Below are 44,693 nucleotides of genomic sequence, written 5' to 3' on the forward strand. Positions count from 1 at the left end.
TAAGAGACAGCACCCACACATAGAGCAGTAGCGCCCTGTGGCTCCCTCACGCCCCCACCGCCGCCGTCAGGTCGGCGACGATCTCGCTGGCCGCCACCGCGTCCAGCGCGCCGAGCTTCAGCGCCTGGTCGCGGGCGCCGTGGCGGCCGTTGGCGTCGGTGGCGCTGAGCCAGACGTCCGTGATCGTCTGGTCCGGGGTGTCGGCGAGGCGGCCCTCGCGGTAGCCGGGGCTGACGCGCACGATCAGGATCCTGCGATCCGGCAGCCGGCGCCCGGTCGCCACGGTGCGGCCGGCGTCCCACAGCGCGGCCGAGCCCCAGCCGGGGCTGCGGTGCAGTGCCAGCAGGTGGTCGGTCGACAGCTGCACGCCGCAGAAGCGGTCTAGGCGCGTCGCCTCGCGCTCGGTCGGCGTCAGGGCGAGCACCGGGCGGCCGACCTGCGGGAAGGGCTGGATGATCTCGTAGTCGTGGCAGATCTCGGTCCAGCGTGCCAGCTCGGTGCCGAGGTCCACGGGATGCACCAGGCCGATGGTGCGGGCTTCGGCGCAGGCGTCATCCCCGCCACCGACACCGAACACGAACCGCTCGTCCGCGACGTCCGCGAGCGTCCCGTCCTCCGCGATCCGGAACGTCGCCCGCAGCGCCCCCGCTCCGTCGAACTCGCCCCACACCAGCCGCCGCCCGAGCAGCCGCATCAACGGATGCTCGACGAACACGGCCCGGAACTCCGCGTCCGACCAGCGCCGACCGGTCACCATCGCCCGCTCCAGCCGAGCCGCCTGCCGCACCGCGAGCGTCTTCGCGTCCTTCCTCAGCACGCTGAAACGCTGCTGCGCCTCGGCCACGAGCTCGGCGTCGTCCTTCGCGGTCGGCTTCGGCAGCGACGCGCGACGCTTCCCAGCAGCATCGATGACGTACGGCTGAACGAACTCGTCGAACCCGACGGTGAACCGGCGCGCGCCGTAGTCCAGCGTCACCGTGCCCTCCGCCCCGGCGCCGAGGTCCAGCACCAGCTGATCCTCCAGCTGGTCCGCGCTCAGCCCCCGTGCCGCCGCCACCTTCGCGATCCGTTTGGCGGCCTCGGCACGCAGCGCGGCAAAGGATGACCGCTGCGATATGTCGTAGACCTCGCGCAGCCCCTCCTCCCCGCCGACGGCGATCAGCACATCCAGCCCGCCGGCCGCCCGCGCCGACCCGCCCTCGCCGGGCCAGACCCGCACCAGCGGCGCCAGCCGCCGGACGGTCTCCTCGTTCCCGAACCACAGCAGCGTGTCGAACGCCCAGCCCAGCTTCTTGGTCGGATACCCGGCCCCGGCCCAGTTCTCGAACAGCCCCCACGCGAACTCGGCCAGCGAAGCACGATCGCAGATCTCTGCGACGATCTCGATCCCGCCGTAGGGCGCCGCCTCCCGCCGCGAGGAGATGGTCAGCATCTGCACCACCACGCGCACCGCGGACGTCGGCAGCGCCGCCTGCCGGCCGGCCAGCAGGATCCCGGGCAGCGAAGCCGGATCGGCCCACAGCGGCACCGCCGGCATCGACTTCGGGAAGACGTCCAGCCCCCGCCGGTCCAGCACGGCCCGCGTCGCGACCGCCGCCTCCGGACCGGACTCCGCGGCCAGCGCCACGACGTCGGCCAGCCGGTGCCGGGCCACGAACCGCACCGCGGCCTCGGCCGACCTGCGCTCGGGCCCGGCCGCACCGAGCGCGCTGGGCAACAGGTGCCGCACCGCCTGCTCGGGATAGCGCCGGAAGAACATGTCAGCGGCTTCCGAGTACGGCTCGTACTCCGAGTTCAACCAGTCCGCCAAAGTCAGCACGATCGTGCTCTGGTCCTTCGGGTCCGCCGTCGAAGGGTCCGGCTCGGGTATCGAGGTCCGTCCCGCGCTCTGGCGCGAGGGCCAGCAGAAGTACGGGGCCGGAACCGGCAGGCCCTTGAGCGCGACCGGCTTGCTCGTCTCGCGATCCGTCCACGGAGGGACGACCAGAACCCGGGGGAGTTCGGCCTCCGTAGCGGCCCCGGAACCACCGCCTGCCCCAGCTATGCCGAGCAAAGCCTCCACTCGCTGCCGCGCAACATCCGAAAGCCCTCCCAGCTCCGAACGCGCACGCTCAGGATCAGCCGCGACATGTAACCGCAGCACGTAATCCACCTGCGTCGCCGGCTCCGCCTCAGCCAACCGCCGCAACACCCGGCGCGGAAACCGCTTCGCCGCCTCCAGCAAAGCGGCCTGCGCATCCTTCGGCCCCAGCTCCCCGATCAGGGTATTGACGGCCAGCTCGCTCGGCAGCTTCGGCAGCAGGTTGAGCGCATGCCACCGACTCTTCTCCAGACACCCGATCAAGAACTCGTCTGCCCCAGCGTCGATCGTGGCGAGGAAAGTCCCCTCCGCGCGCCGGTCGTCGTTGACCCACACCCAGTCCTGGATCCGCCGGCCCAACTCCCGCGCCTGCTCCCGCGAAGTCGTCGCGAGCATCAGGAGCCTGGCTGTGTAGTTGTCGTGGTCGTCGTCGGCCGAGTAGTCCGCGATGTCCGCCGAGCACCACTCCGGCCGGTCGAGCGCCAGCACCGCCATCGCAGCGCGTGCCGCTGGCACCTTGAACTCGTCGCGCATCGTCTCGGCCGTCGCGATGGCCTCGGCGTACTCCTCGTCCGACGCCGAGCGCACCAGATCGAGCAGCCGCAGCATCAAAGGCCAGCGGCGGTCGGCGAGCTTGCTGTCGTAGAAGGTGCCGCGGCCCCAGCTGTAGCCGGAGAAGTTCACGTCCTCGGCACTGGCCTCGGCGAACGCGCGCACGGCCGCGGCCGGCCCGTTCTTCGCCACGACGAGGTCGATGCTCCGCCACGTCGCATGACCCTGCGGGTCCGTCCCGGCGGCGGCCGTCGAGATCGTCTCGACGTCCACCCGGTCGCAGCGCTCCCGCCGGATGACTCCGTGCTGGAACTTCCGCGGCAGTTCGAAACGCTCCTCGGGATCCACGCTCATGCCCAGAGCGTAGCCAAGGCGAAGCGCTCCGGAGCAGGCCTTGTCCGCACTTCAGAGGCCTGACAACTGCTGAGCGGCAACGGTGCTGACGGCGGTCGGCCGTGCGGGACGGATCTCCCGCGCGGCCGACGCCCGGTGTTGAGCCGCTACTGGTTGCGGGCACCTGGTTGCTGATTGCCAACTGCTCTAACTGCTACAAGCCTGACCATTGAGACTGAACGACGCCGGTGCCGCGGCGTTCCCGGTGTGCGTGGCCTGGAATCCGATGCTCACCGAGCCGCCCGGCGGGATCGCCCCGTCGTAGCTCGCGTTCGTCGCCGTCACCTGGCCGGAGGACGGGCTGTAGGAGGCGTTCCAGCCGTTGGTGATGGTCTGGCCCGACGCCAGCGTGAACACCAGGCGCCAGCCGCTGACCGCCGCCGATCCGGTGTTGGTGATCGTGATGTTCTCCGTCAGCCCGGTGTTCCAGGCCTGGACCGTGTCGCTCACCTTGCACGCCCCACCGCCGCCGCCCGGCGACGAGCTCGACGACGTCGGCGTGCTCGGACTCGACGAGCTGGACGAGCTCGACCCGCCCGAGCCGCCGAGCGCGTTGACCGACGCGGTGTAGGCCGGCTTGGCCTGGTAATTCTGGTCGTACATGGTCGCCGCGCCGTAGCCGGAGAAGGCGCCCGGGATCCACGAGTCCGCGTCGCCCACGCCCCACTGCGAGACGCCGACGCACCGGGTGACCGCCAGGCAGTCCGAGACCACCGTCGAGTAGTCGGTGGCCTGCTGCTGGAGGTTCGAGGAACTGGCCGGGAGCTGGATCCGGTCGTCGAGCTCGGTGACCGCGACGTCCAGGCCGAGCGCCGCGAAGCGCTGCATGTTCGCCAGCATCGTGGAGGGCACCTGGCCCAGGATGAAGTGGCTCTCCAGGCCCACGCCGCCGATCGGCACGCCCTGCGCCAGCAGCGATTGCACCAGCGAGTACATGCCGTTGCTCTTGGCGTTCTCGCCCTCGATGTTGTAGTCGTTCAGGTAGAGCTTGGCGTTCGGGTCGGCGGCGTGCGCCGTGCGGATCGCATCGGCGATGTAGCCGGTGCCCATGGCGTTGTAGAACGCGTCCTGGCGCAGCGTGCCGTCCTCGTTGAAGGGCTCGTTGACGACGTCCCAGGAGTACACCTCGCCCTTGTAGTGCGTGGCCTCGGTGGTGATGTGGGTCTCCATCGCGGCCTGCACCTGGTTCGACGGCAGGCTCGACACCCACCCCGGCAGCTGGCTGTGCCACACGAGGTTGTGCCCGCGCACGCGCATCGAGTGCGCCTGCGCGAAGGCGACCAGGGCGTCGCCGGGGCCGAAGTTGAAGCTGCCGTTCGAGGGCTCGGTGGTGTCCCACTTCATCTCGTTGCCCGGCGTCATCATGTCGAACTGCGACGTGGCGACCCCGACCAGCGTGGAGTTGGACAGGTTCGACTGCACCAGCGCGGTGCCGAAGTACTTGCCCTTGCCCTCGGCGAGCTGCTTCAGTGAGGTGTCCGCGGCCGCCGGTCTGACCAGGGCCAGGCTGCCGGCCAGCGCGGCGCTGGCCACGACCGCCAGCGCGGCGGCCAGTCTGCGGTTGTGCATGGGTGGTGCTCCTTCCGTCGACAGGACTACCGGTCCGCCTGCGAGCGCGGGGGCTCACCTTGATCCACTCCTGGACAAATCCTTGGCAACGGAGAGCCACCAGACGCGCGACGGGGCGGGCGGGTCAGAGTCTGCGCTCGCCGAAACATCGTGTCAATCGTTATCGATATCGTTTTCGACGGGCAGTATCCTGGGCCGCGTGCAGACCGATCCCGTTCCTTCGCGCGTGACCATCCGCGACGTCGCCCGGCAGGCCGGCGTCTCGGTCGCCACGGTCTCCAAGGTGCTCAACGACCGCTACGGCGTGTCCGCGGACACCACGGCCCGTGTCAAGGCCGTGATAGAAGAGCTCGGATACGAGGCGAGCCTGGTGGCGCAGAGCCTGCGCAACCACCAGACGAACGTCATCGGGATCCTGGTGGCCGACCTTGAACCTTTCAGCGCCGAGTTGCTCAAGGGCGCCGGCGACGCGATCCGCGGATCGGGGTTCGAGCTCGTGGTCTACTCGGCCGGCGGCCGGGCCCGCGACCAGGTGGGCTGGGAGCGCCGCTACCTGTCCCGGCTGTCCGGGACGCTGGTGGACGGCGCCGTCCTGGTCACCCCGACCGTGGTGGACCTGCAGTACGGCGCACCGGTCGTCGCGGTCGACCCGCACACCGGGCCCGGCGGCCGTCCGACCGTCGACTCGGACAACCTGCGCGGCGCGCACGCGGCCACCGAGCACCTGCTGGCCCTGGGCCACCGCCGGATCGCGATGCTCACCGGACGGCCGGACCTGCTGTCCGCGCAGCTGCGCGAGCAGGGCTTCCGGCAGGCGATGGCCGCCGCCGGCGTCGCCGTGGACGAAGACCTGCTGCGCCTCGGCTCCTACGACCCGGACACCGCCGCCGAGCAGGCCGCGCACCTGCTGGCCAGGCCCGACCGGCCCACCGCGGTGTTCGCGGCCAACGACCTGTCGGCGATCGCGACGATCGAGGTGGCGCACCGCATGGGCCTGCGCGTGCCGGAGGACCTGTCGGTGGTGGGCTTCGACGACATCCCCGAGGCGACGCGCTGCACCCCGATGCTCACCACGGTCGAGCAGCCGATCCGGGAGATGGGACGGCGCGCGGTCGAGCTGCTGATCGGGCTGATCCGCGGCGAGGCGGAGCCCGACACCACGCACATCATGCTGCCGACGCGGTTGGTGGTCAGAGCTTCGACGGCGGGGCCGGCTGCTCCGGCAGCTGACTGATCGCCGTGGCCCGCATCCACTGGGCTGGCTGATCGTCATGGCCGGGGCGGGCGGCAGACTGATCGTCGCGGCCTGCGGCGGGCGGTTGAGCGATCGCATCGGCGCGCGTCAACCAGGCTCCCGGCGCTCTCGCATCGGTATCGGTGCTCCTCGCCTCGATTTGATAACCCTTTTAATAACGGTTTCGCTAAGGGGTTTACGAAGCCGACACGTCTGCGTAATCTCAAGCCTCACCGAGCCCCCGGCGGGCCCGGCGACCCAGCACTTGAGAACCGCAAGGAGCCCCCGAGATGCGACCCCGCCTGTCCGGCGACCTGCGCCGTGCGAACCGCGTGGAAGTGATGCGGAGCTTCTACGGCGGCCGCACGCTGACTCGCGGCGACGTGGCCGCGCAGCTCGGGGTGTCCGTCGCCACGGCCGGGACGATCATCGGCGAGCTGACCGCGGCCGGGCTGCTGGCCGAGACGCAGAGCACGCGCTCCGGCGGCGGACGTCCGGCCAGCCAGCTGACGATGCGGGCCGGCGCGCCCTACCTGGTCGGTGTGGACCTCGCCGAGACGCACGTCATCGCCGAGATCTTCGACCAGGCGATGACCCGGGTCGGGCACTTCCAGATGCCGGTGGCGCCGACCGACGACGACCCGGACTCCGTGGTCGGGCACGTCGTGGACAGCATCCAGGGCGTCATCGCCGGGCTGGCCGGAGTCAGCGCGGCCGACGTGGCCGGGGTCGGCGTGAGCCTGCCCGGCCAGGTGGACCGCGAGGGCGGGGTCTCGGTGCACGCGCCGAACTGGGGCTGGCACGGCGTGCCGTTCACCTCCCTGTTCACCAAGCGCTGCGACCTGCCGGTGCTGCTGGACAACCCGCTGAAGGCGATAACGCTGGCCGAGATGATGTTCGGCGAGGCCGGCGACCGCGACAACCAGACCGACACAGTGGTGGTGAACCTCGGTACGGGTGTCGGTCTCGGGATCGTCGCCGAGGGCCGGCTGTTGCGCGGCCGCACCAACAGCGCGGGGGAGTGGGGCCACACGGTGCTCGTCGCCGACGGCCTGCCGTGCCACTGCGGCAGCCGGGGCTGTGTCGAGGCCTACGTCGGCGCCGCCGCGCTGCTCGACCTGCTGACCGAGGTCGATCCGGACAGCCCGCTGCTGGTCCCCGGCGACCAGGCCGCGACCGTGGCCCGGCTGGCCGAGGCGGCCCGCCGCGCCGATCCGGTGGCGGTGGCCACGCTGGAGCGGTTCGCCCGGCCGCTGGGGATGGCCCTGGCCAACGCCGTCAACATGCTGAACCCCGAGTTGCTGGTGGTCGGCGGCTGGGTCAGCGCCGCCTTCGGCGAGCCGCTGCTGGCCGCGGTCGAGCCGGTGGTCAAGGAGTTCTCCCTGACCGTCCCCTACGACGCGGTCACTCTGGCCGCCTCGCGCATCGCCGACAACCCGGTGTCCCTGGGCATGGCGGTGCTGGCCTTCGAGACGTTCGTCCTGCCCTAGTGCGGACATTGCCCGCAGTACCCGCAGTACCCGCAGTACCCGCAGTACCCGCAGTTCCCCAAGTACCGCTAGTACACAGCGAAGCAAGGAGCGAAGACAGACCATGACGTCCCCACCCCTGGACCTCGCCCGCCGCCCGGCCCCGCGCCGCGCCGCGGGACGGCGGCGGTCCCTGGCCGGCTGGAAGTTCGTCAGCCCCTTCATGGCCCTGTTCGCGCTGGTCTTCCTCGCCCCGATCGGCTACTCGATCTACCTGAGCCTGTACAAGACCAAGCTGATCGGCGGCACGCAGTTCGTCGGCCTGCAGAACTACAGCGACGCGATCCACGACTCGCAGTTCTGGACGTCCTTCGCCCGGGTCGCGCTGTTCCTGGTGGTCCAGGTCCCGATCATGCTCGGCATCGCGTTGCTGCTGGCGCTGGCCATCGACAGCGGCCGGCTCTACGGCGCGGCGTTCTTCCGGATCTCGGTGTTCCTGCCCTACGCGGTCCCCGCCGTCGTCGCCACGCTTATGTGGAGCTTCATGTACGGGACCCAGTTCGGCCTGGTCCGCGACATCGACAAGCACTTCGGCGTCACACTGCCCGATCCGCTCTCCCCGCACCTGATCCTGGCCTCCATCGGCAACATCGTGACCTGGGAGTGGGTCGGCTACAACATGCTGATCATCTACTCCGCGCTGCGGGTGGTGAACCCCTCGCTGTACGAGGCGGCGGCGATCGAGGGTGCCGGCCAGTTCCGCATCATCTGGTCGATCAAGCTCCCGGCGCTGCGTCCGGCCCTGGTCATCGCGACCATCTTCTCGATCATCGGCAGCTTCCAGCTGTTCAGCGAGCCCAGCATCCTCAAGCACCTGGCGCCGAACGCGATCACCACGTACTACACGCCGAACTACTACGCCTACTCGCTGTCCTTCGACGGCCAGCAGTTCAACTACTCCGCGACCGTCGCCATCGTCATGGGCGTGGCCACGATGATCGTCGCCTACGCCGTCCAGCTGCGCGGCATGCGAAAGGCGGGCTGAGCCATGACGACGGAGCCTTTGGAAACGGTGCAAACGGTGCAGACGGTGAAACGGGGACGTCCCCGGAACGCCACCCCGCCGATCCGGGCCAAGGCCCGGCGCGCGTCGCAGCGGCCCCGCAAGAGCGTGACGCTGACCGTGCTGTGCGCGGTGATGGCGGTCTACACGCTGCTGCCGCTGGCCTGGCTGGCGATCAACGCGACCAAGACCCAGCAGAACCTGTTCAACTCCTTCGGGCTGTGGTTCAAGGGATTCGGGTTCTTCTCCAACGTCGGCAGCACGTTCAGCTACCAGCACGACATCTTCGGCCGCTGGCTGCTCAACACCCTGCTGTACGTCGTGGTCGGCGCCGGCGGCGCCACGATCCTGGCCACGCTGGCCGGCTACGGCCTGGCCAAGTTCGACTTCGCGGGCAAGAAGGCCGTCTTCGCCATCGTGATCGGCGCGGTCGCCGTGCCCGCCACCGCGCTGGCCGTCCCGACCTTCCTGATGTTCTCCAAGATGGGGCTCACCGACACCCCGTGGGCGATCATCGTGCCCTCGCTGATCTCGCCGTTCGGCCTGTACCTGATGTGGACCTTCAGCGCCGACGCGGTCCCGGCCGAGATCATGGAGTCGGCCCGGATGGACGGCGCGGGGGAGTTCCGCACCTTCTTCTCCGTGAGCCTGCCGCTGCTCGGCCCCGGCATCGTCACGGTGCTGCTGTTCAACGTGGTCACGACCTGGAACAACTACTTCCTGCCGCTGATCATGCTGAAGAACCAGGACTGGTACCCCCTGACGCTGGGCCTGAGCACCTGGAACGACCAGGCCCACACGGCCGGCGGCGACGTGGTCTTCAACCTCGTCATCACCGGCTCGGTGATCACGATCATCCCGCTGATCGCGGCGTTCCTGCTGCTCCAGCGGTACTGGCAGTCGGGCCTGAGCGCCGGAAGCGTGAAAGGTTGACGGCGCCCCGGCCCGACCGCGGAACCCTCCGATGCAAGAGAAGGGAACAGCAATGACCATAACCCGTCGTCGCGGCGTCCTGCTGGGTGCCACCGCACTGGCCGTGGCGCTCGCCGCCACCGCCTGCGGCAGCTCCTCCAGCAGCGGTGGAAGCAAGGGCTCCGGGGGCTCCGGCGGCTCCTCGCAGTCCGCCACGGTCACCGACGCCGACCTGCAGGCGGCCCTGACCGCCGGCGGGAACCTGACCGTCTGGGCCTGGGAGCCGACCCTGAAGAAGGTGGTCGCCGACTTCCAGACCAAGTACCCGAACGTGCACGTCAACCTGGTCAACGCCGGCACCGGCAACGACGAGTACAAGGCGCTGCAGAACGCGGTCCAGGCCGGCAAGGGCGTCCCGGACGTCGCGCACATCGAGTACTACGCGCTCGGGCAGTTCGAGCTGACCAAGTCCGTGGTGAACCTGGACCAGTTCGGCGCCGCCGCGCTGAACGGCACCTTCACCCCGGGCCCGTGGAACGCGGTCCAGTCCAACGGCGGCGTCTACGGGCTGCCGATGGACTCCGGCCCGATGGCCATGTTCTACAACAAGACGGTCTTCGACAAAGCCGGCATCACGACGCCCCCGGCCACGTGGGACGAGTACATCGCCGACGCGAAGAAGATCCACGCCGCCGACCCGACCGCCTACATCACCAACGACACCGGTGACGCGGGCTTCACCACCAGCATGATCTGGCAGGCCGGCGGCAAGCCGTACACGGTCGACGGCACCAACGTCGGCGTGAACTTCGCCGGCGACCCCGGCACGGCCAAGTTCACGGCCGCCTGGCAGCAGATGATCGACGGCCACCTCCTGGCGCCGATCAGCTCCTGGAGCGACCCCTGGTACCAGGGCATGAACACCGGCAAGATCGCCTCGCTGGTCACCGGCGGCTGGATGCCCGCCTCGCTGGAGTCCGGCGTGAAGAACGGCTCCGGCCAGTGGCGCGTCGCGCCGATGCCGCAGTGGACCGCCGGCGGCAAGGTCACCGCCGAGAACGGCGGCAGCGGGCTGTCCGTGATGAAGGCCGGCACCAACCAGAAGCTGGCCTACGCGTTCCTGAAGTACGCGACCGTCGACGAGGGTGCGCAGAGCCGCGTGGACAACGGGGCCTTCCCGGCCACCGTGAAGCAGCTGAACTCGCCGGACTTCCTGAACAAGACGAACCCGTACTTCGGCGACCAGAAGATCAACCAGGTGCTGGCGCAGAGCGCGTCCGAGGTGGCGCCGGGCTGGTCGTACCTGCCGTTCCAGGTGTACGCCAACAGCGTCTTCAACGACACCGCCGGCAAGGCCTACATCGGCGGCTCCTCGCTGGCCGACGGGCTGAAGGCCTGGCAGGACGCTTCGACCAAGTACGCCAAGGACCAGGGCTTCACCGTCAAGTAGCGCCGATGGCCTGACCCCGTCAGGGCTTGTGCGGCCGCGCCATCCCGGCTCGGCCGCACCTCGACCCTGCCGTGACGTAGCACAGGGAGCAAGACGAACGTGGCAGTACTCGACATCACCGACGACGGCTTCGTCCTCGACGGTCGGCCGTTCCGGATCGTGTCCGGCGGTCTGCACTACTTCCGAGTCCATCCGGCGCAGTGGGCCGACCGGCTGCGCAAGGCCCGGCTGATGGGCCTGAACACCATCGACACCTATGTGCCGTGGAACCTGCACGAGCGCCGGCGTGGCGAGTTCGACTTCGGCGGGATCCTGGACCTGGCGGCGTTCCTGGACCTGGCCGCCGCCGAGGGGCTGCACGTGCTGCTGCGGCCCGGGCCGTACATCTGCGGCGAGTGGGAGGGCGGCGGGCTGCCGTCGTGGCTGCTCGCCGACCCGGAGCTGGTGCTGCGCAGCACCGATCCGGCGTTCCTGCAGGCGGTCGAGGGCTACCTCGACGCGCTGATGCCGATCGTGCTGCCGCGCCTGGGGACGGCCGGCGGGCCGGTCATCGCGGTGCAGGTGGAGAACGAGTATGGGGCGTACGGATCGGACACCGCGTATATGGAGCGGCTGTACGAGGCGCTGACGTCGCGGGGGATCGACGTGCCCTTGTTCACCTCGGACCAGCCCGGCGACCTGGCCGCGGGCGCGCTGCCCGGTGTCCTGGCCACGGCGAACTTCGGCGGCAAGGTGACGGCTTCGCTGGCGGCGCTGCGTGCGCAGCAGCCGACGGGGCCGCTGATGTGCGCGGAGTTCTGGAACGGGTGGTTCGACCACTGGGGCGGCGTGCACGCGCAGCGCTCGGCGGACGACGCGGGTGCCGCGCTGGACGAGATGCTCCAGGCCGGGGCGTCGGTGAACTTCTACATGTTCCACGGAGGGACCAACTTCGGGTTCCTGAACGGGGCGAATGACAAGGGGACGTACCGCGCGACGGTCACGTCGTACGACTACGACTCGCCGCTGGACGAGGCCGGGGACCCGACGGAGAAGTTCCGGCGGTTCCGGTCCATCATCGGCAAGTACGAGGCGGTCCCGGACGAGGAGATCCCCGAGCCGGGGGAGAAGCTGCCGCCGCTCTCGATCTCGCTCACGCGGCGCGCGCCGCTGTTCACCGACGCCGCGCTCGCTGCTTTGGGCACGCCGCAGAATTCCGATGTGCCGCTGACCATGGAGCGCTTGGGGCAGGACTTCGGGTTCGTGCTGTACGAGGCACGGCTCCCGGCATCGGCCGCAGGCCCGGCGACGCTGGCCTTCGACCAGATCAGCGACCGCGCGCAGGTGTTCGTCGACGGCCAACCGGTCGGCGTCCTGGAGCGCGAGCGGCACGAGCACGTGGTGTCGTTCACGGTGCCGCAGCCCGGCGCGGACCTCCGGGTGCTGGTCGAGAACCAGGGCCGGGTGAACTACGGCGCGAAGCTGGCGGACCGCAAGGGCCTGATCGGCGGCGTGTACCTGAACGACACTCCACTGACCGGCTGGACCTCGCGCCCCCTGCCCCTCGACGACCCGTCGGCCCTGCACTTCACCGAAGCCGCCGGACCGGTGGTAGGCCCCTGCTTCCACCACGGCGAGTTCCACGTCGCGCAGCCGGCGGACACCTACCTGCACCTGACCGGCTGGACCAAGGGCCTGGCCTGGATCAACGGCTTCAACCTGGGCCGCTACTGGTCGCGCGGCCCGCAGGGCTCGCTCTACGTGCCGGGCCCGGTGCTACGCGCCGGCACGAACGAGCTGATCGTGCTGGAGCTGCACGGCTCGCGCGGTACGGAGGTCGAGCTGCGGCCGGTGCCCGATCTGGGGCCGACTGAGCTGTGAGGCCGGCAACCGCGTTGTGGGTGTGGCCGTGCTGTGAGGCTGGCCGCGCTGTGAGGCCGGCAACCGCGTCGTGAGTGTGGCCGTGCTGTGAGGCCGGCCGCGTTGTGAGTGTGGCCGACCTTTGAGACCGGCCGCGCTGTGAGACCGGTGGGGCCGCCGCTTGTGAGGGAGCGGCGGCCTCGCCACAGTTCTGCTTTCGCGATCCACACTTTGCTTGCCCCGACCAGCGCGCTTGCCTGCCGCGCGACGGCAAGCCGCGGCTTGGCCTGCCGGACTGCCGGGCACGCTCGACCTCATCGCCGAGCAGCTGCGCGGTGCGCTGGACCGACCGTCGAGCCCGTGGTGGAGCTGGAACTTGTGCCGGCGCCGGAGCCTGAGGCCTGGGCCTGGGCCTGGGCCCGAGCCGGTGCCCGAGCCCGAGCCCGTGCCTGAGCCCGTGCCTGAGCCTGAGCCCGAGCCCGAGCCCGTGCCTGAGCCCGTGCCTGAGCCCGTGCCTGAGCCGGAGCCGGGGCTTGTGGCGGTGCCGATGGCCGATGCCGATGCCGATGCTTGTAGCGATGCGATGCGGTATCCGAGCCCGCGCCCTCCTGTTCCTGTGCTGGTGCTGGTGCTGGTGCCGGTGCGGGGTGCGGTCGATCTGTGGTTTTACAGGCGATTTTTACGGCTTCGCACATGGTTGGATGGCCTCGCAGGGGACGCAGTTCGGTTGTGCCCCGCAGGTTGCGCTGGCGGCCGCCGGTATTCGCGAACACGACCGCGCGTGGGTCCGAGTCACTGCGCATGCGTCATGTGGGCGGCTGTCTGCCGCGTTTGGTGGGTGCCTTGAGGCCTCTGGCGGGCCTCCTCGACGAGGGGGCGACCCGTGCGTCGGGTTGTTTGGTGGCGGTCCGCGACTGTTCGGCTTTCTATCACGCTGTTGCCTGCGTCGCGCTGCATGCTGGCGGTGCTGCTTGTGGTCGCCGGGTTCTGGGTCCCTCGCCGCGTCATCGCCTTACGGAACCAGCCCGGTTTGGCGGAATCAAGCCGCATCGCTGCTGCTGTGGTCCAGCCTCGTCCGGCTTGACACCGCCAAACCGGGCAGGTTGGCTGCGCCCGCTGACGCGGCGAGGGACCCAGAACCAACACCCCGCATGGTCCGGTCGGACTCGGCGAACGACATCGCGCGTCAGGCTGGGCCGTTGCCGTCCGTTCCTAAAGCGCTTCAGGGCCGCCTCAGAATGCACTCGTTTCACTGGCGTGTCAACGCCGGTACGAAGGATCAACGGTAGAAAACCGGCGCATGATCACAGTGTGCGACATCTGATGCGCGGGTCTTGACACCTCCGCGACACGAGAGCATATTCACCTCACTGAATCGGTTTATCTACCGAGCGCCCCACTGTCACCCTCATCCAGCAAGGGAGCTTGATCGACGATGCGCGGATCCAGATCGAGGTGGAAGGTCCTGCTCGCCACCGGTGCGCTGACGCTGGCGTTCGCCGGTATGGCGGGCGTTGCGCAGGCTGCCCCGGCGGCGGCTGCCAAGGCCGGGCATAGCGCGCGCCACACTGCCACCTCGGCCGGCAAGAGTGGCCCGGTCTCCGTGGCGTACGTGGAGGTCAACAGCAACAGCATGCTGAACGTGGGCAAGTACACGCTTGCCAATGGCGGCGCGAACGTCTTCGACATAGCCGTGATATTCGCCGCCAACATCAACTACGACGGCAGCAACGCCTACCTGTCCTTCAACCCGCAGGTGCAGAGCGTCCTGGACAACGCCGCGACGCAGATCCGGCCGCTGCAGGCGCAGGGCATCAAGGTCGAGCTGTCGGTCCTGGGCAACCACCAGGGCGCCGGCTTCGCCAACTTCCCGTCCCAGTCGGCCGCCGCGGCCTTCGCGCAGCAGCTGTCCGACGCCGTCACGCAGTACGGCCTGGACGGCATCGACTTCGACGACGAGTACGCCGACTACGGCACGAACGGCACCGGCCAGCCCAACGCCAGCTCCTTCGTCTACCTGGTCCAGGCACTGCGCGACGACATGCCGAACAAGCTCATCACCATGTACGACATCGGCCCGGCGGCCTCCAGCCTGACCTACGACGGCACCGACGTCGGCCCGCTGTTCGACTACGCCTGGAACCCGTACTACGACTCGTGGAACGTGCCCAGCATCAACCTGCCGAACAGCCAGCTCTCGCCGGCGGCGATCGACGTCACGTCAACGCCGTCCAGCGACGCGGCCAGCCTCGCGCAGCAGACCGTGGACGGCGGTTACGGGGTCTTCATGACGTACAACCTCGGCGCCAGTGACATCCACGACTACATCTCCAGTTTCACGAACGTCCTGTACGGGAGTAACGCCGTCTACAGCGGCTAAGGCGGCAAAGGCAGCTAAGGCAAGCCGAAGCAATACCGAAATCTCGCGGTGCGGGCTCCAAGGCGGGAGAGCCCGCACCGCGTCGTCTTCACGAACCGGCCTTCTCGCCTTCGCCATCCGGCAGCAACCGCTGCAAATCAGCCAGATCCGCGGCGTGACGCATCGCGACGCGGGTATAACCTCCGCTGTCGTCAACGCCGCCACCCAGGTCGGCAGCTCGGTCGGGACCGCGGTGCTCAACTCGCTCGCGGTGAGTGCGACCGCCGCCTGTCTCGTTGAGTATCCGCTCACCGCCTCCGGCCGTCAGGCCGCGCTCGTCCACGGCTACGCCACGGCGATCGCGGTGGCCGCCGGGCTGCTCGCCGCCATGGGCGCGGCGATGCTGGTGATGATCCGCACCACCGAGGAGAAGTCATGACCGTCCAGCTGAACCACACCATCGTCCGGGCCCGGGACAAGCGCGCCTCGGCCGCGTTCCTCGCCACCATCCTCGGTCTGGAGGTCGGCGCCGACTTTGGGCGGTTCGTGCCGGTCGCGGTCGCCAACGGCGTGACGCTCGACTACATGACCGCCTCCGATCCGCAGCCGCAGCACTACGCGTTCCTGCTGGACGACGACGAGTTCGACGCCGCCTTCGCCCGCATCCAGGAGCAGGGCTTGGACTACTACGCCGAGCCCGGCGGCGACGGACACGGCGAGATCAACACGCGGTGGGGCGGTCGCGGGGTGTACTTCGACGACCCCGACGGCCACGCCATGGAGATCCTCACTCGGGTGCCGTGACCTGCGGTTCCCGGGCATCGGTGATGAACATGTGCCCGGGAGCGTGCGTGATGGCGAACGGCAGTCGGGACGCGACAACCGCTGCCTGCAAGGTCACACCGCAGGCCCAGAACATGGGGACGTCGTCGGGCTGAGCGTCGGCCGGGTCCCCGAAGTCGGGCCGGTCCAGATCGTAGATGCCGAGCCGCTTCGGATCGCCGATCTGCACCGGCGCACCGTGGGACGCCGGCATCAGGGCCGTGATTCGCTCGGCGGTGCCGACCAGCGCCGGCGGCACCGGCCGCATCGAGACCACCAGAGGCCCGCGGACGCGCTCGGCCGGCCGGCACTGCCGTTTTGTCTTGTACATCGCGACATTCCGCCCCGGGTAGCGCCACGGCACCCCGGCCTGAGTCAGGGCACTGTCGAACGTGAAGCTGCACCCGGTGAGGAACGTCACCGAGTCCTCGGGCCACACGTCGCTGACGTCGGTGGGCTCGTCGACCAACCGACCGTCACGCCACACCCGGTACAACGGCAGATCGGTCCGCAGGTCCGCGCCCGCGGCCAGGCGCGTGTGCCGCGAGCCGGTGTCGGTGACGTCGAGGATCGGGCACGGATCCGGGTTGCGCTCGATGAACAGCAGCACGTCATAGGCCCAGTCGGCAGGCACGACCAGGAAGTTGGCCTGTCGGAAGCCAGGCGCCAGCCCGGCCGTCGGCCCACGCGCCCCGGCGCGGAACCCGGCCCGCAGCTCGGCTGCTGTTTCGGGCATATCGGCACGCTAAGCCGATCCGGCCCGGGCTTCAACACGACGGCGGCCGCATACCTCGTTTCGACATACCTCCACCCGGGTGTATCCCGCCTCCGAGGCATGCCGCCGCCGCTCACCGCCCGATCACTCCGGATACCCCAGCTGCACGTCATGCCGGCTGTCGATCCGTCCATCGACCCGCACCGCGCTCGCCACCGGCGGGTACCCGCTGGCGATCAGCGTGTACTCCCCGGCGTCGAGGTCGGCGAAGGCGAAGGAGCCCTCCGGGTCGCTGTCGGCGGTGGCCACCACGTTGCCGGCGCCGTCCATCAGCATCACGCGCGCGTCGGGGAGCGGGGAGTCCGTGGACCAGGCGCGGACCGTGCCGATCAGCCGTACCGCCGGGTGCAGCTCGACGTCGGCGCGCGTCGTCCCGTGGCCGTCGATCGCGATCGACAGCGCGCCGGGCCGGTGCCCGACCGCGTTCACCGCCAGCGTCAGCGTGCCGACCGGCAGGTCGCGGAAGGTGTGCGCGCCGTCCTCGCCGGTGCGGCGGCTGGTCACCAGGTCGCCGGCGGCGTCGGTGAGCATTAGCGTGGCCCCGCCGATGCGGCTGCCGTCGGTGGCGCGGACCGTGACCGCCAGCCGGCCCCGCTCGGCCAGCTGGATGTCGTGCCGGACGCTCCGCTCGCTCGCGGTGATGGTCGAGGCCTCCGGCTCGCGGCCGTCGGCGGCGACGATCAGCACGTACGCGCCGGTGCGCGGGACGCCGAGCTGGTAGCCGCCGTCGTCGCTGCTGCGGGCCCGGCCCACCTGCCGACCCTGCGGCGAGACCGCGGTGATCACGGCCAACGGCATCGGCGCGCCGTCGCGGTCGCGGACCTGGCCGTGGATCAGGACGCCGTCGCCGTTGTAGGGGATCGGGATGTGGTGGTACGCGGGCTCCGCCACCTTTGGCTGCGGTTCCAGGACAGGGATCGCGTCGTGCAACGGAAGGAGGAACTCCGTGGGGTCGGTGTGCGCGACCGACTCGGAAGCGGTCTGCACTGCGGGCACCGGCGGCTGACCGACCCGGAAGCTGATCAGCACGAACGACACGACCGCCGCCGCCAACAGCAACCCCGCAGCCCACCAGAACGCGATGACGTACCCGTGGACCTGGGCCTGCGTGTGCAGTGTCGCAACCTGCTGCGACGTGGCGTTCGGGTCGGTGTGCGCCACGGTGTAGTTACGTGTGGCACTCAGTGCCAGGGTGCTGAGAAGCGCCGTGCCGATCGCTCCGCCGACCTGCTGCGAGGTGTTGACCATCGCCGACGCGACCCCGGCGTCCCGCGGATCCACCCCACCGGTCGCGACGTTCATCGCCGGCATGAACGCGCACCCCATGCCCAGCCCCAGCGCGATCGTGCCGGGCAACACCCACGTGTGGTACGGGCTGTCGGCGTTGATCCGCGTCAGCGCGAGCATGCCCGCCGACCCGAGCAGGAAGCCCGGCGGCATCAGGTAACGCGGCCGGACCCGGGTCATCAGCCGCGCGCTGATCTGCGTGGCGCCGATCAGCATGCCGCCGACCATCGGCAGGAACGCCGCGCCGCTGCGGATCGGCGACATCCCCTGCACCGCCTGCAGGTAGTACGTCAGGAATAGGAACGCGCCGAACATGCCGACGATCGCCAGCCCCAGCGACAGATACGCCCCGCCCCGGTCGCGGTTCCACACCACGCGCAGCGGAAGCAGCGGGGCCTTGGAGATCGCCTCGACGATGACGAACAAGATGAGCGCGACCCCGGCCGCGATCAGCAGGCTGATGGTGATCCGCGCGCTCCAGCCGTCGGACTCGGCGCGCGACAGGCCGTAGACCAGGGACCCGAGCCCGCCTGTCACCAGGAAGATTCCGAGGAAGTCCAGACGTCCATGGTCGCGATGGCGCGTGGGTTCGCGGACGGTGATCGCCGCGCCGGCGAACGCGATGACGGCGAACACGACGTTGACGAACATCGTCCAGCGCCAGCTCAGGTACTGCGTCAGCAGCCCGCCGAGCATCAGTCCGACCGCCGCGCCGCCGCCGGCGATCGAGCCCCAGATACCGAACGCCTTGGCGCGCTCGGCCGGCGCGGTGAACATCACGGTCACCAGCGACAGCGCCGACGGCGCCAGCATCGCGCCGAAGCAGCCCTGCAGCGCGCGGGCGCCGAGCAGCATCGCGGTGTCGACGGAGGCCCCGCCGAGCGCCGAGGCCAGCGCGAACCCGATGACGCCGACCTGGAACGTCCGCTTGCGCCCGAGCCGGTCGGCCAGCCGGCCGCCGAACAACAGCAGCGCGCCGAACGGCAGCGCGTAGGCGGTGACCACCCACTGCCGGTCCGCGTCGGAGAAGCCCAGATCGTGCTGCGCCGAGGGCAGCGCGATGTTCACCACTGTGCCGTCGAGCACCACCATGAGCTGCGCGAGGCCGATGAAGGCCAGGGCCTTCCAGCGGCGGGGGTCGACCAGCGGTGGGGCGGCTGGATTGGTTGAGGACATGCGGAGTTACACCTATCCGAACAACTGCAAGGAATTATCAGGATTCGAAGACGAAGGGGGCGGCGAGCGGAAATTCGCTATGGCTATGCGAAGGCTCTGAGAACGCCGGTTTTCAGCGGCTTATTCGCGCATTGCGACGCCGCCGACGTGTGGTGCGCGACTGATTTATGGACATCCGCACCACCTTCCCCAATACGAAACGGCTCCGTACCACAATAGTAGCCGAAGCCCGTATTTACGAACTCTGAGATCAACGCCGTGTTTGCATCCGGTCGCAGCGGGCAATGTGCCGGCGCCTAAGCCCCCGGCCCGCTGGGTGCCCGTTACCGCGGCGAAGTAGACACAGATACGGGGTCAGACCGCCCTCGCGTGCCACAATTGAACCGTGATCAGCATCGAGCCCGAACAGTTCGAGCAACTGGTCGGCGAAGCGCTGGACTCCATCCCGGAGGCGCTGGCGCGCCAGATCCGGAACGTGGCGGTGGTCGTCGAGGCCGAGGCGCCGTACGCCGGGCTGCTGGGGCTGTACGAGGGCATTCCGCTGACCGGGCGGGGGGAGTGGTACTCCGGGGTGCTGCCGGACCGGATCACCATCTACCGCAACGAGATCCTGAAGATCTGCCACAGCTACGAGGACGTGGTGCGCGAGGTACGCACGACGGTCATCCACGAGGTGGGGCATCACTTCGGCATCGACGACGAGCGGCTGCACGAGCTCGGGTGGTGAACGGACCCCGCCGGCGAGCCCGTCAGCCGCGGGCCGCGTACGTCCAGAAGTCCCTCTGGAGCCCCAACGCGGTCGGGGACCCCATCGCCACCTGCGACAGCAGGATCGCGACGGAGCCGGGGACCGAGCCGGTGCCCGGGACGATGTGCGCGCTCGTGCCGGAGCCGCCGGTCCAGCCGTAGCGGCCCGGGATGTTCCAGGGGTCGATGTCGGCGATGTCCACCGAGCCGCCGACGCCCCAGCCCTGGCCGTCCAGGAACAGGCGCGAGGCTGCGCGCTGGTCCGCGGTGAGGTGGTCGGTGATCATCTCGCGGACCGACTCTGGCGATAGCAGCCCGTCCGTCCCCGGCAGCAGTGTGCGGGCGAAGGCGTGGTAGTCGTCGAGGGTGGAGACCAGGCCGCCGGCGCCGGACGGGAACGCAGGCAGGCGGCTCCAGTCCCCGGTCGGCGGATCGGCCAGGACCAGTCCGCTGTCGTCGGATTCGTAGAACCAAGTGAATCGGTCGAGGTTCGCGGCGGGAACTTCGAAGGCGGTGTCCTTCATGCCCAGCGGGTCGAAGATGCGCTCGGCCATCAGTTCCGGCAGCGGGGTGTCGGCGGCGCGGGCCAGCAGTACGCCGAGGATTTCGCTGCACGTGTTGTACAGCCAGCGCTCGCCGGGCTGGTAGACCAGCGGGACCCCGGCGAGGCTCTTGAGCCACTCGTCCGGCGCGGGCGGTTCCTGGACGTGTAGACCGCGCTGGTAACCCTGATCGAACAACGCGCCGACCGCCGGCAAGCTGAACTCGTCCGGGAAGCCCCAGCCGGCGCGGGACGTGAGCACGTCGGCCACGGTGATCGGGCGTACCGCCGGGATCACGTCGTCGAGTGGGGCGTCGGGGGTGCGCACGACCATCGGGTGCGCCAGCTCCGGCAGCCACCGCGCGATCGGGTCGTCGTGCCCGATGCGGCCCTCCTCGATCAACAGCAGCGCCAGCGCCGCGGTGATCGGCTTGGTGAGGGACGCGATGCGGAAGAGCGTGTCGCGGGCCATCGGCGCGGAGCCGCCGAGCCCGGTCGTCCCGGCGGTCGCGATCTCGACGTCGTCGCCGCGTGCCACGAGCGCCACGACGCCGGGTGCCTTGCCGTCGTCCACCGCGGACTGGAGAAGTTCTTGCAGGTCGGTCGCCACGCCTGCCACCGTACGCGCCGCCACGGACAGTCGCCCGGGGAAGAAATCAAGCGTGCATGATTGATTTTTTGTTGCCGAGCTGAAAGGCTCGCGATGACCCCGAAGCGAACACCGGCCCGAACTGAACACCGGTCCCGAACCGAACACCGACCCGGGAGGCGCGATGGCAGTGCTCGACGACCTGCTCGAAGACCTGGCCGCGGAAAGCGGAGTCCTGGACGCCCTGGTCACCCCGCTCGACGCCGCGGCCTGGCGCACCGAGACACCGGCCCCCGGCTGGACGATCGCGCACCAGATCGCGCACCTCGCCTGGACCGACCGCGTCGCCGCTCTCGCCGCCCGCGATCCGGACGCGTTCAACGCGATGCTGACCCGCGCGTTGCAAGAAGGCGGCGCCGGCTTCGTCGATCAGCAGGCTGAGAAAGGCGCGCAGCTGGCGCCGTCCGAGCTGCTCGCGGCCTGGCGCGCCGACCGCCACAACCTGGCCAGGGCGCTCCCCGAAGTCCCGCCCGGCGGCAAGCTGCCCTGGTTCGGCCCGCCGATGGGCGCCGCGACCATGGCCACCGCCCGCCTCATGGAGACCTGGGCCCACGGCCAGGACATCGCCGACGCCCTCGGCGTGCGGCGCGAGCCGACCGCGCGCCTGCGCAACGTCGCGCACCTCGGCGTCCGCACCCGCGACTTCGCCTTCGTCCAGCGCGGCCTGCCGGTGCCCGACGCCGAGTTCCGCATCGAGCTCACCGCGCCCGACGGCGGCTCGTGGACCTGGGGCCCGGAGACGGCGACCGAGCGCGTGACCGGCCCGGCGCTCGACTTCTGCCTGCTGGTGGCCCAGCGCCGGCACCGCGACGACTTGGCCGTGCAGGCCGTCGGGAGCGAGGCGGATCAGTGGCTTGACATCGCGCAGGTGTTCGCGGGACCGAGCGGGCCCGGCCGGAGCAAGGGGCAGTTCGCATGACCGAGGCCAAAGCCAATGTGTTGTCGCAGAACCCGGACGTCCTCCGGATCGGCAACGCCTCCGGCTTCTACGGCGACCGCTTCAGCGCCGTCCGCGAGATGCTCGAAGGCGGCGAACTCGACGTCCTGACCGGCGACTACCTCGCCGAGCTGACCATGCTCATCCTTGGCCGCGACCGGATGAAGAACCCTGACGCCGGCTACGCCAAGACCTTCCTGCGCCAGATGGAGGACGCCCTCGGCCTCGCGCTGGAGCGCGGCGTCAAGATCGTGGCGAACGCCGGCGGCCTGAACCCGGTGGGACTGGCCGACAAGCTGCGGGAGGTGGCCGCGAAACTCGGCCTGAGCGCCGCGATCGCGCACGTCGAGGGCGACGACCTCCTGCCGCGTGCATCAGAGCTCGGATTCGCCGGGGCACTGACCGCGAACGCCTACCTCGGCGGCTTCGGCATCGCCGCGTGCCTGCGCGCCGGCGCCGACGTCGTGGTCACCGGCCGCGTCACCGATGCCTCGCTGGTCGTGGGCTCGGCCGTCGCGCACTTCGGCTGGCAGCCCGCCGACCACGACCGGCTGGCCGGCGCCGTCGCCGCCGGGCACGTCATCGAGTGCGGCGCGCAGGCCACCGGCGGCAACTACGCCTTCTTCACCGAGATCGCCGACCTGCGCCACCCCGGCTTCCCGATCGCCGAGCTGCACGCCGACGGCTCCAGCGTCATCACCAAGCACCCGGGGACCGGCGGCGCCGTCAGCGTCGGGACGGTCACGGCGCAGCTGCTGTACGAGATCACCGGCCACCGGTATGCGAACCCTGACGTCACCACGCGCCTGGACACCGTGACGCTGACCCAGGACGGCCCGGACCGGGTCGGCATCAGCGGCGTCGTCGGCGAAGCCCCGCCCCCGCAGCTCAAGGTGGCCCTGAACAAGCTCGGCGGCTTCCGCAACCAGGTCGAGTTCGTGCTCACCGGCCTGTCGATCGAGTCCAAGGCGGACCTGGCGAAGGAGCAACTGCTCGCCGGGCTGACCGACACCCCCGAGTCGATCGAGTGGACCCTGGTCCGCACCGACCAGCCCGACGCCGACACCGAGGAGACCGCCAGCGCTCTGCTCCGGTGCGTCGTCCGCGATCAGAACGCTGACGTCATCGGCCGCGCCTTCACCGGCGCTGCCGTGGAACTCGCGTTGTTCGGCTACCCCGGCTTCCACGTGACGGCACCGCCCGGGGCGGCCTCGCCCTACGGCGTCTACACCGCCGCCTACGTCGACGCCGCCGAGGTCACGCATGCCGCGGTGCTGCCCGACGGCGAGCGCGTCGTCGTCGCACACCCGGATCAGACGCTAGTCCTCAAGACAGCGCCGGATCCCGTTCTGCCGCAACGACTTCCCGCCGAGGAGACCCACCTGGCCCCGCTCGGTCTGGTCTTCGGCGCGCGCAGCGGGGACAAGGGCGGCGACGCGAACGTCGGCGTCTGGGCTCGCAGCGACGAGGCTTGGCGTTGGCTCGCGCACGAACTCACCGTCGAGCGTTTCAAGGCTCTGCTTCCCGAGACGGCCGACCTGGCCGTCACCCGCCACGCGTTCCCGAACCTGCGTGCCGTGAACTTCGTCGTCGAGGGTGTCCTCGGCGCCGGCGTCGCCTCCCAGGCCCGGTTCGACCCGCAGGCCAAGGGCCTGGGCGAATGGCTGCGGGCCCGCAACGTCGAGCTTCCGGTGTCCTTGCTGAAAGGCAGTGAGCGGTGAACCGGCTGTCCAGTCCTGCCTGGTCGACCGAGGAACGCAGGGCCCTGAGGGCGACCGTCCGCAGGTTCACGGAGCAGGAGGTACTGCCGAACCTTGACGGCTGGGAGCGTGCCGGTGAGCTGCCGCGCGAGCTGTCCAAGAAGGCCGGTGCGCTGGGCCTGCTCGGCGTCGCACATCCGGTCGAGGTCGGTGGCGGAGGCGGCGACCTGATCGACGCCATCACCGTCAACGAGGAGATGCACTACGCCGGAGGCTCCAGCGGCTTGTTCGCATCCTTGTTCACCTGCGGCATATCCACGCCACATCTGATCGCCGCCAATGACCGCGAGCAGATCGAGCGGTGGGTAAGGCCGACGCTGGCCGGAGAGCTGATCGGGGCGCTGGCCGTCACCGAACCCAGTGGCGGCAGCGACGTGGCGCGCATCCAGACCACGGCTCGCCGCGACGGCGACCATTTCGTCGTCAACGGTGCGAAGACCTTCATCACGTCCGGCGTTCGCGCCGACTACGTGGTCGCCGCCGTGCGCACCGGTGGTCCTGGAGCCGACGGGATCTCCTTGCTGGTCATCGAGAAAGGTACGCCGGGCTTCACCGTCAGCCGTCGGCTGGAGAAGCTGGGATGGCTGTGTTCTGATACGGCCGAACTGGCGTTCCAGGACGCGCACGTCCCGGCCGAGAACCTGGTCGGCGCCGAGAACAGCGGCTTCGTCCAGCTCGCCGAGCACTTCCTGTCCGAACGCGTCGCGCTCGCCGCGCAGGCCTACTCGCACGCGCAGCGCTGCCTGGACCTGGTCGTGGACTGGACGCGGAACCGCGAGACGTTCGGCAAGCCGCTGATCGACCGGCAACTCGTCCAGAACACCCTCACCGAAATGGCCCGGAAGATCGACGTGTCGCGGACCTATACCCATGCCCTGATCGATCGCTCCATCGCCGGGGCGGGTGATGGGCAAGCACAGCCGGATCTCATTGCAGAGGTCTGTTTCGCCAAGAACACCGCGGTCGAGACCGCCGAATGGGTCGCGACGCAAGCTCTGCAACTGTTCGGAGGCCTCGGCTACATGCGTGAATCAGAGGTCGAACGCCACTACCGCGACGTCCGGATCCTGGGCATCGGCGGCGGAGCGACCGAGGTGATGAACGGCCTGGCGGCCCGCGTGCTGGGCTTCCGCTCGTGACCGCGCTGCGCACGGCGCTGGACGCCGCCTCCGCCGAGCACCTGGCGAACACCGAGGCGATGCGCGCCAAGCTCGCCGAGATCGAGACCGAGCATGCCAAAGCCCTGATCGGCGGCGGCGAGAAGTACGTCGCCCGGCACCACGAGCGCGGCAAGCTGCTCGCCCGCGAGCGCGTCGAGCTGCTGCTCGACCCGGACTCGCCGTTCCTGGAACTGTGCCCGCTGGCCGGCTGGGGCAGCGAGTTCACGGTCGGCGCGGCGCTGGTCACCGGCATCGGCGTGGTGTCCGGCGTGGAGTGCCTGATCGTCGCCAACGACCCGACCGTGCGCGGCGGCGCGACCAACCCCTGGACGCTGCGCAAGTCGTTCCGGGCGCACGAGGTCGCCGAGCAGAACCGGCTGCCGGTCATCGCGCTGGTCGAGTCCGGGGGCGCGGATCTGCCGACGCAGAAAGAGGTCTTCATCCCCGGCGGCCGCACCTTCCGCGACATCACGCGCGCCTCGGCGGCCGGGATCCCGACGATCGCCATCGTGTTCGGCAACTCCACGGCCGGCGGCGCGTACATCCCGGGCATGTCCGACCACGTGGTGATGATCAAGGAGCGGTCCAAGGTCTTCCTCGGCGGCCCGCCGCTGGTGAAGATGGCCACCGGCGAGGAGTCCGACGACGAGTCCCTCGGCGGCGCGGAGATGCACGCGCGGACCTCGGGCCTGGCCGACTACCTGGCGGCCGACGAGCACGACGCGATCCGGATCGGACGGCGGATCGTCAGCAGGCTGAATTGGCGTAAGCAGGGTCCTGAGCCGCGTTCGACGGTGCTCCCGCCGCTGTTCCCGGAGGAGGAACTGCTCGGGATCGTGCCGCCGGACCTGAAGACGCCGTTCGATCCGCGCGAGGTGATCGCCCGGGTCGTCGACGCCTCGGACTTCGACGAGTTCAAGCCGCTCTACGGCTCATCGCTGGCCACCGGTTGGGCGGAGATCCACGGCTATCCGGTCGGCATCCTGGCGAACACGCGCGGCGTGCTGTTCAGCGAGGAAGCGCAGAAGGCCACGCAGTTCATCCAGCTGGCGAACCGGTACGACACCCCGCTGCTGTTCCTGCACAACACCACCGGCTACATGGTTGGCAAGGAGTATGAGCAGAAGGGGATCATCAAGCACGGCGCACAGATGATCAACGCGGTGTCGAACTCGACGGTGCCGCACATCTCGATCCTGATGGGCGCCTCCTACGGCGCCGGGCACTACGGGATGTGCGGCCGGGCCTACGATCCGCGCTTCCTGTTCGCCTGGCCGAGCGCCAAGTCGGCGGTGATGGGGCCGGCGCAGCTCGCGGGCGTCATCTCGCTGGTGACGCGGGGTTCGGCGGCGGCGAAGGGGCAGCCGTTCGACGAGACCGCCGACGCGCAGATGCGGGAGCTGGTCGAGGCGCAGATCGAGGCCGAGTCGCTGCCGTTGTTCCTGTCCGGGCGGGTGTACGACGACGGGGTCGTCGATCCGCGCGACACCCGGACGATCGTCGGGTTCTGTCTGTCCGCGATCGCCAACGCCCCGGTTCAGGGCACTGAGAAGTTCGGCGTGTTCCGTCTTTAGAAGGGCTGGGAGGACTCTGTTATGGCTGACTTCACGACGGCCGAAGTCAAGACGGCTGACTTCACGGTCGGCTTCACGACGGGACCGCTGAACACCGTCCTGGTCGCGAACCGCGGCGAGATCGCGCGCCGGGTGTTCGCGACGTGCCGGCGCCTCGGCTACGGGACGGTCGCGGTGTTCTCTGACGCCGACTCAGATGCTTTGCATGTACGGGAGGCCGACGTCGCAGTCCGGCTGCCCGGCAACACGTCCGCCGAGACGTATCTGCGTTCTGATCTGCTGATCGCGGCGGCGCTGGCCGCCGGGGCCGACGCGGTGCACCCGGGGTATGGGTTCCTGTCCGAGAAGGAGGACTTCGCGCAGGCGGTGGTCGACGCGGGGCTGCGTTGGCTCGGGCCGCCGCCGTCAGCGATCGCCGCGATGGGGTCGAAGGTCGCGGCGAAGAAGATGATGGCCGCTGCCGGGGTTCCGGTGCTGCGGGAGCTGAGTGCGGACGAGGTCGGCGAGGCTGACCTCCCGGTGCTGATCAAGGCCTCGGCCGGTGGCGGCGGGCGCGGGATGCGCGTGGTGCGCAGCCTCGCCGAGCTGCCGGGGCAGTGGGAGGCGGCGCAGGCGGAGGCGGCTTCGGCGTTCGGCGACGGGACGGTGTTCTGCGAGCAGTACATCGAGACCGGGCGGCACATCGAGGTGCAGGTGCTGGCCGACGCGCACGGCACGGTGTGGGCCGTGGGGGAGCGGGAGTGCTCGATCCAGCGGCGGCATCAGAAGGTGGTGGAGGAGGCGCCTTCGCCGTTCGTGCAGGCGCATCCGGAGCTGCGGGAGAAGCTGTTCGGTGCGGCTCGGGACGCGGCTGCTGTGATCGGGTACGTCGGCGCGGGGACCGTGGAGTTCCTGGTGGCGCCGGACGGGTCCTTCGCGTTTCTGGAGATGAACACGCGGCTGCAGGTCGAGCATCCGGTGACGGAGCTGACGACGGGTCTTGACCTGGTCGCTTGGCAGCTGCGGATCGCGGCGGGGGAGGCGTTGCCCGCGTCGGGGGAGCCCGGCGCGGCGGACAAGTCGGGCGTACCTGGCGGGCCGAGCGAGCCGGGCAAGCCTGGCGGGCCTGGCAGGCTCGGCGAGCCGACGGTGCGGGGGTCGGCGATCGAGGTGCGGTTGTATGCCGAGGACCCGGCGAAGGATTGGCAGCCGGCGTCGGGGACGTTGCACCGGTTCGCGGTGCCGGGGGTCTCGTGCGAGTTCGAGGTCGTGGACACCGCCACGCGCACGGAACCGTTGCTGCGCTTGGATTCCGGCGTCGAGTCGGGGTCGGTCGTGGGGGTGTACTACGACCCGATGCTGGCGAAGGTGATCGCTTGGGCGCCGCGGCGTGCCGAGGCGGCACGCGTGTTGGCTTCGGCGCTCGCGGGATCGGAGATCCATGGTGTCGTGACCAACCGGGATCTGTTGGTCAATGTGCTGCGACACCCGGCTTTCCTCGCTGGTGACACGGATACGGCGTTCTTCTCGACCTATGGGCTGGACGTGCTGGCCGCGCCTTTGGCGTCGCCGGAGACCGAGCGGGTTTCGGCGCTTGCCGGGGCGCTGGCGGTGGCGGCGGGGCATCGGGCTGAGGCGCCGGTGCTCGGCGGGTTGCCGAGCGGGTGGCGGAACGTGCCGTCGCAGGCTCAGCGGCGGGTGCTTGCCGCGGGATCGTCCGAGTACGAGGTGCGGTATCGCTTCGGGCGCGACGGTTTGCTCGCCGAGGGGTACGACGGAGTCGGGTTGGTGTCGGCCACGCCTGCCGAGGTGGTGCTCGACATCAGGGGTTTGCGACGTGCCTTTCGCGTCGGCCGGCACGGCGGGGCGGTGGTCGTGGACTCGCCACTGGGGTCGGTGACGTTCACGCTGGTCCCGACGTTCACTGATCCGGCGGACACGGTTGCGGCTGGTTCGCTGCTGGCGCCGATGCCGGGTTCGGTGGTGCGGCTTGGCGTGGCGGGCGTCGGTGATGTGGTCGAGGCGGGTCAGCCGATCCTGTGGCTGGAGGCGATGAAGATGGAGCACCAGGTGTCCGCGCCGGTCGCGGGGGTGTTGAGTGCGCTGCCGGTTTCGGTCGGCAGTCAGGTGGATGTCGGGACCGTGTTGGCGGTCGTGGAAGTCGTGGCAGTCGTCGAGGAGGCCGGGGCAGCATGACCGAGACTTTGGTGCGGTACGCGGCCGAGGGCGGCGTGGCGACGTTGACGCTCGATTCGCCGGCGAATCGCAATGCGCTGTCGTCGGGTTTGGTGGCGCAGTTGCACGCCGGTTTGCGGGAGGCGGCGGCCGATCCGCGTGTGCGGGTGGTCGTGTTGGGACATACCGGCAATACCTTCTGCGCTGGGGCTGACCTGTCGGAGGCGACGTCGGAGCCGGTGGATCCCGAGGGTCCGGTGGCCGGACGCGCGCGGGCGCTCGCGGCGCTGCTGCGTGCGCTGGTGGAGTTGCCGAAGCCGGTGGTCGCGGCCGTGGACGGTCATGTGCGGGCCGGCGGGATGGGCCTGGTCGCGGCCTGCGACCTGGCGGTGGCCGGGCCCGCGGCGAGCTTCGCGCTGACTGAGGCGCGGCTCGGGGTGGCGCCGTCGATCATCTCACTGACGGTGCTGCCGAGGCTCACGTCGCGGGCCGCCTCGCGTTACTTCCTGACCGGCGAGAAGTTCGACGCGGCGCGCGCCGAGGCGCTGGGCCTGATCACGCTGGCGGCCGACGACGTGCCCGCGGCGGTCGCGGAGCTGGTCGCGGCCCTGCGCCAGGGCTCGCCGCAGGGGCTGGCCGAGTCGAAGAAGCTGGTGACGGCCTCAGTCCTGGCCGCGTTCGACGCGGATGCGGACACGCTCGCCACGGCGTCGGCGCGGCTGTTCGCCTCGGAGGAGGCGCGGGAGGGGATGACCGCGTTCTTGCAGCGGCGGGCTCCGAGATGGGCAGAATAGCGGTTCACCGGCTACCAGCTGCTCTACCACCCGCTTTACCACCCGCTCGACCGAACAGGCGGACCACCACCGATGCGCGAACCTCAGCAGGACCGAAGCCGGGCCACCCGCCGCCGCTTGCTGGAGGCGTGCGTGGAGTGCCTGGCGGACACGGGGTGGAGCGCGACGACCGTGGCGGTGGTCGCCGAGCACGCGGGCGTTTCGCGGGGCGCGGCCCAGCACCACTTCCCGACCCGCGAGGACCTGATCACCGCCGCGCTGGAGCACATGTTCGACGAGCGCATCGAGTCGGCGCGTGCCGAGCTCAGCGCGCCCGGGAGCGTCGTCACGACCGAGGCGGTCGTCTCGCGCCTGGTCGAGCACTTCACCGGCACGCTGTTCAAGGCCGCGTTGCAGGTGTGGACGGCAGCGGCCGCCGACGAGGCGCTGCGTGCGCGTGTGGTGCCGCTGGAGCAGAAGTTCGGGCGCGTCGCGTACCGCATGGCCATCGAGGCGTTGGGGGTCATCGATGAGGACGAGACCGTCCATCGTCTGGTGCAGGCCACGCTCGACCTGGCGCGCGGCCTGGGGCTCGCCGACGTGCTGACGGACGACTCCGCGCGGCGCGGCGAGGTGGTGCGGGCTTGGTCGGCGCACCTGGACGCGGTGCTGCGCGAGCGCGCGGCGGCGTGACGCCGGCTCGCTGTACGAGCGTGGCAATCATGTCCCTGACCTGCGGTGTATGCTCCCTTGGCTGACCCGCGGAGGGTCGGTCAGGGAGAGGAACCGGGGATGGACACCGAGATAGGACCCGACGCGAGCGACTCGTCACGCTCCGCCGAGCCCGCCGCTGCTGACGGCGCGCAGTTCGCACCGGTCGAGCCGACGTCGCCGCCGCCGACAGTGTCCGCGCCGGTGTCCCCGCCGATGCCGACCGCCCCGTCTCCGGCGCCGGCGAACACTCCGCAGCCGATGTCCCCGCCGCCCGCGCTGCCGCCTTACCCGGCACAGCCGTGGCCCGCGCCGCCCTACGGCCAGCAGCCGCCGAACCCCTACGGCTACCCGCCCTACGGCTATGGCTACGGCTACCCCTACGGCCAACCGCAGCGGCCGACCGGCACCAACGGCCTCGCGATCGCCTCCTTCGTCCTCGGCATCTGCGGATTCTTCGTCGTCACCCCGATCATCGGCCTGATCTTCGGCATCGTCTCGCTCGCGGCGGTCCGCCGCACTGGCCAGAAGGGCAAACGCCTGGCGATCAGCGGCATCGTCCTGTCGAGCTTGTGGATCGCCGCCCTCGGCACGCTCTTCACCGTCGCCGCCATCAACACGCCGGACCCCGCGCAGCGGAGCGCCGACGGCACCGTCGTCAGCCCGGGCACGGTCTCGGTGTTCGGGCTGCACCCGAAGGACTGCTTCACCCTGCCGCCGGGTGCGATCGGCTCCACCAACAACAGCGCCCGGACCCTCACCGTCGTCCCCTGCACCACGGCGCACGACAGCGAGGCGTTCGGCTCGTTCTCCGCCGCCGAGAGCACCTTCCCCGGCGTGGACGGCATGCGCGACGAGAGCTCGTCGCAGTGCGCACGGCAGCTCACCTCGTTCGTTCCGGACCCGGTGACACTGCCGGCCGGCACCCGCCTGCAGTTCATCTACCCGAACCAGCAGGCCTGGGACGCCGGTGAACGCCGCGTGACGTGCTTCCTGCAGTTCAGCAGGGCCACGATGACGCACTCGGTCTACCGCGACCCCTCGACCTACAACGCCGACCAGCTCCGCTTCCTCAACGCCGTCAGCCCACTGTCGACGGCCATCGGCCGACTGGTCGCGACGCCGGACTCGGCCGACATCTCGGTCTTCCAGCAGCGCGCGAACGACATAGCGTCCGCCACCCAGAGCGAGGTGTCGGCACTGTCGGGCACGCCGTGGCCGGCCTCCGTGCAGCCGGCGATGGACGCCCTCATCGCCAACCACACCAAGGCTGCCGCGGTCTGGGAGCAGGTCGCGGGCGCCACGGACGTCACGTCGTTCAACGGCCAGGCCCGCAAAGCCGAAGCCGCCTTCGACGCCGACGACATGATCGCGGTCCGGACGGCGCTCGGTCTGGCGACGCCTTCCGGCGCGGGCGGCGGGACCGGGACGGCGTCAGCCTGATCGGGGATCAGGAAAGCCGCCTAAAGCGACCCCGACCCCGGCTTCCCCTCAGCCTCAACCTCCGCCCCACAAGACCCCCGCACCACCAACCGCGTAGCCACCTGCAAAGGCGCACTGGCCGACCCGTCGTCCGCGTCCAACGCGTCCACCAGCGCCTCGACCGCCCCCGCGCCGAGCGCTACGCGGTCCTGCGCGACCGTCGTCAGCGTCGGCCGCACCAGCGCCGCGGCCTCGATGTCGTCGAATCCGACCACCGCCATGTCCTGCGGGACCCGCAGGCCGGCGTCGGCCAGGGCGTGCAGTGCGCCGATCGCCATCTCGTCGCCGGCGGCGAAGATCGCCGTGGGCGGCTCGGGTAGCTCGATCAGGCGGCGCGCCGCCTCGTACCCGCTGGCGAGGAAGAAGTCTCCGTCGACGACGTGCTGGGGGTCCGGCGTGAGGCCTAGCCGTGCCATTTCCGCCTGGTACCCCGCCAGCCGCTCGGTCGCGGGCATCAGGGTCAGCGGCCCGGTGATGGTGGCGATCGCGGTGTGGCCGAGGCTGTGCAGGTGGCGGACCGCGGTGGCCGCCCCGGCCCGGTTGTCCGAGGTGACGTACGTCGTGCGGTTGCGGTGCAGCGGCAGGTCGATGCCGACGCACGGCGTCCCGGCGTCCACCAGCGCCGTGATCGCCGGGTGCCCGGCGTCGACGCCCATCATGATCACGCCCGCGAGGCTGTGCTGCTGTGCCGCGCGCAGGTACAGCGTCACGTCGCCGGGGCTCGCCGCGCTGGCGGTGGACAGCACCATCAGGTGGTAACCCGACTCGGCGAGGGTCTGCTTGATCCCGACGAACAGGTCCAGCAGGAACGGATGCCTGCGGTCCTGGTTGGTGTAGCCGGTGTCCCAGATCAGCCCGATCATGTCCGAGCGCCGCCGCACCAGCGTGCGGGCCGGCTGGTTCGGCGAGTAGCCCAGCCGCTCGGCCATCTCCAGGATCCGCCGCCGGGTCTCCGGGCTCACCTCGGCACGGTCGTTCAGGGCGCGCGAGACCGTCGCGGGGGAGACGCCGCTGAGGCGTGCCAGCTCGCGGATGTCCACCATGGAGTGTGACCCTAGCGGAAGACAGCTGGCTGCGATAGATCGTTAGGCGCGTCGGCGGAAACGTATCCGGGCAGAACAACTGCGGCGCGCCGCCGGGCAACCAGGACCCGGCGGCGCGCCGATCCTAGGGCTGAACCGTCATCGCGAAGATGTGGATTGCCGGATCATTCGGCACAGACACCGTTTTCACCGTCTTCGTCGCGTCGATCGCGATCGAGTTGTAGAACACGTCGTAGTCGATCCCGAAGTTCGCCGGTCCGCTCGGCGTGTTCCGATGCGTGGTGACGATCGTCGGCGTGGCCCCGTACGCGGTCGGCGACGAGCAGCACCAGTTCGGGAAGCCGAGGCTCCCGCTGCCGGACGAGCCGTCGGTATAGGTCACCGTGACCGTGTCCGTGGCGAACCCGGCCTCCGCGCCGAGGAAGCCGAGCTTCGACCCCTGCCCGGTGACGTTCACCAGCACGCCGCTGCCGGCCACGTTGTCGTTCGTCCCGGTCGCCGACGACGGCCAGGTGAACGTCGTGCCGCCGGCCTTGATCGAGGCTCCCGGTGTGGCACCGGCCGCCGCGAGGGCCTGCGCCGAGTAGCTGTCGTTGTCCCCGTCGAAGTTCCCGGGGCCGGGGTTGGTCTCGTCGCTGATCGCGATGTTGTTGAACGCACTGGCCAGCGTCGGGAACGGCGTGTTCGTGACGTTCGACAAGTCGGCCCTGTCCACCGAAGGCGTCCCGCGATCGCGATAGGCGACCGCAGCACTCAACGTCGTCGTCACCTTCCCCGGCGGTGGCGTGCTTGCGGTGACCGTGAACGTGGCCGTCGCCGACGTCCCCGGCTTGACGTTCCTCAAGCGCACCGACGACGGCGTCGCCGTCCACCCGGTCGGCAGCTTCAGCGTGACAGAGGGCTGCTGCGCGTCGAAGTACCCGTAGTCGCCGAACGACACGGTCACCGGCGTCGGCACCCCGGCGGCCAGCGGCGCGCCGCTGATCGTGGCCGCGGTGTGGATCGGCAGGTGCTTGTCGCCCCGGGAATGGACCCGGTAGATGACCGTCGCGTGCGGCGCCAGGGACGCGGATATCGCGCCGTCGCTGGCGCTCTTGGCCTTGCTCACCAGATCGGTCAGCTGGAACGGCGCGCTGCCGGCCCGCAGGCCGATGGTCGCGGCGTCGGTCGTCACGGTCTGCGCGGTGTCGCCCTTGTTGAACAACACGACCGAGACGTCGCCGTTCGCCAACGGCTTGGCCAGCACGTCATACCCGGTTCCGGACTGCACGACCGTGCCCTGCGCGCCGAGCCGGTCCTGGTCCACGGCCACGACATCGGGGTTCGCCACGATCCCGACTTCGGCCGGCGTCAGCTTCGACAGGTCCGTGGACAACAGGATCGGCGAGGCCATCTCGGCCCACAGCGTCATCTGGGTCTGCTCCTCGGTCGGGCTCAGCCCGCCGTTGCCGACCTCCAGCATGTCCGCGTCGTTCCAGTGCCCGGGACCGGCCCACTGTGCCAGGCCCGGCGTGTTGTCCTCGCTGTAGTTCTCCAGCACGCTCGGCCAGGCGTCGTAGATGTCCGAGCCGAAACGCCACAGGTTGCCGTGCTGGTAGAGCCAGGTCAGCTCGTTGGTGAAGTCCGCGCCGGAGCAGCACACGTAGGCCGGGGCCGACTCGGAGAACATCATCGGCCGGTGCTCGTTCAGCAGCGCCTGGCTGGCCTCGGTGTAGACGATCTGCGCGACCTGGCTGGCCGTCTTGCCGGGGAACTGGTCCATCGGCTGGTAGCAGTAGTCGAGCTTGAGGTAGTCCACGCCCCAGGAGGCGTAGAGGTCGGCGTCCTGCTGGAAGTGGCCGTAGCTGCCGGCCGCGCCCTGGCAGGTCTGGTAGCCGGCGTCCTCGTAGATGCCGAACTTCAGGCCCTTGCTGTGGATGTAGTCGCCGAGCCACTTCAGGCCGTGCGGGAAGCGGGTGGCGTCGACCTGGAGGTTGCCGCTGGCGTCCCGGGTCTTCTGCATCCAGCAGTCGTCGATGTTGACGTAGTCGTAGCCGAGCTTGTTCAGACCCAGCTTGACGATCTGGTCGGCGGTCTTGGTGAACAGCGTCTCGTTCATGGCGCTGTTGCACTCGAAACCGGCCCAGTCGTTGAAGCCCATCGGCGGGGTCAGTGCGAGGCCGTTGTAGGAGGGGTGGGTGTTGATCGGCAGCGGGGCCGTCGTCGGCACGGTACTGGTAGCGCCGGTGGCGGCCGAGACGGTCGGTGCGGCGGCCGTCAGGGCGCCGAACACCATCACGGTCGCGGCGACGGCGCCGAACAGCCGCCGGCGGGGGGTGGTGCGGGACATTACACCTCCGAGGGAGAGGACTGATCTCGCCGAGTCACCGTAAGAAGCGCGAGCGCCGTGCGCAAGTGTTTGGGAAGGGTCAGTTTCAATCAGTTTCGCGCAGGGTTCGTGCACGAGCGCCCGTGGCGAGATATCAGCCCTCGACGATCGACGGCCGGTCGGCGAGACTGATCTGATGACTCGACGGGCCGGGCTCTGGCGGCGGATGACCCGGGCGTTCGACGTGGACGCGGTGCCCGTCACCGTCATCGACGACATGGCGCCGGACCCGGACGGCTGGAACACCGGCTACGCCGACACCGCCGGGACCGGCTACCGCACCGTGGCGCGCCGGCTGCCGCTGCTGATCGCGACCTCGATCCGGCTGGCCGCCGAGGCCTCCAAACCCCGCACCATCGCGCTGCTGGTGGTGCAGACGGCCTCCTCGCTGGCCGGCGCCTTCAGTCTCTACGCCACCACCGACGTCCTGGCCCCGCTGTTCGGCGCCGGCGCCACCCCGGACCGGATCCGCGCGGCGCTGCCGTCGATGCTCGTGGTGCTGCTGCTGACCGCCTCGCGGTCGTTGTGCGACGCGATCGCCAAGGCGTTCGCGCAGCAGCTCGGGCCGATGATGGATGCCCGGGCGATGATCCGGCTGCAGGAGCTGTGCACGCGCGCCGAGCTGGTTGCCTTCGACAAGGCGGACTGGGTCGACGCCTCGCAGCGTGCCGAGCGCGGCTCCATCTCGGCGCGCAGCATGCTGGCCATCACGCAGCAGGTGTTGCAGAGCCTTGCGACGCTGATCGGCGTGGCCGGCGTGCTCGCCGTGCTGCATCCGGTGCTGGTGCCGCTGCTTCTGCTGTCGGTGGTGCCGCGGTGGTGGGCCGCGGTGCGGGTGGCCCGGCTGGACTACAAGGTTTTCGTGCGCTGGGTGGAGGGACGGCGTCGGCAGAACCTGTTGATCGGGCTGGCGGTGACGACGAGTTCGGCCGCCGCCGTCCGCGCGCTGTCCCTGTCCGGCTACCTGGTCGAGCGCTACCGCCGCATCACCGACGCCTACCTGGCCGAACGGCTGCAACTGGTCCGCGCGGAGACGTCGTCCATGATCGTGGGCAACGCCATCGCGGGGTTCTTCACCGGCGTGGTCTACGCCGTGCTGGCGCTGCTGCTGTGGCGGCAGGCAATTCCGCTGGCCGTCGGCGGGACGGCGTACCTGGCCGTGAGCCGGGTTCAGCAGGCCCTGCTCGGCCTGGCCATGGATATCAACGAACTGTATGCCGAGGGCCTGTACCTGGAGGACTATCGCTCGTTCTGCGACGACGCCGCCGGTCACCTGCCGCCGGCCGGGAGCGAGTCGACGCCCGAGGAATTCGACGAGATCCTCGTCGAGGACGTGGTGTTCACCTATCAGGGAGCGAAGACACCGGCGGTCGCGGGCGTCTCGCTGCGGGTGCGGCGCGGACAGGTGGTCGCGTTCGTGGGGGAGAACGGCGCGGCCAAGACGACGATGGCCAAGCTGCTCGGCAGGCTGTACCTGCCGGATTCAGGACGCATCACCTGGGACGGCCGCGACAGCGCGCAGATGGACATCGACACGCTGCGCTCCCGGATCGCCTTCATCGACCAGGACCACACGCGCTTCCCGTTCACCGCCGGGGAGAACATCCGCATCGGGGAGTGGACCGCGGAGCCGGACCCGGCACGGATCGAGGAGGCGGCCCGGCACGCCGGGGCGCACCAGTTCATCAGTGCTCTGCCGCGCGGCTACGACACGCTGCTGGAGCGCAGCCTCAGCGGCGGCCTGTCGGTCTCCGGCGGCCAGTGGCAGCGGCTCGCGCTGGCCCGCGGCTTCTTCCGGCGTGCGGCGCTGGTGATCGCCGACGAGCCGACGTCCAGCCTCGACGCCGCCGCCGAAGCAGCGTTCTACCATCGGCTGCGCGAGTACGGCGGCACCATCGTGATGATCACGCACCGGCTGGGGAACGTCGCCGAATGCGCCGACTACATCTACGTCTTCGCCGAGGGCCGGGTCGCCGAGCAGGGGACGCACGCCGAGCTGGTCTCGGCCGACGGCTGGTACGCGCGGTCCTACCTGCTTCAGCGACAGAGCTTTGAGAAGGTCGACAGCGTCAGTCGTCAGAACGGATCGTCGAGCACCAACACCGACGGCAACTCGCTACCGGAGCCCATCCGCAGCAGCTGATACGCCACGCCGCCGAGCCCGGACATCATCGCCGGCGAGAACGCTTCGCGCGCCATGCCGCTGATCGCGCCGTTCTCCTCCAGGCTGGCCACGATGTGCGCCTCGAAGCCTTTCCGGTCCACGCCTGCCGGAGCGAAGCCGTCCCGCAGCGCGGCGTCCATCAGCTCCCAGACACCGAGCTCGCCGTGGCACAGCGTGTGGTTCCAGCCCATGCCGTGCGTGTAGGCGGCGGAGGCGGCGCGCGTCAGGATGCTGTCGACGTTGCCGGACGGCCAGCCGCGCCGCGCCAGGTCAAGCTGGGTCAGGGCGATCCCGACCGAGCCGTGGCACCAGGCGTTGGCGGTCAGGCCGGGCTCGATCTCGCGCAGGTCGGTCCAGCCGCCGATGGTCGGGTCGTAGCAGGACTCTTCGAAGGCGAACGCGGCGCGCGCCGTCTCCGACGCCCGGGCGTCACCGGTGGCCAGTGCGAGGCGGGCCAGGGCCCAGCCGATGCCGGACGCGCCGTGTGCGCAGCCGCCGAGGCCGCCGGGCCAGCGCGTCGTCGGCCAGGTCACACCGGCGTCCTTGGTCAGCGCGGCGTCGCAGAGCACTGTGCCGATGTGCGCGGCGATGTCGGTCCAGCGCTGCTCGCCGGTGGCGGCCGTGAGCTGGAGCAGCGGCACGATCGCGCCGGCCGGGCCGGAGACGAGTTCGTACTCCTCGGCGTCGCCGATCGCGCCGGGGACCAGGCCGGCCAGGGTTCGGGCCCGGTCCAGCGCCTCGTCGCCGACCGCGCCGAGGCGGCGCAGGGTCAGCCAGGTCCACAGCTCCGAGCCCAGGCCGACCCAGCCGCCGGGTTCGCGCGGCCGGATCGCGATGCCGTCGGCCCGCAGCTTGGCGGAGTGGTCGCCGGCCAGGCGGATGGTCTGGACGGACGCGTCGAGGAGCGCGCTGACGCCTTCGACGGTGTCGGCGCGGCCGGCCTCGGCCTCGCCCTGATAGGCAGCCAGCAGTAGCGCTACGCCGGGCAGGCCGCTGTACAGGTCCGGGCTGAGCGGCTGGACGACCCAGCCGGTGAGGCTCAGGACCGGCGCGATCCACGTGGCCGTGCCGTCCGTGCCGCGCGTGGCGCTGTCGCGGAGTTCCCGGACCAGTGCGGCTGCCAGGACTCTGCGACGTCTGTCGACGCCGCTGGTCCTGACGGCGGTCGGTTTGCGCAGGCCTTTGCTCGGCGTCCAGTCAGCATTCAGATACGCGCTGACCAGCGTCGCGCGGATGATGCCGCGGTCGAACTCCAGATCGGCGCCGCGCCAGCGGGTCAGCGCGTCGGCGACCAGGTCCTGCTCGGGCAGCCAGTGCGTGCCGCCGGGGCCGGTGAGCCGGCCGGTGCGGGGCGTGGTGCCGAAGTAGGGGATGTCGCCGGTCAGCAGGTCGGCGATCTCCGCCGCGACGACGTCCGGTTCGCCCGGCGCCGCCGAGGACTGCTCGGCCATCTGGACGAACAGGTCGGTGGCGCGGTGCACGGCGGCGGGCTCGTTGTGCAGGGAGACGGGGTGCCAGAGCATGCGCGCGACTTCTTCGTAGACGTCCGTGGCGCGCAGCACCATGCGGATCTGGCAGTCTCCGAACGCTGACATACACGGTTCCAGGACACCGGCTTCGTCGGCGTCAGCGAGCGCGGCACAGCCTTCTTCGAACCCTGCGGCGACCGTTTCCCAGTACTCGGCCAGGGCCGGCTTCGGGCTCGGCAGGCTGGCGGCGGGCTGGGGTGTGGCCTCGGCGAAGCCCAGGTGTGCGTGGTCGGTGCCGGCGTCGACGATCACCGGGACCTGCCCGGAGGGCTGCTCGTCCGGGAGTGCGCCGACGGAGGAGGAGTCCACGCCGCGCCAGCCCAGGGCCGCGCCGCGGTTCGGGAGCATGCCGACGCGCAGGACGGTCTCGTCGACCAGCTTGGCGGCGGTGTCGACGGCGTGGCCCAGGCCCGAGGGCGGGCCCTGGGGGATGGTGCTGAACAGGGTTTCGCAGTCCACGACGATCGGGATCGGGCCGTTTGCGATGACGTTCTCGGTGTGCAGGTCACTGCCGCCGAGCAGGCGCATCACGGCCAGCCAGTGGCCGACGCCGCGGTAGAAGGCGGTCAGCTCGGCGTCGGAGTCGCAGTAGCGGTGCTCGATGAACTCGCTCCAGCCGTAGCCGTCGCGGGCTATGGCGGCCGGGACGCGGATGCGCGTGGCGGCCGGGACGTCGGGGAGCACGGTTTCGAGCAGCTGTGTCAGGGCTTTGTCGACCTCGACGGGGCGCGGCTTGTAGACGACCTTGGCCTCGGCCAGCTCCAGGATCGCGACCGACTGTCCGCCCCGGTGGCTGTCGCCGGCGCCGAACTCGACGTGCCGGAGCTCTCCGGGGTCGACGCTGGTCAAATCCGTCAGGGTCCTGCGATCAGCGGCGAAGCGGCGGGCCAGCGTCCAGGCGGCGTCGGCGCGGCGCTGGATGACGGCGTCCAGGCGCTGCTGGAGCGTGGGATAGCGGCTCGACAGAGAGTGCCAGAACTCTGTGTTGTCGGCCATCGCCAGGAATTCGTCCCAGCGCGCGGCGGGATCCTCGGCGGTGAGCCGGCCGGTCAGGCGCGCGGCGTTGAGTTCGAGAAGCAGAACCCTGCTGACCTTGCGGTGGACGGTTTCCAGTATGGCGCGCTCGGCGGCCTCGGCGATCGCCGCGCGCTCGGGCCCGCTCAGGCCCTCGACGGCGGCGAGCCGGGCCGCCAGGCCGGCCGAGTACGGCGCGGCCAGGCAGCCCAGTGCTCCGGCGAACTCACCGGAGAAGCGGGAGGTCACCTGCGGTTCAGCAGCACTGGCTGCCGCGCGAGGCGGTGCAGGAGCTGCACGTGCCCCGGGTCTCGCGGATGATCGCGCCGATGATGTCGGCCTCGGCGTACTTGCCGCCGGTGAACAGGGGGCCGGCCGGGCTCTCGTCGTCGCCCGAGCTCAGCCAGCTGCTGAGGACGCTGTCGGTGTCGAGGAGTTCGGTTTTGGGCATGCGAGACCTCCAGAGGTGGGGGGAAGGTGACGGAGCACGAACCGGGATCACCGTCTTCGATCGTGCTCGTTGTGTTCTGTATATATCTGGCTGTACGTAGTGACAAGGAGAAACATACGATAGTTTGTACCTAGACCGACATTGACAGAGTATTGATATCAAGGGGTAGAAATCATGGCTGATGTCCCGGCTGCGGGCCGAGACGCTATGCGATCGTTGGCAGCGTCTTTGGGCGATCGGGCCAACGAGATGGCTGCCGCGGGCCTGGTTGCCGACGTGCCGGCGCTGTGGGAGGACGCCATCGCGGGGCTACAGGACGACGGGTCGCGGGCGCTGATCACCCTTGCGTACGCGTGGTATCAGGCGCTGCATGGGGAGGTTGAGCACGGGTTGCGGCTGGCTGTGAGGCTACGGGATTGTCCGGTGTCGTCGGTGCGCGCCCAGATCAGGGTGCTGGTTCGCAACCGGATGCGGGTTGAGCCGGATCTTGTCGGGCAGACGTGGCTCGCCCTGACGGAGACGGGCCTGCCTTCGTGGGCGTCGCTGTCGGATCGGGACATCGACGCGGTCGGAGAGTGGCTTACGGCGGCGTCGTGGGAGGAGTCCAGGGCGATTTATGACGCTGGTGTAAGCGGAATCCGGTCGCAGGATATTGACGCCGCGCTTGAGGAGATCGCGTTGGGTGATCCTCGACTACGGGCTCCGGTGGCTGTTCATCGGGCGGTTCTGGTTCTCGGCGCTGACGTTGGGTACGGGTGTTTGAGCGATGCGCGTGAGGCGGCGCGGGTCGCCGGGAACGCTGTGCTCGCCGGTGATTGGAACGCTCTGCGGGCGTGCGCGACGATCGAGTTGACGGTGCACGGGCTTGGTTTCCTGGGCGGTGTGCACGGGGTGGCGGCGGAGCTGGTGGCTGGTGGTGACCTGGCAATCAGTCCTTTGATGTCGGAGCGGATCGCTGTTCTGGCTCGGGACGCGGCGCCGTGGGAGCTTGCGCAGGCTGCTTCGGATCTGGCTGTCGTCGGGGACGGTTCGCTCGTCGCCCTACTCGCTGCGATCCCGGATTCCCTTCAGCGGTAACGTTCCCTCGCTCAATAGCAGGCCGTTGACAGCAAGTCAGGATAATTCGACACTCCACCCTGTGAACGTTCCCTTCGTTCGGGACCGGCTGCGCCGGCCCGCAGTGCTCTTGTTCGCCTCGTGCCTGTGTTTCGCAGGCCTCATGCACGGCACCGCGCGTGCCGCGTCCGCGACTTCGCACGCGACCTCGAACGGATTGGCGGCGACCTTCAACAACGCCGGGATCAGTGACGACGCCGCGCAGTCGTCGGCGAATCTGGACGGCGGAGGATCCAGTTTCTCCGCAGAGGCCCTGGCTGCCGACGGTTGGTCGCCGGGTGCGGTCTACACGCTGGCCGACGGTGCGACCGTGCGCGTCCCGCAGATCGCGCCTGGTCAGGCCGACAACACCATCGCCACCGGGCAGACGTTCGCCGACGCCGGGTCCGGCGGTGCGTTGGATCTGGTGGCGACCAGTACCGACGGGACCACGAGCGGGACCGGGACGGTGACGTACGCCGACGGGACGACGCAGAGCTTTGCGATGTCCGTGCCGGACTGGTGGACTGGGACCGTCGCGATCGCGGCGGTGTCGCCGTACCGGAACTCGACCGGCGGTCGGCAGGTGCACCAGGTGAGCCTGTTCCTGACTTCGGTGCCGCTGGTGGCGGGCAAGGCGGTGGCGTCGGTGACGTTGCCCAACGCGACCGGTGGTAGCGGCTCGGCGATGCATGTGTTCGCTGCGGCGTTCGGGCCCGCCGCGCCGGTGGCGTCTCTGGCGTCGGCCTTCAACAACGTCGGCATCAGCGACGACAGCAACGTCACCGGGGCGAATCTGGACGGCTCGGGCAACAGCTTCTCGCAGCAGGACCTCATCGCCGCCGGCTGGTCTCCGGGCGCGCAGGTCGTGGCCGGCGCCGCGCGGTTGGCGTTGCCGCAGGTCGCGGCCGGGAAGCCGGACAACGTGGTGGCCAACGGGCAGCAGATCTCTTATTCAGTCTCTGGCAGTGCCCTGAGTTTCCTGGCGACGAGCACCGACGGTGCCGCATCAGGGTCCGGGACGCTGACGTACAGCGACGGCAGCACGCAGGGCTACACGATCGGCACGCCGGACTGGATCGTCGGGGCGACGGACACGATGGCGGTCTCGTTGCCGCACTGGAACCAGGCCGGCGGCCAGGCGGCGGCGTCGGCGAAGTTGTACGTGGAGTCCGTGCCGCTGACGGCGGGCAAGACGCTGGCCTCGCTGACGCTGCCGACCCTGGCGTCGCCGCCGCCCGGCACCGAGCTGCACATCTTCGCGATCGGCGCGCGGGCGTCGGCCGGGGCCTGGAGCGGGAGCTGGGCCGCGGCCGCCGACGACGGGCTGGTGCCGGGGCCCTGGACCGACCGGACGCTGCGGATGGTCGAGCACTCCAGCGTCGGCGGCTCGCAGGTGCGGGTGCGGCTGGACAACGCGTTCGTCGGGGCGCCCGTGAGCGTCGGGCACGTCACGGTCGCGGTGCAGAGCAGCACGTCGGTCGCGACCGGCACCCCGGCCACGCTGACCTTCAACGGGAATCAGGCCACGACGATCCCCGGCGGCGGCCAGGCGATCAGCGACGCGGTGCCGTTCACCGTCCCGGCGGACGCAAACCTGCTGGTCAGCGTGTACTTCCCGGGGACGGTGCAGCTGGAGTCGGTACACAGCCTCGGCACCCAGGACATGTATTCGACCGCTGATGAAGCCGGGGATCAGACCACTGACGTAGGCAACTACCCGGTGAACAACACCTTCGGCTTCTGGACCCTGCTCTCCGGCGTGGACGTGGTTCCCAGCGGCTCCCCGGTGGGCACGGTCGTGGCGCTCGGCGACTCGATCACCGACGGCGTCGGCTCGACCTACAACGGCAACGACCGCTGGCCGAACGACCTGTGGCGCCGCCTGGCCGCGAGCACGGACCCGCACCGCGGCGTCATCGACGAGGGCATCAGCGCCAACCGCGTCGTCAGCGACGACTTCACCGGCGTACAGGGCACCGGCAACGGCGGCATCAGCGCGGTGAGCAGGCTCGACCGCGACGTCCTGAGCCAGAGCAACGTCAGGACCCTGATCATCCTGGAAGGCGTCAACGACATCAAGTCAGGCACCTCCGCCGACGCAGTAATCGCCGGCCTGAAGCAGATCGCCGCCGCCGCGCACGCCGAAGGCATCACAGTCCTCGGCGGCACAGTGACCCCCTTCAAGGGCTACAGCGCCTGGACGAGCGCCTACGAGGCACAACGCCAGTTGGTGAACACCTTCGTGAGGTCGAGCGCCGGCGTGTTCGACGGCTACGTGGACTTCGACGCGGCCGTCCGCGACCCCGCCAACCCGCCCGCGCTGCTGGCGACCTACGACAGCGGCGACCACCTGCACCCCAGCGCGGCGGGGTATCAGGCGATGGCGGGGGCGGTGGATCTTTCGAAGCTGTGAGCTGAGTGGGTTGAGCTGAGGGCGCGGGGCCGGCGAGTTGCGCTTGCCGGCCCGGCACGAAGTCGCGTCGGGGGGAGGGCCGCGGGGCGTCACGACCAGATGGTGCAGAGCAGCTCGTTGACCACATCGGGGCGGTCCCGGTGCGGGAAGTGGTCGGTGCCGGGTACGGAGTGGTGGTGTGCGCCGATGCCTTCCGCGATGAAGAGGCTGGTTGCCAGGAGGGCGTTGCCGACGGTGGTGCGGTAGGCGCGGTTGGCGGACTGCCAGTCGCCGGTGATGACGGCCTTCGGGTATGCCGCGCGGGCCAGGGGCTCCAGGGGGATGTCGGCTTCCCAGCAGGGGCGTTCGGCCATTGCGGTGCGGGTGGCTCGGAGGCGGCCTTCGGTGAAGGCGGGGATGGGGAGGCCGAAGGCTTCGCCGGAGCGGAGGTAGTCCTCGGGGGTGATCTGGTGGGTCAGGGGTGGGTCGGTGGTGAAGGCGGCACGATTGGCGGCCAGGCCTGCGGCGACTACGGGGACTGACTCGGCGACGCGAAGTGCGGAGGGCTCGATCAGGGTCAGCGACAGCACGGCCTCGGGGCGCAGGATGGCTGCGGCCATCGCCACTACGCCGCCGTAGGAGTGTCCCAGCAGGTGCGCTGGGGCTTCGTCGAGAAGGGCGGCGATGTCCTCGGCGTCCACCTCCCAGTCGCTTTGTGCGGTGTCGGGGCTGTCGCCGAAGCCGCGCCGGTCCGGCACGTCCAGCCGGAAGTGCTCGGCCAGCGGTCGTTGCCCGGCGAAGCATTCGGTGCCCCAGGTCATGGTGCCGTGGATGAGGATGGCGCGGGTGGTGGGGGTTGCGGCTTCGCTCCAGGTGGTGACGTGGATCGGGGGCGTGGGCATCGGGTGTCACTCCTGTTCTGGGGCGGCGAGGTGGCGGAGCTGGCGGATGGGGTGTGCGCGCGGGAGGTCTGGCTCGGGGGCGTAGGCGGGCCAGTGGATCAGTCCGCGGAGGGCGAAGCCGGTGCGGTAGAGCCAGAGGCGGTCGGGGGTGGTGGCGAGTTCGGGGTAGGCGTCGGTGAGCCAGGGGACGATGGCGGGGCGGTCGTTGTCGGGGCTCGGGGCGTCGCGCTGGCCGGCGCTCTGGCCGTCGCCCCAGGCCCAGAA

General features: G+C 70.1%; 32 protein-coding genes. 21 read left to right on the forward strand and 11 right to left on the reverse strand.

The window, feature by feature from the left end; all coding sequences use genetic code 11:
- Positions 1-46 precede the first annotated feature (46 nt).
- Together GWK61_RS20630 and GWK61_RS20635 are read right to left on the reverse strand one after the other, a co-directional pair.
- Positions 47-2,986, reverse strand: coding sequence for a DUF4132 domain-containing protein (locus GWK61_RS20630; protein WP_194910440.1), 2,940 nt, complete (start codon positions 2,984-2,986; stop codon positions 47-49).
- Positions 2,987-3,172: 186 nt separating this feature from the next.
- Positions 3,173-4,594 carry an endo-1,4-beta-xylanase gene (locus GWK61_RS20635; protein WP_194910441.1) on the reverse strand — a complete coding sequence of 474 codons (1,422 nt, stop codon included), beginning with the start codon at positions 4,592-4,594 and terminating at the stop codon, positions 3,173-3,175.
- A gap of 199 nt (positions 4,595-4,793) precedes the next feature.
- Here GWK61_RS20635 and GWK61_RS20640 point away from each other — a divergent pair, with 199 nt between their 5' ends.
- The 9 genes from GWK61_RS20640 to GWK61_RS20680 all read left to right on the forward strand — a co-directional run bounded on the left by GWK61_RS20640 (position 4,794) and on the right by GWK61_RS20680 (position 15,724).
- Positions 4,794-5,828, forward strand: a complete 1,035-nt coding sequence (locus GWK61_RS20640) for a LacI family DNA-binding transcriptional regulator (RefSeq protein WP_323747665.1) — start codon at positions 4,794-4,796, stop codon at positions 5,826-5,828.
- A 290-nt stretch (positions 5,829-6,118) separates the two neighbouring features.
- Entirely contained in the window at positions 6,119-7,318 is a 1,200-nt protein-coding gene (locus GWK61_RS20645; protein WP_194910442.1) for an ROK family protein, read from the forward strand.
- A 103-nt stretch (positions 7,319-7,421) separates the two neighbouring features.
- Positions 7,422-8,342, forward strand: a complete 921-nt coding sequence (locus tag GWK61_RS20650) for a carbohydrate ABC transporter permease (protein ID WP_194910443.1) — start codon at positions 7,422-7,424, stop codon at positions 8,340-8,342.
- Positions 8,343-8,345: 3 nt separating this feature from the next.
- Positions 8,346-9,293, forward strand: coding sequence for a carbohydrate ABC transporter permease (locus GWK61_RS20655; protein WP_438939774.1), 948 nt, complete (start codon positions 8,346-8,348; stop codon positions 9,291-9,293).
- Between the two features lie 52 nt (positions 9,294-9,345).
- A complete protein-coding gene (locus tag GWK61_RS20660; protein WP_194910445.1) occupies positions 9,346-10,722 on the forward strand; it encodes an ABC transporter substrate-binding protein in 1,377 nt (458 codons plus the stop codon).
- 99 nt (positions 10,723-10,821) lie between these two features.
- Complete coding sequence (locus GWK61_RS20665; RefSeq protein WP_194910447.1) at positions 10,822-12,582, forward strand: glycoside hydrolase family 35 protein; 1,761 nt, start codon at positions 10,822-10,824, stop codon at positions 12,580-12,582.
- A 1,414-nt stretch (positions 12,583-13,996) separates the two neighbouring features.
- Entirely contained in the window at positions 13,997-14,941 is a 945-nt protein-coding gene (locus GWK61_RS20670; protein WP_194910449.1) for an endo-beta-N-acetylglucosaminidase H, read from the forward strand.
- A gap of 154 nt (positions 14,942-15,095) precedes the next feature.
- Positions 15,096-15,359 (forward strand): hypothetical protein, encoded by a 264-nt coding sequence (locus GWK61_RS20675; protein WP_194910451.1) that lies wholly within the window; start codon positions 15,096-15,098, stop codon positions 15,357-15,359.
- Positions 15,356-15,724, forward strand: coding sequence for a VOC family protein (locus GWK61_RS20680; protein ID WP_194910454.1), 369 nt, complete (start codon positions 15,356-15,358; stop codon positions 15,722-15,724). Before GWK61_RS20675 ends, GWK61_RS20680 begins: the two co-directional genes overlap by 4 nt.
- Here GWK61_RS20680 and GWK61_RS20685 read toward each other — a convergent pair.
- Both GWK61_RS20685 and GWK61_RS20690 read right to left on the reverse strand, forming a co-directional pair.
- Entirely contained in the window at positions 15,708-16,478 is a 771-nt protein-coding gene (locus GWK61_RS20685) for a putative hydro-lyase (RefSeq protein WP_194910456.1), read from the reverse strand. The genes GWK61_RS20680 and GWK61_RS20685 overlap by 17 nt on opposite strands.
- 123 nt (positions 16,479-16,601) lie before the next feature.
- Entirely contained in the window at positions 16,602-18,980 is a 2,379-nt protein-coding gene (locus GWK61_RS20690; RefSeq protein WP_194910458.1) for an MFS transporter, read from the reverse strand.
- Positions 18,981-19,365: 385 nt separating this feature from the next.
- Between GWK61_RS20690 and GWK61_RS20695 the strand changes: the two genes are divergently transcribed.
- On the forward strand, positions 19,366-19,707 hold the full coding sequence (locus tag GWK61_RS20695; RefSeq protein WP_194910459.1) for a metallopeptidase family protein: 342 nt from the start codon (positions 19,366-19,368) through the stop codon (positions 19,705-19,707).
- Between the two features lie 22 nt (positions 19,708-19,729).
- Here GWK61_RS20695 and GWK61_RS20700 read toward each other — a convergent pair whose 3' ends face one another.
- Positions 19,730-20,878: a serine hydrolase domain-containing protein gene (locus tag GWK61_RS20700; protein ID WP_194910461.1), complete on the reverse strand. Its 1,149-nt coding sequence runs from the start codon at positions 20,876-20,878 to the stop codon at positions 19,730-19,732.
- A 163-nt stretch (positions 20,879-21,041) separates the two neighbouring features.
- On the opposite strand from GWK61_RS20700, the gene GWK61_RS20705 reads away from it, so the two are divergent.
- From GWK61_RS20705 to GWK61_RS20740, 8 genes are all read left to right on the forward strand, one after another.
- On the forward strand, positions 21,042-21,836 hold the full coding sequence (locus tag GWK61_RS20705) for a TIGR03084 family metal-binding protein (protein ID WP_194910463.1): 795 nt from the start codon (positions 21,042-21,044) through the stop codon (positions 21,834-21,836).
- Complete coding sequence (locus GWK61_RS20710) at positions 21,833-23,575, forward strand: acyclic terpene utilization AtuA family protein (protein ID WP_194910464.1); 1,743 nt, start codon at positions 21,833-21,835, stop codon at positions 23,573-23,575. Before GWK61_RS20705 ends, GWK61_RS20710 begins: the two co-directional genes overlap by 4 nt.
- Positions 23,572-24,753, forward strand: a complete 1,182-nt coding sequence (locus GWK61_RS20715) for an acyl-CoA dehydrogenase family protein (RefSeq protein ID WP_194910465.1) — start codon at positions 23,572-23,574, stop codon at positions 24,751-24,753. Before GWK61_RS20710 ends, GWK61_RS20715 begins: the two co-directional genes overlap by 4 nt.
- Positions 24,750-26,348 carry an acyl-CoA carboxylase subunit beta gene (locus GWK61_RS20720; RefSeq protein ID WP_194910466.1) on the forward strand — a complete coding sequence of 533 codons (1,599 nt, stop codon included), beginning with the start codon at positions 24,750-24,752 and terminating at the stop codon, positions 26,346-26,348. The genes GWK61_RS20715 and GWK61_RS20720 overlap by 4 nt, the downstream gene beginning before the upstream one ends.
- A 21-nt stretch (positions 26,349-26,369) precedes the next feature.
- Positions 26,370-28,523 carry an acetyl/propionyl/methylcrotonyl-CoA carboxylase subunit alpha gene (locus GWK61_RS20725; RefSeq protein WP_228562656.1) on the forward strand — a complete coding sequence of 718 codons (2,154 nt, stop codon included), beginning with the start codon at positions 26,370-26,372 and terminating at the stop codon, positions 28,521-28,523.
- On the forward strand, positions 28,520-29,296 hold the full coding sequence (locus GWK61_RS20730) for an enoyl-CoA hydratase family protein (protein ID WP_194910467.1): 777 nt from the start codon (positions 28,520-28,522) through the stop codon (positions 29,294-29,296). Before GWK61_RS20725 ends, GWK61_RS20730 begins: the two co-directional genes overlap by 4 nt.
- Before the next feature lie 72 nt (positions 29,297-29,368).
- Entirely contained in the window at positions 29,369-29,968 is a 600-nt protein-coding gene (locus tag GWK61_RS20735; RefSeq protein ID WP_194910468.1) for a TetR/AcrR family transcriptional regulator, read from the forward strand.
- 99 nt (positions 29,969-30,067) lie between these two features.
- On the forward strand, positions 30,068-31,429 hold the full coding sequence (locus GWK61_RS20740) for a DUF4190 domain-containing protein (RefSeq protein ID WP_194910469.1): 1,362 nt from the start codon (positions 30,068-30,070) through the stop codon (positions 31,427-31,429).
- Between the two features lie 20 nt (positions 31,430-31,449).
- Here the strand turns inward: GWK61_RS20740 and GWK61_RS20745 are convergent, their stop codons facing one another.
- Together GWK61_RS20745 and GWK61_RS20750 are read right to left on the reverse strand one after the other, a co-directional pair.
- Positions 31,450-32,511: a LacI family DNA-binding transcriptional regulator gene (locus GWK61_RS20745; RefSeq protein WP_194910471.1), complete on the reverse strand. Its 1,062-nt coding sequence runs from the start codon at positions 32,509-32,511 to the stop codon at positions 31,450-31,452.
- A 124-nt stretch (positions 32,512-32,635) separates the two neighbouring features.
- Positions 32,636-34,840 carry a beta-sandwich domain-containing protein gene (locus GWK61_RS20750; RefSeq protein ID WP_194910473.1) on the reverse strand — a complete coding sequence of 735 codons (2,205 nt, stop codon included), beginning with the start codon at positions 34,838-34,840 and terminating at the stop codon, positions 32,636-32,638.
- A 175-nt stretch (positions 34,841-35,015) separates the two neighbouring features.
- On the opposite strand from GWK61_RS20750, the gene GWK61_RS20755 reads away from it, so the two are divergent.
- On the forward strand, positions 35,016-37,022 hold the full coding sequence (locus GWK61_RS20755) for an ABC transporter ATP-binding protein (RefSeq protein ID WP_194910475.1): 2,007 nt from the start codon (positions 35,016-35,018) through the stop codon (positions 37,020-37,022).
- On the opposite strand, the gene GWK61_RS20760 is transcribed toward GWK61_RS20755, so the two are convergent.
- Together GWK61_RS20760 and GWK61_RS20765 are read right to left on the reverse strand one after the other, a co-directional pair.
- Positions 36,956-39,835, reverse strand: a complete 2,880-nt coding sequence (locus tag GWK61_RS20760; RefSeq protein ID WP_323747667.1) for a type 2 lanthipeptide synthetase LanM family protein — start codon at positions 39,833-39,835, stop codon at positions 36,956-36,958. The genes GWK61_RS20755 and GWK61_RS20760 overlap by 67 nt on opposite strands.
- Before the next feature lie 7 nt (positions 39,836-39,842).
- Positions 39,843-40,037, reverse strand: a complete 195-nt coding sequence (locus GWK61_RS20765) for a DUF6229 family protein (RefSeq protein ID WP_194910476.1) — start codon at positions 40,035-40,037, stop codon at positions 39,843-39,845.
- A gap of 174 nt (positions 40,038-40,211) precedes the next feature.
- Here GWK61_RS20765 and GWK61_RS20770 point away from each other — a divergent pair, with 174 nt between their 5' ends.
- Together GWK61_RS20770 and GWK61_RS59635 are read left to right on the forward strand one after the other, a co-directional pair.
- Positions 40,212-41,114 (forward strand): hypothetical protein, encoded by a 903-nt coding sequence (locus GWK61_RS20770; protein WP_194910479.1) that lies wholly within the window; start codon positions 40,212-40,214, stop codon positions 41,112-41,114.
- A 61-nt stretch (positions 41,115-41,175) separates the two neighbouring features.
- A complete protein-coding gene (locus tag GWK61_RS59635) occupies positions 41,176-43,548 on the forward strand; it encodes an SGNH/GDSL hydrolase family protein (protein WP_323747668.1) in 2,373 nt (790 codons plus the stop codon).
- Between the two features lie 89 nt (positions 43,549-43,637).
- Here the strand turns inward: GWK61_RS59635 and GWK61_RS20780 are convergent, their stop codons facing one another.
- The gene (locus GWK61_RS20780; RefSeq protein WP_194910481.1) at positions 43,638-44,429 is read right to left on the reverse strand and encodes an alpha/beta fold hydrolase; all 792 of its coding nucleotides are present in this window, start codon (positions 44,427-44,429) and stop codon (positions 43,638-43,640) included.
- A 6-nt stretch (positions 44,430-44,435) separates the two neighbouring features.
- A partial coding sequence (locus GWK61_RS20785) for a hypothetical protein (RefSeq protein ID WP_194910483.1) occupies positions 44,436-44,693 on the reverse strand: 258 nt, incomplete at its 5' end.

Source organism: Catenulispora rubra (assembly GCF_015356825.1).
GTDB classification, from domain to species: Bacteria; Actinomycetota; Actinomycetes; order Streptomycetales; family Catenulisporaceae; genus Catenulispora; species Catenulispora rubra.

Excerpts from the sequence above, each read along its gene's own strand:
- GWK61_RS20630 (WP_194910440.1), bottom strand. The coding sequence starts at position 2,986 with ATGAGCGTGGATCCCGAGGAGCGTTTCGAACTGCCGCGGAAGTTCCAG.
- GWK61_RS20635 (WP_194910441.1), bottom strand. The coding sequence starts at position 4,594 with ATGCACAACCGCAGACTGGCCGCCGCGCTGGCGGTCGTGGCCAGCGCC.
- GWK61_RS20645 (WP_194910442.1), top strand. The coding sequence starts at position 6,119 with ATGCGACCCCGCCTGTCCGGCGACCTGCGCCGTGCGAACCGCGTGGAA.
- GWK61_RS20650 (WP_194910443.1), top strand. The coding sequence starts at position 7,422 with ATGACGTCCCCACCCCTGGACCTCGCCCGCCGCCCGGCCCCGCGCCGC.
- GWK61_RS20655 (WP_438939774.1), top strand. The coding sequence starts at position 8,346 with ATGACGACGGAGCCTTTGGAAACGGTGCAAACGGTGCAGACGGTGAAA.
- GWK61_RS20660 (WP_194910445.1), top strand. The coding sequence starts at position 9,346 with ATGACCATAACCCGTCGTCGCGGCGTCCTGCTGGGTGCCACCGCACTG.
- GWK61_RS20670 (WP_194910449.1), top strand. The coding sequence starts at position 13,997 with ATGCGCGGATCCAGATCGAGGTGGAAGGTCCTGCTCGCCACCGGTGCG.
- GWK61_RS20680 (WP_194910454.1), top strand. The coding sequence starts at position 15,356 with ATGACCGTCCAGCTGAACCACACCATCGTCCGGGCCCGGGACAAGCGC.
- GWK61_RS20685 (WP_194910456.1), bottom strand. The coding sequence starts at position 16,478 with ATGCCCGAAACAGCAGCCGAGCTGCGGGCCGGGTTCCGCGCCGGGGCG.
- GWK61_RS20690 (WP_194910458.1), bottom strand. The coding sequence starts at position 18,980 with ATGTCCTCAACCAATCCAGCCGCCCCACCGCTGGTCGACCCCCGCCGC.
- GWK61_RS20705 (WP_194910463.1), top strand. The coding sequence starts at position 21,042 with ATGGCAGTGCTCGACGACCTGCTCGAAGACCTGGCCGCGGAAAGCGGA.
- GWK61_RS20710 (WP_194910464.1), top strand. The coding sequence starts at position 21,833 with ATGACCGAGGCCAAAGCCAATGTGTTGTCGCAGAACCCGGACGTCCTC.
- GWK61_RS20725 (WP_228562656.1), top strand. The coding sequence starts at position 26,370 with ATGGCTGACTTCACGACGGCCGAAGTCAAGACGGCTGACTTCACGGTC.
- GWK61_RS20730 (WP_194910467.1), top strand. The coding sequence starts at position 28,520 with ATGACCGAGACTTTGGTGCGGTACGCGGCCGAGGGCGGCGTGGCGACG.
- GWK61_RS20735 (WP_194910468.1), top strand. The coding sequence starts at position 29,369 with ATGCGCGAACCTCAGCAGGACCGAAGCCGGGCCACCCGCCGCCGCTTG.
- GWK61_RS20740 (WP_194910469.1), top strand. The coding sequence starts at position 30,068 with ATGGACACCGAGATAGGACCCGACGCGAGCGACTCGTCACGCTCCGCC.
- GWK61_RS20745 (WP_194910471.1), bottom strand. The coding sequence starts at position 32,511 with ATGGTGGACATCCGCGAGCTGGCACGCCTCAGCGGCGTCTCCCCCGCG.
- GWK61_RS20750 (WP_194910473.1), bottom strand. The coding sequence starts at position 34,840 with ATGTCCCGCACCACCCCCCGCCGGCGGCTGTTCGGCGCCGTCGCCGCG.
- GWK61_RS20755 (WP_194910475.1), top strand. The coding sequence starts at position 35,016 with ATGACTCGACGGGCCGGGCTCTGGCGGCGGATGACCCGGGCGTTCGAC.
- GWK61_RS20765 (WP_194910476.1), bottom strand. The coding sequence starts at position 40,037 with ATGCCCAAAACCGAACTCCTCGACACCGACAGCGTCCTCAGCAGCTGG.
- GWK61_RS20770 (WP_194910479.1), top strand. The coding sequence starts at position 40,212 with ATGGCTGATGTCCCGGCTGCGGGCCGAGACGCTATGCGATCGTTGGCA.
- GWK61_RS20780 (WP_194910481.1), bottom strand. The coding sequence starts at position 44,429 with ATGCCCACGCCCCCGATCCACGTCACCACCTGGAGCGAAGCCGCAACC.